This is a genomic window from Variovorax sp. AC194, assembly GCF_979257995.1.
Map to the genome: position 1 here is coordinate 5,378,918 of NZ_OZ409823.1, position 57,671 is coordinate 5,436,588.

The following is a 57,671-nucleotide window of genomic DNA, read 5'->3' on the forward strand; positions in this document are numbered from 1 at the left end:
GAGCCTGTCCACGGGCCTCAGCACCACGAACAGCGGCGTGGGCAGCCTGTCGGCCTCGACATCGTCCGGACTGAGCACGGCCACGAGCAGCATCGGCAGCCTCTCGACCGGCTTGAGCTCGACCGGCAGCAGCCTGACCAGCCTGTCGACCTCCACCTCCTCGGCGCTGAGCACCGCCACGAGCGGCATCGACAGCCTTTCGACTTCCACGTCGAGTGGCTTGAGCACCGCGGCCAGCAGCATCGGCAACCTGTCCGCGGGACTGAGCACCGTGGGCAGCAGCGTCGGCAGCCTCTCGACGGGCCTGAGCACCACCAGCAGCAATGTCAGCAGCCTCTCGACCTTGATGTCGGCCGGCCTCGGCACGGCGACGAGCGGCATCTCCAGCCTGTCCACCGGACTGAACACGACCAACAGCAACCTGGCCAGCCTGTCCACCGGCGTGAGTACGGCCGGCAGTGGGCTCGCGAGCCTGTCAAGTTCGACCTCCATGGGCCTGAGCACCGCCACCAGCCGCATCGGCAGCCTGAGCACGACGGTGGACACGATCAACGACAAGGGCACGAAGTACTTCCACGCCAGCTCGGCGGCGCCCGATGCCAAGGCGACCGGCCAGGACGCGGTGGCGATCGGCCCGCAGTCGGTGGCCAGCGGCGCCAATGCCTTCGCAGCCGGCAACGGCGCCAAGGCGACGGCAGACGGTGCTGTCGCCATCGGCTTGGGCGCCTGGGCGGCCGGGCCCAATGCAGTCGCGATCGGTACCGGCTCGATGGCCACGGGCTCGCAGGCCATCGGCGAGAACTCCCGCGCGGGCGGTGGCGGCGTGGCGCTTGGCGACAGGGCCGATGCGGGCGGCACGCCACTCAGCCAGGCGCAGAACGTTTCAAAGGGCACCGCGATCGGCTTCGGCGCCGTTGTGCAGCAAAGCGGCGGCGTCGCGCTGGGCGCGGGCTCTGTCGCCGGCACCGCGGCAGGCGTGGCCGGCTACATCCCCGGCAACGCGAGCGCGCAGCAGCAAGCAGCCATCAAGGCCACGACCAGCACGCAGGCCGCGGTGTCCGTGGGCGACGCGGCCCATGGCCAGTTCCGCCAGATCACCGGCGTGGCCGCGGGCTCCGCAGACAGCGATGCCACCAACATGGCGCAACTGCGCGCCGCGTCGAACGCAACCAAGGCCGGCGGCGTGCAGTACGCCACCAACGCCGACGGCTCGACCAACTACAGCGAAGTCGCGCTCGGCAACGGCCAGGCACCGGGCGGCACGCGCATCGGCAACGTCGCACCGGGCGTGCTGCCGACCGACGCGGTCAACGTGAGGCAGTTGGACCAGGTACAGCGCCAGGTGGGCGACGTGGCGCGCATCGCCTACTCGGGCTCGGCCATGGCGTTAGCGATGTCGGGCACCTACCTGCCGCCGCTGTACGCCGGCGAGAAGACTGTGGGCATCGGCTTCGGCAGCTACAGAGGCTATAGCGCGGTGGCCCTGACCTTCAAGACGCTGTCGGACGACGGCCGGATGTCGTGGGGCGCGGGGCTTTCCACCACCGGCAAGGAGTGGGGCGTCAACGCGGGCATCGGCTGGAAATGGAAATGAGCCGCGGGACACCCGAGCACGTGATGCCGAAAACAACGAACAGAAGGTGCGCCATCTGCCGTGCCCCGCATCAACGGCGCGAGGGTGCATCGCCTGCGCCTGTCCAGCCCGCTCGCACCGTAGCCGCTTGCCGATGCTGTTCATGGGCATGCCGACGCTGTTGCCCGCGCCGGTGGCCGCCTGCCATTGCCGCGACACCCCGAATGGCCTCTGTCGCAGGCCTGCAGCTTTCCTGAAGAACCGAACCGTCGGCGCTCGCGCGCCGCGTGTGACCGAGGCCGTGGGAGGGAGCCTCGGTGCGCTTTTCCGTGCATCCCTTCGTGGTTAGTTACTTTTCAACCGTTGATCTCAATGAATAAAAAATCACATCGCTCGATCTGGAATGAATCTCTCGGCGCCTGGGTGGCCGCTTCCGAAACCACCAAGCCGCGCGGCAAGCGCAGCGGGTCTGCCCAGTTGGCCGCTGTCGGGTTTGCCGGCCTCATGTTGATGGGTGCTTCGCTGGCCCACGCGCAATTGGAGGCAACGCCCAGCGCTCCAGAGGCGACCGCCGACCAACCGTCAGCCGTGCCGCCGGGTGCGCAGCCCACTCCCGCCGCTGCACCGCCGGAGTTTCTAGCGCCGACGCCGGCCACTCCGCCGCAAGCTTCCGCCGGACCAGCGCCCGCCGCTGCGGAGCCCGCTCCTGCGGCACAGCCGGCGGCCGAGGCAGCACCTCTTCCGGCCGCACAGCCGACGCCGGAAGCAACGCCTGTTCCGGTGGTCCAGCCGACGACCGCGGCACCAACGACCGCAGATGCGAAGCCCACTCCTGCCGCTCCGCAGCCGGCGCCCGCAACGCCAACGCAGCCCACACCGCCGCAGGCTTCGGCCGTTCCATCGCCCGGCGCTTCGGAGCCCGCTCCTGCAGCACAGCCGGCGTCGGACGCAACGCCCGCTCCATCTGCACCGCCGACGACCGCTGCACCGATGACCAGCGATGCCAAGCCCACACCTGCCACTCCACCGTCAGTGCCCGTCGCGGCGACGGCATCCAATCCGCCGCAGACTTCCGGGACCGGTTCAGCTGGCAGCATTGCCGAGCCCGCAACGGCCGCACAGCCGACGCCTGATGCAAAGCCTGTTGCGGCAGCACAGCCGACGCCGGACGCAACGCCCATTCCATCTGCACCGCCGACGACCGCTGCACCGACGACCAGCGATACGAAGCCCACTCCTGCCACTCCACCGTCAGAGCCCGTCGCGGCGACGACATCCAATCCGCCGAAGGCTTCGGCTGGTCCAGCGTCCGGCGCCGCGGAGACCGCTCCTGCAGCACAGCCGGCGCCGGACGCAACGCCTGCTTCAGCCGCACAGCCGACCCCTGATGCAAAGCCCGTTGCGGCAGCACAGCCCACAACCGCTGCGCCAACGGCCAGCGATGCGAAGGCTGTTCCCTCTGCACAGCCGGCAACCGCCGCACCGACGACGGGCGATGCGAAGACCGATCCGTCGGCCAAGAACACGGAGCCCGCCGCAACGCAGCCGGTGACCACGATGCCGCAGCCTGCGACCGAACCAACCGCAGGCGATGCGAAGCCCGCTCCTGCGGCGGAACCGGCAACCGGTGTCAAAACCGAACCGGCTGCAAACGGCGCAAACACCACCCCAGCGCAACCCACGACGGCAGCGCCGCAGCCTTCGGCCAACCCGACGGGCGGCGATTCGAAGGCTGCTCCCGTGGCACAGCCGACCACCGCTGCACCGACGGCCGGCGATGCGAAGCCCGCTCCCGCGGCAGAACCGACGACCGACGCGAAAGCCGACCCGGCGAATGGCGCCAACACCACCGCAGCGCAGCCTGCGACCACGACGCCGCAGCCTTCGGCCGCAACAACGGCCGGCGATGCAAAGCCTGATCCGGCCGAGAAGCCGGCGACCACCGACGTCGGTAGCCTGTCTACAGCGCTGAGCGAGACAAACAGCAGCGTGAGCAGCTTGTCGACCTCGACCGCCACGGGCCTGAGCACTGCCGTCAGCGGTATCTCCAGCCTCTCTACCGGCCTGAGCACGGTGACCGACAACGTCGGCAGTCTGTCCACCAGCCTCGACGTCACGAACGGGAACGTCGCCACCTTGAGCACGACGGTCACCGGCATGTACAACGGCGGCACCAAGTACTTCCACGCCAACTCGACCGCCGACGATGCATCGGCCAGCGGCTCCGATTCCGTGGCCATCGGGCCGCAGTCGGTGGCCAGCGGAACCAACGCCTTCGCCGCCGGCAACGGTGCCAAGGCGACGGCCGACGGTGCGGTGGCCGTGGGCTCCAACGCCCAGGCGATTGGCGCGAACGCGATCGCCATCGGCACCGGTGCATTGGCCACGGGCTCACAGGCCATCGGCACGAACGCCCGCGCCGGCGTGGGCGGGGTGGCGCTGGGCGACGGCGCGGATGCGGGCGGCACGGCGCTGAGCAAAGCGCAGAACAGCTCGCACGGCACGGCAATCGGCTTCGGCGCGGTGGTCACGCGGAGTGGCGGGGTGGCGCTGGGCGCTGGATCGGTGGCAACGACGGCAGCCGGCGCGGCCGGCTATGTTCCGCGCACCGCGAATGCGCAGCAGCAAGCCGCCATCAAGGCGACGACCAGCACGCAGGCCGCCGTGTCCGTGGGCGACGCGGCCAACGGCCAGTTCCGCCAGATCACCGGCGTGGCCGCGGGCTCGGTCGACAGCGACGCGGCGAACATCGCGCAGCTCAAGGCCGCCTCGAACGCGATGAGGGCCGGCAGCGTGCAGTACGCGACCAACCCCGACGGCTCCGTCAACTACAACGAGGTTGCCCTGGGCAACGGTCAGGCACCCGGCGGCACGCGCCTCTCCAACGTGGCGCCGGGCATCCTGCCGAACGACGCGGTCAACAAGAGCCAGCTGTCGGCCGTGCAGGGCCAGTTGCAAGGCCAGATCGCCAGCACGCAGCGCATCGCGTATTCGGGCGTGGCGATGGCCACCGCGATGAGCGCGATGCCGCAGGCCATGACGCCGGGCAAGAGCCTGCTGTCGATGGGCGTGGGCAACTACTCGGGCTACAACGCGATGGCCATCGGCTATTCGTCGCGCTCGAGCGATGGCAAGTGGGTCTACAAGGTCAACGGCGGCTACAGCAGCAGCAAGTTCAACGTCGGCGTGGGCCTGGGCTACGAGTTCAACTGACGACGGTTTTCTCCAGCGCCGGGCCTGAGCAACACAGCTGTTGATTCAGGCGCCGGCCACCCGGCGGAGAAAAAAAGACGAGAAATTGAAAGGGCGCCTTGTGCGCCCTTTCCTACGTGAACAATCGCCAATCAGGCACCTGTAAGGCCATTTAAACGGGTACGGTCGGGTTACGTTCACAGTTCTCGCAATCCTCGCAGTCGCGCGGCAGCTCGAATTCGTTTCACAGGAGCCCGTTGCAATGTCCGTCCCGCAGTCCCTTACCCATTCGCAAGTCGATTTCGTCAACGACGACTTCGAAGCCCTGGCCTCCCACATGCGCCATTGCGCGCAGGCTCACGGCCGATGGTTCTCGGTGCGAAGCCACATGCAACGTGTGCGCGCACTCGCTGCGGGCCGCATCGTCACGATGGCCTGCATGGCCGTGGTGCTGGGCATCGGTCTCTTCGCGATCGCTTGAGCGCCGCAGCCGTCGCCGACCGCCTCCAGGGGCTCAGTCACTACGCCCGGGCGCTTCTGCTGGGTCCGCATGACCCGGTAGCCCTTCCGATCCGCGCCGAACTCTTCGGCGCCCAACGTTTCGAGCAGCACGGCCACAGCCTCGCGCGCGCGCAGGTGGTGGAAGAAGACAGCCGCCGCGCCGGCGAGGGCGCGCCGTTTTTTCCGCGCGTGGACGAGAACCTCGAATCGCTGCGCGCCGCCTTCGACTACATCGCGCGCATCTCGCAGAGCGGGCGCTACGTGTCGCCGGCCGCCGAATGGCTGCTCGACAACTTCCACCTCGTGGAGGCGCAGCTCCAGCAGATCCACGACGGCGTGCCGCGCAGCTACTACGCGCGGCTGCCCAAGCTCGCGACGCCGCCGCTCGCGGGGCTGCCGCGGGTGTACGGCATCGCGTGGGCCTATGTGGCGCACACCGACAGCGTGCTCAACAAGACGCTGTTCACCGCCTTCCTCAACGCCTACCAGGACATCGACGAGCTCACGCTCGGCGAGCTCTGGGCGCTGCCCACCACGCTGCGCGTGGTGCTGCTGGAAAACCTGCGCCGCGTGGCCGAGAGCATTGCCGAGAACAAGGTCGCGCGCGAGATCGCGCATGCCGCCTGGGACGCGGCGCCGCATCTCTCGGCGCAGGACCTCGACGTGCTCTACCGCGCGCTGCAGAGCCACGGCCTGCAGGACAACTATCTCACGCAGCTCTGGCAGCGCCTGCCGGTGGAGCACGGCGAGAACATGCCTGCGCTCGTGCGCTGGACCGAACAGCACTGCCCCAACGGCCCGGCGCTGATCAACGACGCGCAGAACGCGCAGGCCGCCGCCAACCTCACGGTCGGCAACATCATCACGACGCTGCGCATGATCGGCCAGGTCGAGTGGAGCGACCTGATCGAGCCGGTGAGCCGGTCGCTGCGCGTGCTGCGCGAGCTGCCGAGCTTCGCGAGCGAGAGCGAACGCACGCGCCAGCAGATCACGCATGCGATGGAGCGCGTGGCGCGCGACACCGAGCAGCCCGAGCGCGAGGTGGCCGAGGCCGTCGTGCGCATGGCCGCGAGCGCGCCGGCCGACGACGCTGCCGCGGAGACCGACCGTGCCGACGGCACCGCCGGCTACTACCTCTTCGGCCAGGGCCGGCCGGCGCTGATCGCCGCATTGCAGTCCGATGAGAAGGCGGGCCGCGATGGCCGAACCGTTCCCACCCAACCCGCGCGCAGCCATCGCAGCTGGCGTCTGCCGGCGTACCTCCTGTCCGTCGCCGTAGGCACCGCGCTGCTGCTGTTCGCCGTGGCGCACGGCCTCGCGCACCGCGGCGACTGGACCACCGTGGTCGCCCTCGTGCTGCTCGCATGGCCGCTCTCCGAGGCGCTGATCGCGCTGGCGCAGCGGATCATGGCCGAGTCGGTGCGCGTGCAGGCGCTGCCGCGCCTGGATTTCGCGGCCGGCATTCCCGAGCGGCACCGCGCGCTCGTCGTCATTCCCACGCTGCTGACCTCGGCGGCGAGCAACGCGCAGCTCGCGCACCGGCTCGAGCTGCACTGGCTCGCCAACCGCGAGCCGCACGCGCAGTTCGCCCTCCTCACCGACTGGGCCGACGCCGCGCAGGCCTCGCTGCCCGACGATGCCCCGCTGCTGGACGACGCCATCCAGCGCATCGCCGCGCTCAACGCGAAATACCCCGCGGCCGACGGCGCGGCGCCGCGCTTTCTCGTGCTGCACCGCCCGCGCACCTGGAGCGACACCGAAGAGCGCTGGATGGGCTGGGAGCGCAAGCGCGGCAAGCTGGAGATGCTGGTGCGCCTGCTGGCGACCGGCGATGCGAGCGGCTTCCTGGCGCTCCCGCCCGGCCAGCAACTGGCCGCGGGCCGCACGCCCTATGTGCTCACGCTCGACAGCGACACGGGCCTGCCGCCCGGCGCGCTGCGCGACCTGGTGTCGATCGCCGCGCATCCGCTCAACGCGCCCGAGGTCGATGCGCAAAGCCGCCGCGTCGTCGCGGGCTTCGGCATCCTGCAGCCGCGCATCGTCACGCCGTTTCCGATGCAGAACGAGCGCTCGCCCTTCCACTGGATGTTCGCCGGCCAGTGCGGGCTCGACCCCTACGGCAGCGGTGCATCGGACATCTACCAGGACGTGTTCGGCAGCGGCTCCTTCACCGGCAAGGGGCTCCTGAACGTGCGCGCGCTGCACGCCACATTGAACGAACGCATCCCCGACAGCGCGGTGCTCAGCCACGACCTGCTCGAAGGCACGGTCGCGCGCTGCGCGATGGTGAGCGACGTGGTGCTGGTCGAAGACCATCCGCACCACGCCGGCGTGGCCGCCTCGCGCGTGCACCGCTGGGTGCGCGGCGACTGGCAGCTCTTGCCGCTGATGTGGCGCGCCCGGCGCTTCGGCATCGACGCGCTCGGCCTCTGGAAGATGGGCGACAACCTGCGCCGCTCGCAGGTGGTGCCGGCTTCTTTCGCGCTGCTGGTGCTGGTGATCTTCACGCAGGCCATGCCGCTCGGCTGGGCGCTGGCGGCCGTCGGCGCGGCGCTCACGCTCGGGCCGCTGCTCGGCGCGCTGGCCGGGCTGGTGCCGACGCGGCGCGCCATCGAGCTGCGCCACTTCTTCGACGTGGGCGCGGTCGAATTGCTGCGCGCCATGGCCGGCGCGGCCTGGCAGTTCGTGCAGCTCGCGGCGCAGACGCGCCTGTTGCTCGACGCGGCCTTTCTCGCGACGTGGCGGCTGGTCGTGAGCCGCAAGCACCTGCTGCAATGGACCACCGCCGCGCAGGCGCAGGCGCAGTCCAGCCAGCAGTTGCTGCCGTTCCTGCGTGGCGGCGCTTTCAGCAGCGTGGCCTGCCTCGCGCTCGCGGTGGCGGCGCACTGGAGCGCCTACCCGATCGTCGGCCCGCTGCTGTTCGTCCTCTGGGCGCTCGCGCCTGTCGCGGCGTGGTGGAGCAGCCGCGTCGATGCCGAGGTGCCCGATCCGCTGAGCGCCGACCAGCGCACCTACCTCGAGAAGCTCGCGCACGACACCTGGCTTTTCTTCGAGCACGTGGTCGGCCCCGACGACAACCACCTGCCGCCCGACAACCTGCAGCTGGAGCCGCAGCCCACCATCGCCCATCGCACCTCGCCGACCAACATCGGCATGTACCTGCTGGCAGTGTGCTGCGCGCGCGAGTTCCGCTGGATCGACACGGCCGCGCTGCTCGCGCGCATCGGTGCCACGCTGGACACCGTCGACCGCATGCAGAAGCACCAGGGCCACCTCTTCAACTGGTACGACACGCAATCGCTCAAGCCGCTGCCGCCGGACTACGTCTCCAGCGTGGACAGCGGCAACTTCGCGGGCCACCTCGTGGCGGTGGCACAGGCCTGCCGCGCCTTCTCGGCGGAGGGCTGCGAGAGCCACGAAGCGCCCGCGCTCGAAGCGCTCGCGCAGCGCTGCGACGCGCTGCACGCGGGCATGGATTTCAGCGGCCTCTACGACGCCAAGCGCCACCTGTTCCACATCGGCCTGCGCGTCGAGGAGAACGTGCTCGATGCGAGCTACTACGACCTGCTGGCGTCCGAGTCGCGCCTCTTGAGTTTCCTGGCGATCGCCAAGGGCGACGTGCCGCGCCGCCACTGGATGGCGCTGGGCCGGCCGTTCCTGCTGGTGGGTTTCGAGCCCAGCCTCAAATCGTGGTCGGGCTCGATGTTCGAGTACCTGATGCCCGCGCTCGTGATGTCCGAGCCCGAAGACGGCCTGCTGCAGGTGGCCAACAGCGCGGCCATCGCCGAGCAGCAGGCCTTCGGCCGCGCGCAGAACCTGCCGTGGGGCGTTTCGGAATCGGCCTACTTCGCGCAGGACCACTCGCTCGCCTACCAGTACTCGCCCTTCGGCGTGCCGCGCCTGGCGCTGCGGCGCACGCCGCCCACCGACCGCGTGGTGGCGCCCTACGCGAGCGTGATGGCCGCGGTGCTCGCGCCGGCGGCGGCGGTGAGCAACCTGGAGCGGCTCGAAGCGCTCGGCGCGCGCGGCGAGTTCGGCTTTCACGACGCGGTGGACTTCACCACCTCGCGCCAGGCCGAGGGGCAGGAGTTCACCGTGGTGCGCAACTTCATGGCGCACCACCAGGGCATGTCGCTGGTGGCGCTGTGCAACGTGCTGTGCGCCGACGGTCCGCGCCGCTGGTTCGGCAGCGCCGCGCTGGTGCAGGCGCACGAGTCGCTGCTGCACGAGCGCACGCCGCGCCAGATCATCGGCAGCGCCGATCCGCGCACGCCGCCCGAGCCCAGCCAGACCGAGCTGGCGCCGCTGTTCCAGCCGCGCCTGGTCGATCCGATGGCCGCGGGCTTCCAGCCCACGCACCTGCTCTCGAACGGCCGCTACACGGTCGCGCTGCGCGCCAACGGCGCGGGCGTGAGCCGCTGGCGTTCGTTCAACGTGACGCGCTGGCGCGACGACCCACTGCGCGACAGCCACGGCACCTTCTTCTACATCCGCGACGAAGGCCAGAGCGCGCTCACCTCGCTCACCGCCCTGCCCGCGCCCGGCGCCGACTGGCTCTACCGCACGCGCTTCCTGGCCGACCAGGTGCAGTTCGACGCGGCCGGCCCCGGCCTGCAGGTGCGCACCACGGTGCTCATCAGCCCCGAGGACGACACCGAGCTGCGCAGCATTTCGCTGCACAACTCGGGCGACCAGACGCGCACGCTCGAACTCATCTCGTACTTCGAGCCGGTGCTCTCGAACCCCAAGGCCGACGAGGCGCATCCGGCCTTCGCCAACCTGTTCGTCGAATCGCGCTGGGAACCCGCATGGCGCGCGCTGCTGATGTCGCGCAGGCCCCGCCTGCACGGCGACCCGGTGGTGGCCGCGGCGCACTTCGTCGCCTCGGTCGATGCGCATGTGCTCTCCATCGACTGCATGACCGACCGGCGCGCCTTCATCGGCCGCAACCGATCGCTCGCGAGCCCCGCGCTCGATGCGCAGCCGCTGCACATCAACGGCACGCCGGTGAACGGGCTGGACCCGATCGCGTGCCTGCGCGTGCGCCTCTCCATCGCGCCCGGCGCCACCGCGCGCCTGAGCTTCGCGACCGCCGCCGACGAAAGCATCGAGGCGCTGATGCCCAGCATCGACCGCTACCTGCAGCCGATGCACGTGGAGCGCGCCACGCGCATGGCCGCCACGCTGGCGCAGGTGCGGCTGCGCGACCTGAGCATCGCGCCCGCGCAGAACCTCGCGCTGCAGGACCTGACGACCATCCTCACCTACACCACGCCGCGCGTGATGAAGGACCGCGGGCTCATCGATCTCCGGCAAATCTGGCGCTTCGGCATCTCGGGCGACAAGCCCATCGTGCTGGTCTACATCCATTCGATGAACGGCATGGGGCTCATCAACACGCTGCTGCGCGCGCAGCCGTGGTGGGGCTTCGGCGGCGTGGCCTGCGACCTGGTGGTGCTCAACAGCGAGCCCAACTCGTACCTGATGCCGCTGCAGCGCGAGATCGAGACCCTGCGCACCCGCGTGCAGCAGCAGACCCAGAACAGCTTTCCGCGCAACGACACGGCCGGCTTCTACCTGCTGCGCGACCACGAGGTGGCGCCCTCGGAAAAGGCCGCGCTCTCCAGCCTCGCGCGCGTGGTGTTCACGGCCGACGGCCGCGCGCTCGAAGTGCAGGTGGCCGCGCTGCACGAGGCGCGCAGCCCGACGATCGCCGACGACAGCAGCGCGCCGGTGCCGCAGCGCACGCCGCTCCTGATGCGCTCGGCCGCGGCGCAGTCTGCACAGCCCGCCACGACGCCGATGACGGCACCCGCCGGCCGCTTCGACGCGCAGAGCGGCGAGTTCCGCTTCGACGTGGACATGGACAACCGCACGCCGCGCCCCTGGGTCAACGTGATCGCCAATGCCAACTTCGGCTTCCAGGTGTCCGAGTGGGGCACGGGCTACACCTGGGCCGGCAACAGCCGCATGCACCAGGTCACGCCGTGGTCGAACGACCCGGTGCAGGACCCGGCCTTCGAGCACTACCTGCTGCAGGACCTGGCCACGCGCGAGCTCTTGCCGCTCACGCCGGCCGGCCAGGGCGCGAGCGGCTCCGAAGCCGTGCGCCACCGCGTGCGGCACGGGCAGGGCTATTCGGTCTTCGAATGCCGGCTGCGCAACCTGACGCTCAAGACCACCTTCTTCGCGGACCGTGACGATGCCGTCAAGCTCGTGCATGTGCGTGTGCACAACGAGGGCGCGGGCCAACGGCGCCTGCGCGCGCTCGGCATGGTCGAGTGGCAGATGGGCGCCGCGCGCGGCGAGCGGCGCACCGTGCACTGCTGGAAGCCCGAAGACCAGCCGGCGGTGTTCGGCCAGCAGCGCGAATCGGGCGGCGGCTTCGGCGGGAGCACGGCTTTCCTGCTGCTCGCGGGACTGCCGGGTGCGACACAGTGGACCTGCGACCGCAACGAATTCTTCGCGGGCCACGGCATCGTCGAAGTGCCCGAGACGCTCGCACGGCGCGCGGGCAGCGGGCTCGATGCCTGCGCGGCCATCGGCGGCGAGTTTGTCGTCGGCGCCGGCGAGACCGCGGAATTCACCTTCGTGCTGGGCCATGCCGACAACGCCGACGCGGCACTCGAACTCGCCCGCCGCTGGCGGCAGCGCGACGTGCCTGAAGCGCTCGCGCAGGTGCGCGGCTTCTGGGACGAACTGCTCGGGCGCCTTGCGGTGCGCACGCCCGATCCGCTCTTCGACGCGATGGTCAACCGCTGGCTCGTCTACCAGACGCTGGCCTGCCGGCTCTGGTCGAAGGCCGGCTTTTATCAAGCGGGCGGCGCCTTCGGTTTTCGCGACCAGCTGCAGGACGCGATGGCCTTCGCGCTCACCGATCCGGCGCGGCTGCGCGAGCAGATCCTCGTGAACGCCGCGCGCCAGTTTCCCGAGGGCGACGTGCAGCACTGGTGGCACATGCCCGGCGGCGCCGGCGTGCGCACGCATTTCTCGGACGACCTGCTGTGGCTGCCGTTCGCGACGGCGCACTATGTGGAGGTGACCGGCGATGCCTCGCTGCTCGACCAGGTGGTCGGCTTCATCGAAGGCCCCGCGATTCCCGAAGGCGCCGAAGACGCCTACTACGCGCCGCAGAACAACGGCCGCACGGCCACCGTGTTCGAGCACGGCGCGCGCGCCATCGACAAGAGCCTGAAGACCGGCGTGCACGGCCTGCCGCTGATGGGCACGGGCGACTGGAACGACGGCATGAACCGCGTGGGCAACGAAGGCCGCGGCGAATCGGTGTGGCTCGCGTGGTTCCTGTGCAGCGTGGTCGCGCACTACGCACCGATCGCCGAAGCACACGGCGAACACGAGCGCGCGGCGCGCTGGACCGAAGCGCGCCGCGGCTGGATCGCCGCGCTGCACGATGCGGGCTGGGACGGTGCGTGGTTCCGCCGCGCCTTCTTCGACAACGGCGCGCCGCTGGGCTCCTCGGCCAACGACGAGTGCCGCATCGACCTGATCGCGCAGGCGTGGTCGGTGCTCTCGGGCGCCTCGGACGAGGCGCACACCGGCCCCGCGATGGCCGCCGTGAAGAAGCACCTGCACGACGAGCCGGCGGGCCTCCTGCGCCTGTTGACGCCGCCCTTCGCGCACTCGACCAACAACCCGGGCTACATCCAGGCGTATCCGCCGGGCGTGCGCGAGAACGGCGGACAGTACTCGCACGGCGCAGTGTGGGCGCTGATGGCGCAGGCGCTGCAGGGCGACCATGAAGCGGCATGGCAGAGCTTCGAGGGGCTGAGCCCGGCGCACCGCGCGGCGCACGCGGAGCGCGGGCCGGCCTACGAGCTGGAGCCCTACGTGATGGCGGGCGACATCTACGGCGCCGCGCCGTACGTCGGCCGCGGTGGCTGGAGCTGGTACACCGGCTCGGCCGCCTGGCTGCACCGCGCGTCCGTCGAAACGCTGCTGGGGCTGAGCGTGAAGGGCAGGCAGCTTTCGCTGACGCCGCACGTGCCCGCGCACTGGCCGGGCTTCGAGATCGCACTGCGGCTCGGCGAGCGCCGCCTCACGCTGCAATGGGGCGCGCCGGAGGCCGCCGCGACGCCGACGCACCATGCGGCGGTGGGCGAGTGGGTCGACTGGCAGGCGCTGCCGGCGGACGCGGTGCTGCGGGTGGGTTAAGGTCCGCGGGCCTGTTCAGCCCCCACCACCCGCACTTTCATGACCAAGATCCAGTTCCGCCGCAAACTCATCGTCATCATCCTGCTGTGCGTGGCGGTCACGGGGGCGGTGGTGCGGCACTACGCGGAGCGCGGCACCACCACGCGCGACATCGCCACGCTGCTGATGGTGCTGTGGGTGCCGATCATCGGCAACGTGATCGCGTGGCTCATCGGCAAGCTGCCGCGCCGCGCGCCGCCGCCCGAACCGGTGACCTTCGATGCGCTGGGCGCGTTCACGCCGCACCTGCAGGTCGCGCTCACGCTGCGCCCGCCGGCCCTGCCGGTGCACGACGTGCCGCTGGGGGCCGGGGAATACCGCTGCGCGCTGGTGATCGACAACGAAGGTTTTTCGGCGCGGTGGTTCGTGCCGCGGGGCGAAGTACTGGAGCGCGGGAAGGCGCATGCGCTGGACGTCGAGTTCCTGACACCCGAGCTTGCCAGGCCCCGCTTTGCGCAGGGTGCGGACTTTCGTGTGCTGGTCGGCGATTCGTTCATCGCGGACGGCCGGGTGCTGCAGCCCCGATAACGGGCGGTTGTTGTTGTGGTGGTGGCGATAGCCGCCACGGCGCGCGGGCCAGCCGCCACAGCGTTGCAAAAAGGGCCGATTGTTCGCCCAGCGGAAACTGACTACTGCCGCAAGACCCCTTTGTCGCGAGGGCTTGCGCTTTCACACTCCCTGGACTCCCGCAACAAGCATCGGCACGCGCATGGCCGATGCGCCCCAGGACCCCTCTCATGATGAATGCACCCAGCAGCAACCCCTGCGTCGATGACCTGTCGCCTTCGCCGACCCCGACGCCGACACCATCGCACGGGCTGGTCGAGACCACCCGCTCGGCCTGGCTCGCCGTCGGCTCCATTGCCGTCGGCACCTTCGCGATGGTCTCGACCGAGTTCATGCCGATCGGCCTTCTCACCGACATCGCGCGCGGACTGAACGTGTCCGACGGCACGGCCGGCCTCATGGTCACGATGCCTGGCGTGCTCGCCGCCTTCGCCGGGCCGGCGCTGATCGTCGCCTCGGGCAAGCTCGACCGGCGCACGGTGCTGATCGCGCTCACCACCTTGCTGATCGCCTCGAACCTGCTCGCAGCCTTTGCGCCGAACTTCGCCACGATGCTGGTCGCGCGCCTGCTGCTGGGCCTGTGCGTGGGTGGCTTCTGGACCTTTGCGCCGGCCGCGGCCACGCAGCTGGTGCCCGATGCCTCGAAGGCACGCGCCATGTCGCTGGTGCTGGCCGGCGTGTCGGCCGCCACGGTGCTCGGCGTGCCCGCGGGCTCGTTCCTCGGCACGCTCTTCGGCTGGCGCGCCTCGTTCGCGGTGACCGGTGCGCTCGCCGCGTTCGTGCTGCTGGTGCAGCTGTGGCTCCTGCCCGCGATTCCGCCGGTGCGCGCCATCGGTGCGCGCGACCTGCTCACGCCACTCACGCGCCGCATGGCGCAGGTCGGGCTGCTCGCGGTGCTGTTCTTCATTGCCGGCCACTTCGCGGCCTACACGTACCTCAAGCCGCTGCTGCAGCAGGTGTTCGGCCTGGAACCCAACTCGGTCTCGACGCTGTTGCTGCTCTACGGCGCGGTCGGCTTCATCGGCACCTTCGTCGGCGGCAGCCTGGTGGCGCGCAGCGTGCGCGGCACCACCCTGCTGGCGGCGCTGATGCTCGCGACGGCATTGCTGCTGTCCACGCTGATCGGCAGCGGCTTCGTGCCCGGTGCGGTGGTGGTCTTCATCTGGGGCGTGGCCTTCGGCCTGATCCCGGTGGCGCTCACCGGCTGGATGATGGAAGCCGTGCCCGATGCGCCCGAAGCCGGCCAGGCGCTGCTCGTGAGCGGCTTCCAGGTGGCGATCGCCTCGGGTGCGCTCATCGGCGGCCTCACGGTCGACAACTTCGGCATCTCCAGCGCGATGGTGCTCAGCGGCGTGCTGGTGCTGATCGCCGCATTGATCGTCGGGACGCTGGGCCGGGCGCGCGGTGGGGCGCCGCTGGCGGCCATTCCGGAATAACGCGGGTTCTCTGTCTCTCTGTCTTTATTTGGCCGGGCTGCCGCGCAACGCGTTGGTCGCCCGGCACAGGTCCGTCTCGCGGTGCGTTGCCAGCTCGAAGCAACGCGCATCCGCTTCGCGCAACGCGGCCTCGAACGCGCGCCGCTCCTGTGCGGCTTCCACCTGATACCCCACCAGCCACACCAGCGTCACGGCCAGCATGACCAGGAGGGCGAGCAGCGCGGCGATCAATGCCATCCGCCAGCTGCGCGGGTTGCGGGAAAGGCCCGCTTCCATGGAGGGCGCGGTGCTGTTCACCGCGGAAGCTCGGGAAATATCCACACGCTCAGTCCGAGCACGACGCCGGCGCCCAGCGACACCATCGCCGCCGTCACGAACAGCGAGGCCGCCACGATGTTCGGCATGCGCATGGCCATGAACAGGAAGGCCGTGGTCGCCAGCACATAGAGGAGCAATGGCAGCCATCCCATGTAGGCCGGACGGAGGTTGGGTGCGGGCGGCTCGTCCGGGTTCATATCGGGCAGGAACGGGTTAAGCATGGGCTGCCTCTTTTTCTTCGCGCGCGTTGACGGCGCTAACGGCGCTAACGGTATGGCGGCGGGTTTCTGAGGTCATGGGGTTGGAGGAGATCGGCGAGGCTGTCGTGCACACCCTGCGTGCCAAATCGCCACCGGGTTGCAAGACCGGGAAGATAGGGGAACGGCCGGCCATCCCCTAGGAAATGGTTCACATACGTAATCAATTTGAAGCCGCGGCGTCAATTTGGATGCGTATCTGCTCACTACTTCACGGCTATTTCTCTCAACGCCCTCCGATCGCTTAGTGCGACCGTGTTGCGATTGCGTCAGGCGAGACAAATCTCACACAAACGCGCCCAAAAGTTAAAGAACTACGCCAGTTCCCGAAAACGTTCGATTTCGCGCGGAAAAGTTAACGGGTGAAAGCAACTGTGCCCTCCTAGACTCGCGGCTCGGATTTTTGATAACAAAGTTAACAGGGACGGCATCACGCCACGCCACGCGACGCGCCAAGCGCTTCGCCGGCGGCGCACACCCACGGCTGCGACGGCGACATCGCAGCCAATCGGGCGCCCCCCACGACATGTCATCTCGAACCGACGCGCGATGGAGAGCGGGGAAACATGCATCCCGCTGACCGCCGCTTCTTGGAATTACTCAACGAAACTGGTTATGAATAAAAATTACCGCTCCATCTGGAACGAATCGCTTGGCGCCTGGGTGGCCGTCGCGGAAATTTTCAGCGCCAGAGGCAAGCCCGGCGCAAGCTTGTGCAGCAGCAGCGCGAGCGCCACGCGAAAACGATTCCGCCTTGCGACCCTCTCGAGCGCAGCGTTCGCTGCCTGCCTCGGATTGATGAGCCTGCCCGCGTCGGCCGGCTACGGCATCTTCATCAACGACGGCAACGACAACGGGTGCCTGTGGACCTTCGACACACAGGGCCTCTCCCCCATCGGCCTCTACTCCGGCACCACGGCGCCGAGCGGTGTGAATTCCGGCGGCAACAACACATCGACGGGCGTCTACGGCGGCGCGAACGGCGGCGTTCCCACCAACGCCCAGGTGGGAAGCGCGGACACCCGTTGCGTGACGACCGACAAGTCGACGCAGACCAACCGCGCCCTCTTCTACGGCCCCAGCAGCGGCGTAGGCGCGAACTCCCTGAGCATCGGCGGCGACCTGTTCGTCAACTCCGGCAACCTGGGTCTGGGCGGCGGTACCACCACGAACGCGATGCGCATCGGCGGCACCGCGACGCTGGGCGCCACGTCCGGAAACCGCGCGTTGGCGATCGGTGCCGGAACCAATCCGACGAACGCCACCGGCGACGACGCCATCGCCATCGGCACCAGCGCCAACGCCCTGTCGAGCGGCTCTGTCGCCGTCGGACTGAACACCTTTGCAAGCGGCTCCAACACCACGGCGGTCGGCTCCGGCGCCAGGGCCAACGGCGGCGGCGCGACTGCCATCGGCAACAACGCCAACGCTGCCTTCACCAACGACATGGCGTTCGGAACCAACGCACTGGCCGTCGGCGACAACATCGGAAAAGCGCCTTCCACCGCATTCGGCAACAGCGCGAGAGCCACGGGCTCCGGCTCCACGGCGTTCGGCTCTTTGGCCAACGCGGTGGGGGCCAGGTCCGCCGCCATCGGCAACGGTGCCTTCACCGGTGCGGAGAGCGCGACGGCGATCGGCGCTGCAGGCACGGCGACCAAGAACTACGCCACGGCCATCGGCAGCTATTCGCTGGCCGACGGTGTCAGCAGCACGGCCCTGGGCGAATCGGCCAACGCGCTGGGCGACTCTTCCGTGGCGCTCGGCGCCAGTGCCAAGGCCTCCTATGGCAACAGCGTGGCGATAGGCGCGGGCAGCACCACCGGCACCGCGGCCCCCACGGGCACGGCGTTTCTCACCGGCAAGGCCGCACCCGCATCGGAAGTCTCGGTCGGCTCGTCTTCGGCGCTGCGCCGCATCACCAACGTGGCCGACGGCGCCGCGCAGCAGGACGCGGTGACGGTGGCCCAGCTGAGCACGGGCATGAGCACCACGGCCAGCAGCATCGGCAGCCTCTCGACCTCCACGTCGACCGGCTTGAGCACGGCGACCAGCGGCATCTCCAGCTTGTCGACCTCCACCTCCACAGGCCTGAGCACCGCGACCAGTCGGATCAACAGTCTGTCGACGTCCACTTCGAGTGGATTGAGCACGGCAACCAGCAGCATCTCCAGCTTGTCCACGTCGACATCGACGGGTCTGAGCACGACGAACAGCAACGTCAGCAGCCTGTCGACTTCGACCTCCACAGGCCTGAGCACGGCGACCAGCCGGATCAACAGTCTGTCGACTTCCACGTCGAGCGGATTGAGCACGGCAACCAGCAGCATCTCCAGCTTGTCCACGTCGACATCGACGGGCCTGAGCACTACGAACAGCAACGTCAGCAGCCTGTCGACTTCGACCTCGAGTGGCTTGAGCTCCGCCACGAGCAGCATCGGCAGCCTGTCGACCTCGACCTCCACAGGCCTGAGCACGGCGACCAGCAGCATCTCCAGCCTGTCCACTTCGACATCGTCGGGCTTGAGCACAGCCACGAGCGGCATCACCAGCCTGTCCACCGGCTTGAGCTCAACCAACAGCAGCGTGACCAGTCTGTCGACTTCAACCTCCACGGGCCTGAGCACAGCGACCAGCCGAATCAACAGTCTCTCGACTTCCACGTCGAGCGGATTGAGCACGGCAACAAGCAGCATCTCCAGCCTGTCCACTTCCACATCGTCGGGCTTGAGCACGGCCACGAGCGGCATCACCAGCCTGTCCACCGGCTTGAGCTCCACCAACAGCGGCGTGAGCAGCCTGTCGACGGGCCTGAGCACGACCAACAGCGCCGTGAGCAGCCTGTCGACTTCCACGTCCTCGGGCCTGAGCACCGCGACCAGCGGCATCTCGAGCCTGTCCACGGGCCTGAGTTCCGCCACGAGCGGCATCGGCAGCCTCTCCACCGGCCTGAGCTCCGCCAGCAGCAGCATCGGCAGCCTGTCCACGGGCCTGTCGAATTCGGTCCAATACGACGATGCGAGCCACACCAAGGTCACGCTCGGCGGCGCCGGCTCGACGACCCCGGTCATCCTCACGAACGTCGCCGCGGGCGTGAACCCCACCGACGCGGTGAACTTCGGGCAACTGACCTCGCTGTCGACCTCCGTGTCCAGCGGCATGAGCAGCCTGTCCACCGGGCTGAGCACCACCAACAGCACGGTCGGCAGCCTGTCGACAGGAGTGAGCACTTCGGCCAGCGGGATCGGCAGCCTGTCGACTTCGACCTCCACGGGCCTGAGCACGGCAACGAGCAGCATTGGAAGCCTGTCTACCGGGCTGAGCACCACGAACAGCAACGTGAGCAGTCTGTCGACTTCGACGTCTACCGGACTGAGCACCGCGACCAGCGGCATCGGCAGTTTGTCGACCGGACTGAGTACAACGGACAGCAGCCTCGCCAGCCTGTCGACCTCCACGTCAACGGGCTTGAGCACGGCAACGAGCAGCGTTGGAAGCCTGTCTACCGGACTGAGCACCACGAACAGTAGCGTGAGCAGCTTGTCGTCTTCGACGTCCACGGGTTTGAGCACTGCGACCAGCGGCGTCTCGAGCCTGTCCACGGGATTGAGCACGACCAACAGCGGCCTGGTGAGCCTCTCGACCTCGACCTCCACCGGTCTGAGCACCGCTACAAGCGGCATCTCGAGCCTGTCTACCGGCTTGAGTACGACCAACAGCAACGTCAGCAGCTTGTCGACTTCGACGTCTACGGGTCTGAGCACCGCGACCAGCGGCATCTCCAGCCTGTCCACCGGCCTGAGCACTGCCACCAGCGGCGTCTCCAGCCTTTCCACTGGCTTGAGCACCACCAACAGCAACGTGAACAGCTTGTCGACCTCGACGTCTACGGGCCTGAGCACCGCCACGAGCAGCATCGGCAGCCTGTCCACGGGCTTGAGCACGACAGACAGCAGCCTGGCCAGCTTGTCCACCTCGACCTCCACAGGCCTGAGCACGGCCACCAGCGGTATCTCGAGCCTCTCCACCGGCTTGAGCACGACCAACAGCAACGTGAGCAGCCTGTCGACTTCCACGTCGAGCGGATTGAGCACTGCGACCAGCGGCATCTCCAGTCTCTCCACAGGCCTGAGCACCACCACGAGCAGCATCGGCAGTCTGTCCACCGGCTTGAGCACCACGGACAGCAACCTCGCCAGCCTCTCGACTTCGACCTCCACGGGCCTGAGCACCGCAACGAGCGGCATCTCTAGCCTGTCCACCGGCTTGAGCACGACCAACAGCAGCGTGAGCAGCCTGTCGAGCTCGACCTCAACCGGCCTCAGCACCGCGACCAGCAACATCAGCAGCTTGTCCACCGGCCTGAGCACCACCAACAGCAACGTCAGCAGCCTGTCGAATTCGACGTCTACCGGGCTCAGCACCGCGACGAGCAGCATCAACAGCCTGTCCACCGGACTGAGCACCACGGACAGCAACCTCGCCAGCCTCTCGACCTCGACCTCTACGGGTCTGAGCACGGCGACCAGCGGTATCTCCAGCCTCTCCACAGGCCTGAGCACCGCTACGAGCGGCATCTCGAGCCTTTCCACTGGACTGAGCACCACCACGAGCAGCATCGGCAGTCTGTCCACTGGCCTGAGCACAACGGACAGCAATCTGGCCAGTCTCTCGACCTCGACCTCCACGGGCCTGAGCACTGCAACTAGCAGCATCGACAGCCTGTCGACCTCCACGTCGACAGGCCTGAGCACGGCGACCAGTGGCATCTCGAGCCTGTCCACCGGCCTGAGCTCCGCCACCAGCGGCATCGGCAGCTTGTCCACGGGCTTGAGCACGACGGACAGCAGCCTGGTCAGCCTGTCGACATCGACCTCCACGGGTCTGAGCACGGCCACCAGCGGTATCTCCAGCCTCTCCACAGGCTTGAGCACGACCAACAGCAGCGTGAGCAGCCTGTCGACCTCGACATCTGCCGGCCTCAGCACCGCGACCAGCAGCATCGACAGCCTCTCGACCTCCACGTCGACGGGCCTGAGCACGGCGACCAGTGGCATCTCGAGCCTGTCCACGGGCCTGAGCACCGCGACCAGCGGCATCTCCAGCCTCTCTACAGGCCTCAGCACCACCAACACCAACCTCGCCAGCCTCTCGACCTCCACATCGTCCGGCCTGAGCACGGTGACCAGCGGCATCGGCAGCCTCTCCACGGGCCTGAGCACGACCAACCAGAACGTCACCAACCTGAGCACTACGGTCACCGACATCTACAACAACGGCACCAAGTACTTCCACGCCAATTCGACCGCAGCGGACTCGCAGGCGCTCGGACAGGAGTCCGTGGCGATCGGGCCGCAGTCGGTGGCGGGCGGTGCCAACTCCTTCGCCGCCGGCAACGGCGCGAAGGCGACGGCCGACGGTGCGGTGGCGATCGGCTTCGGCGCGCAGGCCACGGGCACCAACGCCATCGCCATCGGCTCCGGCGCGCTGGCGACCGGCTCGCAGGCCATCGGCGCCAACGCCCGCGCAGGCGGCGGCGGCGTGGCGCTGGGCGACAACGCGGATGCGGGCGGCACGCCGCTGAGCCAGGCGCAGAACGTCGCCAAGGGCACGGCCATCGGCTTCGGCGCGGTGGTGCAGCAAAGCGGTGGCGTCGCGCTGGGCTCCGGCTCGGTGGCGTCGACCGCGGCGGGCGTGGCCGGCTACGTGCCTGCCAACGCAGCGGCGCAGCAGGCGGCCGCCGTCAACGCCACCACCAGCACGCAGGCCGCGGTGTCGGTGGGCGACGCGGCCAGCGGGCAGTTCCGCCAGGTCACCGGCGTGGCCGCGGGCACGGCCGACAGCGACGCGACCAACGTCGCGCAGCTGCGGGCCAGCGCCAGTGCGGTGGCCGCGGGCAGCGTGCAGTACGCGACCAACCCGGACGGCTCGGTCAACTACGGCCAGGTCAACATGGGCAACGGCCAGGCGCCCAACGGCACGCGAATCTCCAACGTGGCGCCGGGCGTCGCGCCGACGGATGCGGTCAACCTGGGGCAACTGACGGCCGCGCAGAACCAGCTGCAGGGCCAGATCAGCAGCACGCAGCGCATCGCCTACTCGGGCGTGGCCATGGCCACCGCGATGAGTTCGCTGCCGCAGGCAATGACGCCGGGCAAGACGCTGCTGGCGGTCGGGGTGGGCAACTACTCGGGCTACAGCGCGATGGCCGTGGGCTTCTCCTCGCGCTCGGACAACGGCAAGTGGGTCTACAAGGTCAACGGCGGCTACAGCGGCACCAAGTTCAACATCGGCGTAGGCGTGGGCTATGAGTTCGATTGACGAGCGGTTCGCACCGCGGGCCGCTCCAGGCGTCGGCGTCGGCGTCGGCGTCGGCGTCGGCGTCGGCGGCACCCGCGGCCGCCAGCCCGCAGGGCGAGTTCGCGCCATCGGATGACGGAGAGTTCGCGCAGCCCGTTGTCACTGGCGCTTCTGGATGAAAAAGACGCGCGCGGCACCGCCGTGCAAGACAGCCTGCGAACGACGCACCACCAGGTGGCGTCGTTCGCCAGCACCGCCGAACTCCTGGCCGCCATGGGCCGCGGGCAGCGCTTCGACTTGCTGCTGCTGGCCTCGCACGACGAGCTGACGCACACCAGCCTGCGCGCCGCATGCGAGGTGCTGGGCCTGGCGATCCTGGTCATTCCGCAGGGCGGCGCCTGGAAGGGCCTGCCCTTGTGGCGCGAAGCGCTGGCACGCCGGATGCCCGCCGTTCCCGAGGGCGGCGCCCCTGCGTTGCCTGCGTCGCGGACGCCGATGTCCGGGGACATGGTGCGGGGCGCCTATCGCTTCATCAACGAATCGGGCGTGGTGTTCCTTCGGGAGCGCGAGATCCGTCTCTCGCGACAGTCTTTCGCCCTCGCGTCGGCGCTGTTCCAGAACGTCGACCGCGTGCTGACGCGGGAGTGGCTGTGGCGCGCGATCTGGAAGGCGCCGGCCGGGCGCTCGGTGGGCCGGGTGATCGACGTGTGCGCCGCGGGCGTGCGCAAGAAGCTGGCGCTGGAGGCCGGAAACGGGTACGTGCTGCGCTCGGTGTATGGCACGGGTTACCAGCTCGCGAGCGTACCGGCGCAGCATGGCCACCCGGCGGGCGAAGCGCACCTGCAGCAAGCACGAGCGCGCACACGCTAACGGCGCGACCTCCCGGCCGCCACGATCGCATCGAGCACCACGCGCAACGCCTTGCTGACCGGCTTGTCCCGCCGCATGACGACGGCCAGCGTGCGGTGCATGCGCGGCGCGAGGCGGCTGGTCTTCAGGTCGGGGTGGGCGCCACGGCCGGTCATCGCCATGCGCGGCACGATGCCGTAGCCCAGCCCCGCGGCCACCATTTCCTTCATCGCCTCGACGCTGCCCAGCTCCATCACGGGCTGCGGCTGCAGGCCCTCGGCGGCGAACCAGCGGTCCACCAGCTTGCGCGTGTTGGCCGCGGGCTCGAACAGCACCAGCGGCAAGGCGGCGAGGTCCGCCGGCGTCACGCGCGCCTTCAAGGGTGCGAGGTCGCTGCGGCCGATGGCGACGAACTCGTCGTCGAGCACCCGCGTCACGCTCAGCGAACGGCCCGCGGCGGGCAGCGTGACCAGCGCGAGGTCGATGCTGTTCTCCTCGACCTTGCGCACATGGTCCTCGGTGTTGCCGGTGCTCACCACGATGCCGAGCGCCGGAAATTCCTCACGCAGCGCGCGCAGCACGGCCGGCAGGAAATGCAGGCACGCCGTCGCGCCCGTGCCCAGGCGCACGCGGCCCGTCACGCCGCTCGCGTGGTCGGCCAGCGCGTCGATGGCGTTGTCCACCGCGGTCTCGATGTGGTGCGCATGGCGCAGCAACTCCATGCCGGCCGGCGTGGCCCGCGCACGCTTGCCGACGCGTTCGACGAGCCGCACCGCGAGCCGGCGCTCCAGTTGGCGCACCTGCAGGCTGATGGCCGGCTGCGTGAGGCCGAGCCGGTCGGCCGCGGCCGAGAAGCTGCCGGTTTCGATCACCAGGCCGAAGGACTTGAGCTGGTCGAGGTTCAGCGTCTTTTCCAAAGTATTCCTTATGCCTTGCATAGTCCATCGAAGCTTCACTTATCGATGCCGGATCGTCAAGATCCGGGGCATGCCCTCACAGACCCTCGTTTCCACCACCCTCGACATCCTCGATGCCGAGCCGCACCACATGGCCGCGGTGCAGGCCATCTACAGCCACTACGTGCAGCACGACCTGTGCTCCTTCGAGGAAGAAGTGCCCACCGTCGAGCAGATGCAGGCGCGCCGCACCGAGGTGCTGCGGCGTGGCCTTCCCTACCTCGTCGCGCTGAAAGACGGCGAAGTGGTCGGCTACGCCTACGCGAGCCCCTACCGCGCCCGCTCCGCCTACCGCCACACGGTGGAAGACTCGATCTACGTCGCAGAAGGCCTGCACGGCCACGGCATCGGCCGCGCACTGCTGCGGACGGTGATCGCGCGCTGCACCGAAGGCGGCTTCACGCAGATGGTGGCAGTGGTGGGCAACAGCGCCAACGCCGGTTCGCAGCGCCTGCACGAGAGCCTCGGCTTCGAGACCGTCGGCGTGCTGCGCAACGTCGGCTTCAAGTTCGGGCAGTGGGTCGATACCGTGCTGATGCAGCGCGCGCTGCGCTGAGCCGATGCCCCCGGGCGCTCAGCCGGCCTCGTCCTGCGACCACTCGGGGCTGTAGCCACCGAGCGTCGGGTGGTACATCTCGTCGCCCGAGTGCTGGGTGAATTCGACGTTGAGCCGGTCTTCGCGCAGCCCCAGTATCTCGATGCAGTCGCCGCACAGGGCCTTCGCGACTTCGAGCCGCAATTCGGCGGAGCGGCCGCGGCGGATGTCGCACATCAGCACCGACACCTCCGTGGCCTCGCCGTCCACCATGCGCCAGACGCCGCCCTCGCCCACCTCGCGGATCGCGACGCTGATGCGGCGGATGTCCACGCTCATCAGGTCGGCATAGGTTTCGCAGAGCTTGCGCGCGAGGCGCTTCTTGTCGGCCACTTCATGGCGGCCGTTCACGTCGAGCTGGAGATAGGGCATGTGCGGCACCTTACGGAAAAACGATTCCCATCGGTCCCGCGCAGGCATTCAGGTTTTGATTTGCCACCGGATGGCCATCCCCGTCTAATACGGGCCATGGCCAAGAGACGAAGCCTCAAATCAGACACTTGCCCGATGGCGCGCTCGCTGGACATCGTGGGCGACCAGTGGTCGCTGCTCATCGTGCGCGACGCGTTCGACGGCATGAAGCGCTTCGGCGAATTCCAGCAGAGCCTGGGCGTGGCGAAGAACATCCTCGCGGACCGGCTGAAAAACCTCGTGCAGGAAGGCGTGCTCGCGCTCGCGCCCGCCTCCGACGGCACGATGTACCAGGAATACGTTTTGACGCCCAAGGGCAACGGCCTCTTCCCCGTGGTGGTGGGCCTGCGGCACTGGGGCGAGCAGCACCTCTACGGCAAGGGCGAGGCTCACTCGGTGCTGCTGGAGCGCGACAGCGGCAAGCCGGTGCGCAAGCTCGAGCTGCGCACGCACGACGGCAAGCCGCTCGATGCGGCCGCGACCTTCGTGAAGAAGCTGCCCGTGAAGACGGCGCGCGCCAAGGCCCGATAGGACGGCGCGAGGCCGCTCGGGCCTTCAATGACCTAGGCGCCCGCGGCCGCCTTCGCCTTGGCGGCGAGCGCCGCGAACTCTTCCTTGCCGAAGGCCGTGCCGAACATGCCCCAGCCGCCCTCCGCAGCCTCGGTGAGGATCACCCAGGTGCGCGCCGCCTGGCCCGCGTCGCCCGTGAGCTTCACGACGATTTCGGTGGCCTCCCTGGTGATCTGCTTTTGCCCCTCGCGGTTGAGCGAACCGGGCGGCGTGACGATCTGGATGCGCACGGTGCGGGCCTGCGCCGTGGTGGCGGTCTGCACGGCCGACCCCGGCATGCGGTGGATGTAGGCGGCTGTGTTGTCCAGGTGGAAGGGGCCGGGCTTGGCCACGCCTTCGGCGCGCAGCACGGCGAGGGTGAGCGCTTCGCCGAGCTGGCGGTCGGTCTCGGCGCCGGCCGGGAACAGGTCTGCGGCGGCGTAAACGTCGATCATGGGCATGGGGATTCCTCGGTGGCTGTTGGAGTGGGGTTTGGAGGGGGGCGGAGAGGACTTCGATTTCTGAATGACGACCGTCATCCACATCGAGGATGATGATGAACATAATCCTGATCGTCAAGCACACGACCGAGGACTTTTCACGGATATGGGCCACTCCAGAGAGAACAAGGCGCAAAGCCACGACCGCATCGTGCAGACCGCCGCGGCACGCTTTCGCGAAGCGGGCGTGGAAGGCGTCGGCGTGGCCGACCTGATGAAGGAAGCCGGCCTCACGCACGGCGGCTTCTACCGGCACTTCGCATCGCGCGACGAACTGGTCGCCGAGGCGGTCGAATGCGCCCTGCGCGACGGCGGCCGCGCGGTCGAGGCGGTGGCATCGGCCAAGCTCGCCCGCCCGGCCCTGGTGGCTGCGCTGGTCGATGCCTACCTGAGCACTGCGCACCGCGACGGCCTGGCCACGAGCTGCGCCGTCACCACCCTCGCCGGCGACGTGGCACGCAGCAACGACAGGGCCCGCACCGCGTACACGCAGCAGGTCGACATCTACCTGAAACTCCTTGCCGGCCTGGCGGTGGCGGACAAGCCCAAGGCGAGGCGGACGAAGGCGATCGCGGCGCTGTCTTCCCTGGTCGGCGCCGTGTCGCTGTCGCGCGCGGTGAACGACGAGAAGCTGTCGCGGGAAATCCTCAAGGCGGCGGCCGACGAGCTGAAGGCGCAGCTGGGTTGAACCGCCCTACTCGCCCAGCAGCTCGCCGATCGGCTGCAGGTCTTCCACCCGGTCGCAGATCGACTTGATCACCATCGTGATCGGAATGCCCAGCAGCAGCCCCCAGATGCCCCAGAGCCAGCCCCAGAAGATCACGCCCACGAACACCGCCACCGGGTTCATGCGGCTGGTGCGGCTGGTGAGCCAGGGCATCAGCAGGTTGCCGATGACCGTGTGGATGGCCAGCGACACGCCGCCTACCAGGATGCCCATCTGCAGGCTGTTGAACTGCAAGAAGGCCACCAGCCCCGCGGCGACCAGCACGATCACCGAGCCGATGTAGGGAATGAGGTTGGTCACGGCCGCGATGATTCCCCAGACGGCCGCGTTCTCCACGCCGATGACCCAGAACGCCAGGCCGGTGGTCACGCCCACCACCACGCTCACCAAAATCTGCACCAGCAGGTAGCGCTCGATGTTGCGCGTGATGTCGTCCAGCACGTGCACCGTGACCTTCTTCTTCTGCAGGCTCGAGCCGGTGATCTTGATGAGCTTGCGCCGGAAGGTGTCGCCCGAGCACAGCGCAAAGTAGGTGAGAAAGGCCACCAGCGTGAACTGCCCGAGCGCGCTCAGGAGGCCGACCGTGCCGCTCAGCAGGTAGTCGCGCACGTTGAAGCCGGGCCGCTCGATGATGACGCGGGCCACACCGCGCCGCGAGGCGACGCGCGCGGAGTTTTCCTCGGCGGCTTTCTCCAGCTGCGCGGCGGCCTGCTGCACGCTCTCGAGCGGCGTGGCGCTCGCGCCCTTGTCGCGGCGCATGGCCTGCCCGAGCTTCTGCGCGGCGACCGGCAGCGAATCGACCAGCTGCGACGCATTGCCCGAGAGCGAATAGCCCGTCCACCCGATACCACCGAACAAGCCCACGAGGATGAGCGCCGCGCCGATCCAGCGCGGCAGATGCCAGCGGTGCAGCATCTCGACCACGGGCGACAGCGCATAGGTCAGCAGGAGGCTGAGCATCAGCGGAATGAACACCGCCTGGCCCCACTGCAGCGCGAACACGCTGGCCAGCACGGCGAGCACCACCAGCGAGGCGCTGCGCACGTCGACCGGCATGTGCAGCAGCAGGCGCCGGCGCTGGGCGGCGGTGGGTTCCGCGGCGGGCTCTTCCGGTGCGGATGCGGATGCGGATTCGGGTGCAGGCTTGACGGGAGAAGGCGTCTGCGGCGCTTCGACGGCCGGAGGCTCGGGCGCCGGTTGCGGCGCCTCGGCGGCCTGTGGCTTGTCGGGTGCGGGGGGCTTGTGTTCGTCGTTCATCGCGTTTCCTTGAGCACCTCGCGCACGGCGGCGAGCTGGCGCCGAGACACCGCGACGGGTTCGGGAATCGCATCGAGCCGCAGCGCCCAGCCTTCGGCGTCTTCGCCGTCGTCGTATTTCTCGAGCGCGCGGATGGCCGAGCGGGCCACCAGCGCGTTGCGGTGCACGCGCAGGAAGCGGTTCGGATAGCGCTCCTCGAACTCGTTGAGCGAGCCATCCAGGATGTGGCTGCGCGTGGCGGTGCGCACGGTGAGGTATTTGTATTCGGACTTGAGGTACAGCACCTCGGACAGCGGCACCCGCTCGGCGCGGCCGCGGTCCTGGATCAGCACGGTCTCGGGGGCAGCAGGGGCCGGCGCCGCGGCCTGCAGCGCGCGGCGCTCCTTGAGGAAACGCTCGGCCTTCTGCAGCGCCTGCTGCAGCCGCTCGGCGCGCACCGGCTTGGTCAGGTAGTCGACCGCGTCCAGCTCGAAGGCCGTGACCGCGTGCGTCGCATGCGCCGTGACGAACACCACGGCCGGCGCATCGGGGTTGCTGCGCAGCGCGCGCGCCACCTCGATGCCGTCGACGCCGGGCATGTGCACATCGAGCAGCACGAGGTCCAGCGCCATCGTGGCCAGGTGCTGCTGCGCCTCCGCACCCTGCGAGGCCTCGGCCACCACCTCGGCGGCGGGCGAGCTGCAATCGCGCAGCAGCGTGCGCATGCGGGAACGCGCCAGCGCTTCGTCGTCGACGATCAGGGTCTTGAGGCTCATGATTCGGCGGGGATCGCGATGCGCACCCGGTAGTTTTTCTGGTCCATGCCGGCGCTGAACTGCATCTGCATGTCGTGCAACAGGCGCAGCCGGTCGCGCACGTTGGCCAGCGCGATGCCGTGGCCGCGCGGCAGCGGCTCGTCGGCCCAGCGCAGCGGCGGCAGGCTGTTGACCACCTCGATCACCACCATGCTGCCGCGCCGCTCGGTGCGGATGCGCAGCTTGGCGCCCTCGGGGCTGGGCTCCACGCCGTGCTTGATGGCGTTCTCCACCAGCGGCTGCAAGAGCAGCGGCGGCAGGCGCGCGTTGCTCGCTGCGGCATCCAGGTCCCAGCGAATGCGCAACCGGTCGCCGAAGCGCACCTGCTCGATCGCCAGGTAGCGCTCGGCCAGCGCGATCTCGTCGGCCAGCGTGCCCGATTCGCCGGGGTCGGCCAGCGCCTGGCGGAACAGCTCGGCCAGGTCCTCGAGCATGGTCTCGGCCTTGGCGGGTTCTTCCCGCACGAGAGCGATGGCGCTGTTGAGCGTGTTGAAGAGAAAGTGCGGGCGGATGCGCGACTGCAGTTCCTCGAGCCGGGCCGTCGTGGCGGCGGGCGTCTGGCCGCGCGCGCGCAGGGCCATCGCGGTCATCACCAGCCCTGCGAAGAGCGCCCCGGCCAGCGCACTGGCCAGCCACGGCGCGCTGGCCAGCACGCCCGTCAGGCGCAGCAGGCCGCAGCCGTAGAGCGATGCGAGCGCGCCGAGCACGGCGCCGGCCGCGTACTGCCACTGGCGCGGCAGCCGCCGCAGCTGCTTCTTGAGCCCGCAGGCCGTCACCAGCCACAGCAGCGTGGCGGGCAAGGCGCCGCCGGTGACGGTGGCCGTCTGCACCAGCCATTCGCCGGGCGTGGAAACCACGAAGAGCGCGGCGATGGCCACCACCACCTCGACGAACACCACGGTGCGCAGCACCACGCCGATCTGGCACGCATCGAACAGCGACGGCTCGCCGCGCAGGGGCGCGCGAGCCCTTTCCGACGGTGTCGGGGACGTGGAGCCAGGGCTGGCCGATAAAATCGCCGGGTTGCGCATCGCGTACATCACAGATACATCGGGTGACCAACCCATTATTGCCTCCTGGACGGCTCCCATGACCCAAAACCAACTCGACAAGAAATCCGAAGCCTGGTCGGCCCTGTTCTCCGAACCGATGAGCGACCTGGTGAAGCGCTACACCTCCAGCGTCTTCTTCGACAAGCGCCTCTGGCAGGCCGACATCGAGGGCTCCCTCGCCCATGCCGGCATGCTCGCCGCGCAGGGCATCATCCAGAAGCAGGACCACGCCGAAATCGAACGTGGGATGGCGCAGATCCGCAGCGAGATCGAATCGGGCGCCTTCGAGTGGAAGCTCGACCTGGAAGACGTGCACCTGAACATCGAGGCGCGCCTGACGCAACTGGTGGGCGATGCCGGCAAGCGCCTGCACACCGGCCGCAGCCGCAACGACCAGGTGGCCACCGACGTGCGCCTGTGGCTGCGCGGCGAGATCGACCTCATCGGCGACCTGCTCACCGAATTGCAGAAGGCGCTGGTGGACATCGCCGAGAAAAACGTCGAGGTGATCCTCCCCGGCTTCACCCACCTGCAGGTGGCCCAGCCGGTGAGCTTCGGCCACCACATGCTGGCCTACGTGGAAATGTTCAGCCGCGATGCCGAGCGCATGGGCGAGGTGCGCCGCCGCGTCAACCGCCTGCCGCTGGGCGCCGCCGCGCTGGCCGGCACCAGCTATCCGCTGGACCGCGAACTGGTCGCCAAGACGTTGAACATGGACGGCGTGTGCCAGAACAGCCTGGACGCCGTGAGCGACCGCGACTTCGCGATCGAATTCACCGCCGCGGCAAGCCTGTGCATGGTGCACATCAGCCGCATGAGCGAAGAGCTCATCCTCTGGATGAGCCAGAACTTCGGCTTCATCCAGATCGCCGACCGCTTCACGACCGGCTCGTCGATCATGCCGCAGAAGAAGAACCCCGACGTGCCCGAACTGGCCCGCGGCAAGACCGGCCGCGTGGTCGGCCACCTGATGGCGCTCATCACGCTCATGAAGGGCCAGCCGCTGGCCTACAACAAGGACAACCAGGAAGACAAGGAGCCGCTGTTCGACACCGTCGACACGCTCAAGGACACCCTGCGCATCTTTGCCGAAATGATCGGCGGCATCACCGTGAAGCCCGAGGCGATGGAAGCCGCCGCCCTGCGCGGCTACGCCACCGCCACCGACCTGGCCGACTACCTCACGAAGAAGGGCCTGCCCTTCCGCGACGCGCACGAAACCGTGGCCCACGCCGTGAAGGCCGCCACCTCGCACAAGGTCGACCTGGCCGAGCTGCCGCTCGCGGTGCTGCAGCAGTTCAACCCGAACATCGAGAAGGACGTGTACGACGTGCTGAGCCTGCGCGGCTCGCTGAACGCACGCAACATCCTCGGCGGCACCGCGCCCGCGCAGGTGAAGGCGCAGATCGCGCGCCACCGCAAGCGCCTGGGCTGAGCGCAGCAGCAACCGGCCGCCGCACGTGTTCTACGCCATCCCGCTCGAGAACAAACCGAGCTGGCGCAACCCGCCGTGGCTGACGGTGCTGCTGATCCTCGTCAACATGATCGTGTGGTGGGGACCGCAGCGCAGCGAAGAGAGTGCACGCGAGCGCGCCGCCCACTACTACGCCAAGAGCGTGTTGCCCGAGCTGGAGCTGCCGCCCTTCGTAGAGTGGCTGAAAAAGACCGATGCCAAGCGCGGCAAGCTGGGCGAGCGCATGTTGAAGGCCGAGGTCTACGACCAGCTGATCGAAGCGATGGAACGCGACAAGGCCTTCCAGAAGAAGCTCAAGGCCGAAGAAGTCATCACCCCCGCTCACCCGCAGTACGCCGAGTGGAAGCGCGACCGTCAGCAGTACGAGTCGATGCTGCCCGCCCCCTTCACCGAGCGCTGGGCGCAGGACTACGGCAAGGACGCCGGCTTCAGCAAGCCCTGGACGTTGGTCACCTCCGCCTTCCTGCACGGCAGCACCGGCCACCTGCTGGGCAACATGCTGTTCCTCTTCCTGTTCGGCGCCTCGGTCGAGCTGGCGCTGGGCCGCAGCACCTACCTCACCTTCTATCTGCTGGGCGCCATCGGCGGCTCGGCGCTGGCGGCCTGGGCCTATGCGGGCAAGGGCTCCTACGGGCTGGGCGCCTCGGGCGCGATCTCCGCGCTGATGGGCATGTACGCGGTGATGTACCGGCTGCGGCGCATCCGCTTTTTCTACCAGCTGTTCTTCTACTTCAACTACGTGAGCGCGCCGGCCCTGCTGCTGCTGCCGGCCTGGATCGTCAACGAGCTGATGCAGCACTGGCTCGCCGACGAGGGCGTCGCCTACATGGCCCACCTGGGCGGCCTGCTCACGGGCGCCGCGCTGATGGGCGGCGCGATGCTGCTGGGCCGCGTGAAGACGCCCGAGACCGTGAAGTCGGAAATGGCGAACGACGAAGACCGCTTCGATGCCCACGTGGCCGCCGCCCGCCGCCTGGCCGCCGCGATGAAGTTCGAGCACGCCGCCGCCGAATGGCGCGCCGCCGCCGCACTGCGACCCAACGACACCGACACGCTGCGCGCCTGGTTCAACACCGCGCGCCTGCAGCCCGCGAGCGAAGACTTCCACCAGGCCGCGCGCCGCATCTTCCGCCTGCCCGCGACCGACCCCGAGACGATCGCCCTGCAGCATGCGAGCTACCGCATCTACCTGGACCAGGCCAGGCCGGGCCTGCGCCTGAAGCCCGACGACATGGCCCGGCTCGCGCGCCGGTTCGCGCGCATCCGAGAGTTCGGCGATGCCGACATGCTGTGCCGCATCCTGCTCAAGACAGCACCCGACCATCCCCAGCTGGCCGACACGCTTTCGGTGTGCGCCAACGGCCTCTTGCACGCGGGCGAGCGCGAGAAGGCGATCGGCCTCCTGCCGGACCTGCTGCGGCTCGCGCCCAACGACATGGTCACGCGCGCCCTGCAGCGCGCCTGACACCACGCCGACCCTCGGTGCTCCCGGGGCTGTCATGCCCCTGTAGAGCGCCGCTGGCAGCATGTGGCACTGCAATTGCTGCGTCTGGCGTGTAAAGCCGGCCCTTGCGCCCGCGCCTCATTGAACTTGAGGCTGCACGCCCGCTCCATCCGGGGCTTTTCCTACTTCCGTTGCCTGATTCATGCCTGACCACATCTCCTCCCGCTTCGCCCTGCTCGTTACAGCCCTGGCCATCGCCGCGCTCGCAGGCTGTTCACGCACCAGCGTGGAGACGCCCGCCGCGGCCAAGGCGGCCGCCGCACCAGAAAAGGAAGTCGGCGCGGTCACCCTGAAGCACGAAACCCTCGCGATGAGCACCGAGCTCCCCGGCCGCACCGCCGCGCCGGTGATCGCCGAGATCCGCCCGCAGGTCGGCGGCATCCTGAAGGAACGGCTCTTTACCGAAGGCTCGCAGGTCAAGGCCGGACAGGTGCTCTACCAGCTCGACCCGGCCTCGCTGCAGGCAGCCCATGCCAGCGCGCAGGCCAGCGTGCGCAAGGCCGAATCGGCCCTCGCCACGGCCCGCACCGTGGCCAAGCGCAACGCGGAGCTGGTGAAGATCGACGCCATCAGCCGCCAGGTGTTCGACGAGTCGCAGGCCGCCGAGCAGCAGGCCGAGGCCGACCTGGGCGTAGCCCGCGCGGCCGAGCAGACCACGCGCATCCAGCTGGGCTACACCCGCATCACCTCGCCGATCACGGGCTGGGCCGAACTCTCGACCGTGACGCCGGGCGCGCTGGTGACCGCCAACCAGGCGGCGGCCATGACCACCGTGCAGCAGCTCGACCCGATGCACGTGCACGTCACGCAGTCGAGCAGCGAACTGCTGCGCCTCAAACGCGAGCTGGCCAGCGGCCGCCTGCAGCGCGCGAACGGCGCCGAGGCGAGCATCCAGCTGCTGCTGGAGGACGGCACCAAGTACCCGCACGCCGGGCGCCTCACGTTCAGCGGCGTCACCGTCGATGCCGGCACCGGCAGCGTCACGCTGCGCGCGGTGGTGCCCAACCCCGACCGGATGCTGATGCCCGGCATGTACGTGCGCGCGGTGCTGCAGGAAGGCGTGAACCAGGCCGCACTGCTGGTGCCGCAGCAGGCCGTCACGCGCGCGCCGGACGGCAGCGCCTCGGCGCTGGTGATCGATACCGAGAACAAGGTCGCCAGGCGCCCGATCAGCGTGGGCCGCGCCGTCGGCTCGCAGTGGCAGGTGATCGACGGGCTGGCCGCGGGCGACCGCGTGATGATGGAAGGCTCGCAGCGCGTGAAGGTGGGCGACAAGGTGCGCGTGGTGGACCTGGGCGCGAAGCCGGTAACGAGCCCCGTTGCCATCGCCAAGCCCGACGCCGCCTCCGCAACGCTCGCGCGCTGAGGCCCCGCCATGGCCCAGTTCTTCATCGACCGCCCCATCTTCGCGTGGGTGCTCTCCATCGTCATCATGCTCGCCGGGCTGATGGCCATCCGCACGCTGCCGCTGGAGCAGTACCCCGACATCGCGCCGCCGCGCGTGTCGATCAACGCCACCTACACCGGCGCCTCGGCCAAGACGGTGGAAGACTCCGTCACCCAGGTCATCGAGCAGCAGATGAAGGGGCTGGACAACCTGCTCTACATGCAGTCGACCAGCAATTCCTCGGGCGTGGCGCGCCTGTCGCTCACCTTCAACGCGGGCACCAACATCGACGTGGCCCAGATGCAGGTGCAGAACAAGCTGCAGCAGGCCATGTCGCGCCTGCCCCAGCAGGTGCAAAGCCGCGGCGTCACCGTCACCAAGGGCGGCAACGACTTTTTGCTGATCGTCTCGATGTACTCGGGCGACGGCAGCGCCTCGGCCGTGGACGTGGGCGACTACATCAGCAGCAACCTGGTGGACGTGATCAGCCGCATCGACGGCGTGGGCGAGGTGCAGACGCTGGGCACCGGCTACGCGATGCGTTTGTGGCTGGACCCCGACAAGCTGCGCAAGTACGCGCTCATGCCTTCGGACGTGGGCAACGCCATCACCGCGCAGAACGCGCAGGTCTCGGCCGGCCAGCTGGGCGCGCTGCCGGCCGGCGCGCAGCAGCAGCTCAACGCCACCATCACCGCGCGCAGCAAGCTGCAGACGGTCGAGCAGTTCGAGAACGTGGTGCTGCGCGCGACGCCCGACGGCGCCGTGGTGCGCCTGCGCGACGTGGCGCGCGTGGAGCTGGGCGCCGAAAACCTCACTGTGCGCTCGCAGCTGGGCGGGCGCCCCGGCGCGGGCCTGGGCGTGGTGCTGGCCGACGGCGCCAACGCGGTGCAGGTGGCCCAGGCGGTGAAGGCCAAGGTCGACGAGCTGCAGCCGCTCTTTCCCAACCAGCTGCAGACCTTCGTGAGCTACGACACCACGCCCTTCGTGAGCGCGTCGATCGACGAGGTGGTCAAGGCGCTGGCCGAGGCCATGCTGCTGGTCGTGCTGGTGATGTACATCTTCCTGCAGAACTTCCGCGCGACGCTGATCCCCGCGATCGCGGTGCCGGTGGTGCTCCTGGGCACCTTCGGCGTGCTCTCCGTTGCCGGCTACTCGATCAACACGCTCACCATGTTCGGCATGGTGCTGGCCATCGGCTTGCTGGTGGACGACGCCATCGTGGTGGTGGAGAACGTCGAGCGCGTGATGCATGAAGAGGGCCTCTCGCCCAAGGAGGCCACGCGCAAATCGATGGCAGAGATCACGCCCGCGCTGGTGGGCATCGCGCTGGTGCTCTCGGCGGTGTTCATCCCGATGGCCTTCTTCGGCGGCTCGACCGGCGTCATCTACCGGCAGTTCTCGATCACCATCGTCTCGGCGATGGCGCTGTCGGTGTTCGTGGCGCTCACGCTCACGCCCGCGCTGTGCGCGACGCTGCTCAAGCCCGTAGCCAAGGGCAAGCACGCGGTGGCTCGACGCGGCGTGCTGGGCGCGGTCGACCGCTTCTTCGCGGGCTTCAACCGCAACTTCGACAAGGGCGCCGACCGCTACCAGGGCGTGGTGGGCGGCATCGTGCGGCGCGGCAAGCGCAGCCTCGTGGTGTACCTGCTGATCGCGGCGGCGATGGCGGTGCTCTTCATGCGGCTGCCCACCTCCTTCCTGCCCGACGAGGACCAGGCCTTCTTGCAGGTGCAGGTGACGCTGCCGCCGGGCGCCTCCGACGCGCGGCTGCAGCCGGTGGTCACGCAGATGCAGGACTACTTCACCAGGCAGCCCGAGGTGGTGAGCGTGAACGTCATCACCGGGCAGAACGGCGACCAGAGCTCGGCGCGCGCGTTCGTCAAACTCAAGGACTGGGCCGAGCGCGAAGGCGACGGGCAATCCGCCGCCGCGCTCGCGCGCCGCGCCAACAAGGACCTCTCCACCATCCGCGACGCGCGCGTGTTCGTGCTGCTGCCGCCGGCAGTGCGCGGGCTGGGCGCCAACGCGGGCTTCAACTTCCACCTGAAGGACATCAATGGCCTGGGCCACGACGCGCTGGTGAAGGCGCGCGACCAGGCCATCGACCTGCTCTCCAAGCGCTCCGACGTGGTCGTGAACGTGCGCAGCAATAACCTGGACGACACGCCACAGTTCGCAGTCGACATCGACGATGCGCGCGCCGGCGCGGCCAGCCTGGCCACGGCCGACATTGACAGCACGCTCTCCAGCGCGATGGGCGGCACCTACATCAACGACTTCCTGGACAACGGGCGCGTCAAGCGCGTGTACATGCAGGGCGACACCGCCTTTCGCATGCTGCCCGCCGACATCGACCGCTGGAGCGTGCGCAACGGCCTGGGCCAGATGGTCTCGTTCCCCGCGTTCTCGAGCACGCGCTGGACGTATGGATCGCCGCAGCTGCAGCGCTACAACGGCAGCCCGAGCTATGAGTTCGTGGGCGATGCCGCGCCCGGCGTGAGCTCGGGCGATGCGATGGCCGCGGTGGACGAGGTGATGAAGCAGATGCCGCCCGGCATCGGCTACGAATGGACCGGCGCGTCGTTCCAGGAGCGGCTCTCGGGCGCGCAGGCGCCTGTGCTCTATGCGATCTCGATCCTGTTCGTGTTCCTGTGCCTGGCCGCGCTGTACGAGAGCTGGTCGGTGCCGTTCTCGGTGATCCTGGTGGTGCCGCTGGGCATCGTGGGGGCGCTGCTGTTCACCAGCTTCCGGGGCCTGAGCAACGACGTGTATTTCCAGGTGGGCCTCCTCACGACGGTGGGGCTCTCGTCGAAGAACGCGATCCTGATCGTGGAGTTCGCCAAGCAATTGCAGGAGCAGGGCAAGGGCGTGATCGAGGCGACGCTGGAGGCCGTGCGCCTGCGGCTGCGCCCGATCCTCATGACCTCGCTGGCTTTCGGCTTCGGCGTGCTGCCGCTGGCCATCGGCACCGGTGCGGGCGCGGGCGGCCGCCAATCGATCGGCACCGCGGTGCTCGGCGGCATGGTGGTGGGCACCGCGCTCGGTATCTTCTTCGTGCCGCTGTTCTTCGCGTTGATCCGCGGATGGCTGGAGGGCAGGAGCAAGCCGGCGAAGGCCGAAGCGACGGACGCCTTGCCTGCGCCCACCGCAGAACAGGGAGGCCACTGATGCGACGCACATCCCTTTCCCGCTTTCCACTGCGCACGCTGGCCTGCGCGGCCATGGCTTCGGCCGTGCTCTCGGGGTGCATCAACCTCGCGCCCGCGTATGAAGCGCCCGCCTTGCCGGTACCGCAGTCGCTGCCCTCCGCAGGTGTCACAGCAGCCACGCCGCTCGACGTCAGCTGGCGCGATTTCTTCATCGACAAGCAGCTGCAGGGCGTGATCGAACTCGCGCTCGCCAACAACCGCGACCTGCGCGTGGCGGCGCTCAACATCGAGCGCGCACGCGCCCAGTACGGCATCGCGCGCGCGGGCCTGTTCCCGACCGTGGACGCCGGCGCGGGCGGCAGCCGCTCGCGCACGCCGGGCAGCCTCTCGACCAGCGGCGAGGCGCGCATTTCCTCGCAGTACAGCGCCGACCTGGGCATGACGGCCTACGAGCTCGACCTGTTCGGCCGTGTGCGCAACCTCGGCGAATCGGCGCTGCAGAGCTATTTCCAGACCGAGGAAACCCGGCGCAGCACGCAGATCAGCCTGGTGGCTTCCGTCGCCACGGCCTGGCTGCAGCTGGCCGCGGACGGGCAGCGCCTGGCGCTCGCGCGCAGCACGCTGGAGAGCCAGCGCAAGTCCTTCGACCTGATCCAGCGCAGCCATGCGCTGGGTTCGCAGTCGGGCCTGGCGCTCGCGCAATCGCAGAGCACCGTCGATGCCGCGCGCGCCGATGCGGCCGCGTTCGACAGCCTGGTGGAGCAGGACCGCAATGCGCTCGCGCTGCTGGTGGGCGCCACGCCGCCGGCCGAGCTGCTGCCGACCACCGCGACCACCGAAGCCGCGCAGTTGCTCGTGCCCCCGGCCGGCCTGTCGTCGAACGTGCTGCAGCAGCGTCCCGACGTGCGCGCCGCCGAGCACGCGCTGCGCGCGAGCAACGCCGACATCGGCGCGGCGCGCGCGGCCTTCTTCCCGCGCATCGCGCTCACCGCCTCGGCGGGCACGGCGAGCAGCACGCTGTCGGGCCTGTTCGCTAGCGGCAGCAAGGCGTGGAGCTTCGCGCCCTCGATCAGCGTGCCGATCTTCGACGGCGGCGCGAACCGCTCGAACCTGAAGGTGGCCGAGGCGCAGCAGAAGATCCAGCTCGCCACCTACGAGAAGACCGTGCAGACGGCCTTCCGCGAAGTGGCCGATGCGCTGGCCGAGCGCCGCACGCTGGCCGAGCGGCTCGATGCGCAGCGCTCGCTGCTGGGCGCGACCTCGCGCAGCTTCGAGCTGTCGCAGTCGCTGTTCAGGAGCGGCGCGACGAGCTTCCTCGATGTGCTGGATGCGCAGCGCGCCCACTACGCGGCGCAGCAGACGCTGATCGGCCTGCAGCTCACCGAGCAGACCAACCGGCTCACGATCTACAGGACGCTGGGCGGCGGCTGGAGCGAGGGCGCGGACAGGAACGGGTAGTTCGGCCCCGGCCGCGGCTCCTCGAAATTCAAGGGGCTGCGGCGGTTTGCAGTGGACATCGCCGGATTCATTCGTATACGATATCCCGCCAAACCAAGGATTCCCCGCATGCTGCCCTGGCTCGTCGAACCGCCCCCGGACCACCTCTCGGCCGTGCGCGACACCCCGCTCGCGAAGCTGGTGCGCGACGACATGCTGGCCATGATCCTCCGGGGCGAACTGCGGCCCGGCCAGCGCATCAACGAGCCCGACGTGGCCCTGCGGCTCGGCGTTTCGCGGGTGCCGGTGCGGGAAGCCCTGCGCGAACTCGAGAGCACCGGCCTCGTGGTCGCACGCAAGCACGCCGGCGTCTTCGTGCGCGAGCCCACCGCCGACGAAGTGCACGACCTCTACGAGATGCGGGGCCTCCTCGACGGCTTTGCCGGGCGCCGCGCGGCGCGGCTCGACGAGCCCGCGCGCATCGCGCTGGCCGACCGGCTCGACGCCTCCATCACCGCGATGAACGCGGCCTTCGACGCGCACGACGTGCAGCGCTACTACCGCGAGAACCTCAATTTCCACTGGGCCATCGTCGAGGCGGCGGGCAACCACGCGCTGGCCGCGACCTACCGCACGGTGGTGCAGAAGCTGCACCTCTCGCGCCTGAAGAATTTGTCGCAGGACATGGGCATGCGCGCCTCGATCGCCGAGCACACGCGCATCGCCCGGGCCCTGCGCAAGGGCGACATCGCGCGCTGCGAAGACCTGATGGCGCGCCACGTGAGCGACGCCTACGAACGCCTGCAGAGCTGCCGCCGCTGAACGCGCGGCCCGGCCGCCCTGGCTCGAACAACCACCAGGAGACAAGTCCATGAAACGCCGCGCCTTCACCCTCGCCATTCCCACGTCCGCCTTCCTCGGGCTGCACCGCTCCGCGCGGGCGGAGGACTTTCCGGCCAAGCCCATCCGCTACATCGTGCCGGTCGCGGCCGGCGGCGGCAGCGACATGGTGGGCCGCACCGTCACCGAGCGCTGGGGCAAGCTGCTGAACCAGACCTTCATCGTCGACAACCAGGGCGGCGGGGGCGGCGTGATCGCCTCGCAGAACACCGCGCGCGCACCGGCGGACGGCTACACGCTGATGCAGGGCTACGTCGCCACGCACGGCACCAGCCCCGCGACGCGCCAGGTGCCCTACGACCCGGTGAAGGACTTCACCCCGATCGGCATGATCGGCGGCACGCCCAACGTGCTGGTCGTCAACGCCGACCTGCCAGCGAAGGACTTCAAGCAGTTCCTCGACTACGCCAAGGCCCAGGCCGGCAAGCTGAGCTACGGCTCGGCGGGTGCCGGCTCGCTCACGCACCTGACGATGGAGCTCTTCAAGCAGCAGACGGGCCTGCAGATGACGCATGTGCCGTACCGCGGCGTCGCCCCGGCCTTCACCGACCTCATGGGCGGGCAGACGCAGGCCATGTTCCCGGGCCTGGCCGCCGCGATGCCGCACATCAAGTCGGGCCGCGCGCGGCCGCTGGCGGTGACCGGCAAGGCGCGCCATCCGCAGATCAAGGACGTGCCCACGCTCGAGGAGCTGGGCCTCGCGGGCTTCGACGCGATGCAGTGGTACGGCGTGGTCGGGCCCGCCCACATGCCGGCCGCCGTCGTCAAGCAACTCAACGACACGCTCAACACGGTGCTCAAGGCGCCGGACCTGAGCGAGAAGCTCGCGGTCGAGGCCGTCGAGCCGATGCCCATGAGCGCGCAGCAGTTCGGCGACTACATCCGCGCCGACCTCGCGCGATGGACCCAGCTCGCGCGCGATCGCAAGATCGAACTCACGACCTGAATCGCGTCATCCGTTTTTTCCTTCGCTATCCACCAGAGACTTTCAAACCCATGGCCCGCAACACCCAGGTCGCCGCAGACCACAACGCCCCGCCCATCACCCGCATCCTTGCCGAGTACGTCGCAGGCCACGCCTCGCGCGGCTGGAGCGAGGCGGTGGACCACGAGGCGCACCGCACCTTTCTCAACTGGCTGGGCTGCGCCGTCGGCGCCGCCAAGCACGAAGCCGTGGAGGCCGCGCTGGCCGCCGTGCAGGTGCTGCAGCCCGCGCCGCAGGCCACCGTGCTCGGGCGCGCCGAGAAGGTCGACATCGCGAACGCGGCGCTGCTCAACGGCATCACTTCGCACACCTTCGATTTCGACGACACGCACCTGAAGACCATCATCCACCCCGCCGGCCCCGTGGCCTCGGCCGTGCTGGCGCTGGCCGAGCACACCGGCGCGAGCGGCCGCGCGGTGCTCGATGCGCTGGTGCTGGGCATCGACGTGGCCTGTCGCCTGGGCAACACGGTCTACCCCGAGCACTACGACCGCGGCTGGCACATCACCGGCACCACGGGCATGTTCGGCGCGGCCGCGGGCTGCGCGCGGCTGCTCGGGCTGGACGCGGACCGCACGGCGATGGCGCTGGGCATCGCCGCGTCGCAGCCGGTGGGCCTGCGCGAGCAGTTCGGCACCATGACCAAGCCCTTCCACCCGGGTGGCGCGGCGCGCGCGGGCCTCATGGCGGCGCTGATGGCGCAGCACGGCTACACCGCGAGCCCCAGGGCCATCGAGGCGCCGCGCGGCTGGGCACAGGTGGTGTCGACGAAGTACGCATGGAACGAAGTGACCGACGCGCTCGGCGAGCGTTTCGAAATCTCGTTCAACAGCTACAAGCCGTTCGCCTGCGGCATCGTGATCCACCCGAGCATCGACGCCTGCGTGCAGCTGCGCGAGCGCGGCATCGCGGCCGAACAGATCGAGCGCATCGAGCTCAAGGTGCATTCGCTGGTGCTCGAACTCACGGGCAAGAAGGAGCCGGCCGATGGCCTGAGCGCCAAGTTCAGCGTGTACCACGGGTGTGCGGCGGGCCTCCTGTTCGGGCGCGCGGCCGAGGAGGAATTTGCCGACGACATCGTGAACCGCCCCGATGTGGTCGCGCTGCGCCGCAAGGTCGTGGCCACGGTGGACGACAGCATCGACGAGGCCAGCGCCGACGTGACCGCGGTGCTGACCGACGGCCGGCGCGAGCACGTGTTCATCGAGCACGCGATCGGTTCGCTGCAGCGTCCGATGACCGATGCGGACCTGGAGCGGAAATTCCACGGGCTGTCGGATGGCATCCTCGGCGCGCAGCGCACGAGCGAGTTGCTCGCGGCCTGCTGGTCGCTGGGCACGGCGGCCGATGTGCGCGGCCTCGCGGCGCTGGCCCGGCCCTGACAAGGAGAGACTCATGACGCAGTCCAACCGCTTCCACACCATCGATCGCCGCGCCTTCTGTGCCGCAGGCGGGCTCCTGCTGGCGGGCTGCGCCGGCACCACGGGCGGCTCGCAATCGGCCGCGGCGGCGGAACTCGGGGGCACCGGCAAGCTGCGCGCTGCCATCAACTTCGGCAACCCGATCCTGGCCAATCGCGGCGCGGGCGGGGCGCCGAGTGGCGTGTCGGTGGACCTCGCGCGCGAGGCGGCGCGCCGGCTCGGCTTGGCCGTGGAACTCGTGCAGTTCAACTCCGCCGGCAACGTGGTCGAGGCCGTCAAGGCGCGCCAGGTCGACATGGCCTTCGTCGCGATCGACCCGGTGCGCGCGGCGGACATGGAATACACGGCGCCCTATGTGGTCATCGAAGGCGCGTACCTCGTGCGCAACGCTTCGCCGCTGCAGCGCAATGCGGACGTCGACCGTGCCGGCACCCGCGTGGTGGTGGGCAAGGGCAGCGCCTATGACCTCTTCCTCACGCGCGAACTGAAGGCCGCCACGCTGGTGCGCGCGCCGACCTCGCCCGAGGTCACGAACCAGTTCCTCGCGCAGAACCTGGACGTCGCGGCCGGCGTGAAGCAGCAGCTCGAAGCGGATGCCAAGCGCGTGGGCGGCGTGCGCCTTTTGCCGGGGCGCTTCATGGTGATCGAGCAGGCGATGGGCGTGCCCAAGGGCCGGCTGGCCGCGCAGGCGTGGCTCAGCGGATTCATCGAGGAAATGAAGGCCTCGGGCTTCGTCGCCGATGCGCTGAAGCGGCACGGCATCGAGGGCGCCGCGGTGGCGCCCCGCAGGACCGCAAGTTAAGCGGCCGCCTCCGGCGCCGGCCGCAGCAACCAGCGCACTTCCTGCGTCTGCTCGCTGTCGGGGTAGCGCGACTCCAGCGTGGTGAGGATGGGCTTGGCCATGTCGGCGCGCCCCAGGCCCTGCACCAGCGCGCGGGCCGCGAGTTCGTAGGCCTGCGGGATCGCCTCGTTGCCACGGAAGCGGCGGTCGAAGCCCGAGAGCAGCGCGAGCGTCGCGTGCGCATCGCCGTTGCGCCATTCGGCCCGCGCCATCGCGATCACCATGGCCGCATCGTCGAGCGCGAAAGCCTTGTCCTTCTCGCGGCACAACTTGAACACCTTGAGCGCTTCGGACGAGAGGTCGCGCCGCATCAAAAGCGGAATGAAGCGCCTGGCCTGGTCGAGCATCGTGCTCTGCTTGTCCGGCATCATCGCGAGCACGCGGTGGTAGCGGCGCTGCGCGGCCAGGTCGTCGATCGCGGCGGTGCGCTGCGCCTCGTAGGCCGTGCCCAGCGCGGCGGGCAGATCGCCTTCGGTGATGAACTGCGCCACCTCGGCGTCGATGCGCTGCGCGGCGATCTGCGCGGGCGAGCGGCGGTCCACCGGCATGCCCTCGCCCGTGCCGGCGCCGGGCACCACGTCGATGCCGAAGGCGTCGTGGTGCTGGTACATCACGTAGCCCAGCAGGCTCGCCATCACCCAGCCGAAGTAGATGAACGCGAAGTTGATGATCGGCAGGATGATGCGACCGTCGAACATCGGCAGCACCATCGAGATGGCGATCTGCGCGCCCGTGCTCAGCAGGAAAAGGAAGAAGCACAGAAGCGCATACGGCCAGCCGATGGTACGGATCGCATCCATCACATGGCCCGGGTTCATCGCCTGGAAGAAGCTGGACGACTGCACCAGCACGATCACCGCGGCCGGGAAGGTGAAGGACATGACGAACAGCGCCACCGTGCCCAGCACCGGCTCGTACCAGGTGAGCCAGGCGATCAGCACGCCCTGCACCAGCGAGATCGCGAAGAGCTTCCAGGGCAGGTAGGTCCAGTCGTCGCTCGATTCGCGCGCGAAGTCGGCCGACTGCCAGATGCCGCGCGCGCCGAGCGCGGTGATCTTGAAGCCGTAGCGGCTCGCCGCCAGCATGATGCCGATCTCGATGATGACGAACGCCAGCGCGTCGGGCAGGAAGAAGATCGCCTCGAAGAGCAGGCTGCAGAACGACAGCACGAGCCCGTAGGCCAGCGGCCGCAGCTGGAGGGGAAAGGCGAAGAAGCTGTTCAGGCGATGCCAGAACGGCGGTGGGGGCGGCAGCGAATCCTGGTCGATCATGACTGCCCTTATTTGCGGAAGAACTCGCTCTGGCTCATCGCGCCGCGGCCGCCCACGCGCACCACGGTGGCCTCCTCGGCGTGCACCAGGCGCACCTGGCCGAGTTCGCGCTCCAGGCGCTGGGTGAAGCTGGTCTTGAACTGCAGGATCGACTCGCCCATCTTGAGCACGTTGGTGCCCTGCACGGTGGCGCTCTTGCGGTCGGGCGCGAGCTCCACGCTGTCGATGTGGTAGTCGTACTCGATGGCCATGATGCTGCCGACATGGTCGCTCACGGTGCGCAGCTTCTCGAAGGTGCGGTGCTGGGACTCGCAGGCCTCGTCGCGGTTGTGGGTGGTTTCCACCGTCTTGCCCATCATCGTGGTCTTGCTCTCGATGACGGCCTTGCGGCTCAGCTGCTTGCACAGCTTGTCGGCGTCGTTGGCGGAAATGGCGCGCGCTTCCTTCTGGTAGTAGTCGCGCACCATCGGCTCGTCCAGCTTGCGGCCGCCGATAAAGAAGTACCACGCGCCCACGCAGAGCACGATGACGATCGCTAGTTGCTTCATTCCCGCCTCCCCGCGCGAACGCGGCCCCGCTCCGATTTTGCGGGGCAGTATACGTTAACGAATGTTTCTATAAATCGGATCGGCAGCCCTGTTGTTTGAATCCGGCAGCCCGGCGGGGCCGTATCTTGTCCATGCCCGCCGATGCCCGACAATCCGCCGATGACAGCACCCAGCCCCGACGCCGAACTGATGGCGCTGATCGATCGGATCGGCCATCGCGACGAAGCCGCCCTGCGCCAGCTCTACGACCGCACCGCCCCCAAGCTCATGGGGCTGGCGATGCGCGTGGTCCGGCAACGCGAATGGGCCGAGGATGTACTGCAGGAGGCGTTTCTCACGGTCTGGCGCGTGGCCGGCGACTACCGCGCCTCGCTGAGCCCGCCGCTGGCCTGGCTGGGGCTGATCGTGCGCAGCCGCGCGCTCGACCTCCTGCGCCGCCGCACCGCCGACCGCGCCCAGCTCACGCAGGAGTTCGACGAGCTGATGGCCGACACCCTCGAATCCGATGCGCCCAACCCCGCCGACACGGCCGATGCGAGCGAACAGGCCTGGGCGCTGCACCAGTGCCTGAGCCAGCTCGAAGGCAAGCAGCGCGAGGTGGTGAGCCTGGCCTACCTGCGCGAGATGAGCCATGGCGAACTGGCCGAGCAGCTCAAGCTGCCGCTCGGGACGGTCAAGACCTGGATCCGGCGCGGTCTCGAGAAATTGCGCGTCTGCATGGGACGCTTTGCGTGACGGTGAAGAAAGTAGCTCCCTCATGAACCTCACCGCCCACCCCGAACTGCTCGAACTGCTGGCCGCGAGCCACGCGCTCGGCACCCTGCGCGGCGGCGCCCGCCGCCGTTTTGAAACCATCGCCCGCGAACAGGCGCCGGTGCGCGCCGCGGCGCTGGTCTGGCAGGGCCGGCTCGCGAGCATGACCGAGCTGCAGAGCCCGATCGTTCCCGACGCCGCCGTCTGGACCCGCATCCGCAACATCATCGACGCCGAGAAGGCGCAGCACGCCCTCGAACGACAGCGCGACGACGCCCACGCCCGCGATGCCGCGAGGCCACAGGGCGGGTGGCTCAGCAGCCTCGCGCTCTGGCGCGGCGCCACGGCCGCCGGCGCGCTGGCGACCGTGCTGGCGGTGGTGGTCGGCCTGAACCTGCGCGACCAGCTGGTCAATGCGCCGGCCGTGCAGTACGTGGCCGTGCTGTCCGACGACCAGGCCGCCGCCTCGCTGCTGGTGACCTTCGATCCCCGCAAGAAGCAGCTCGTGCTGCAGCGCGTGGGCAGCTACAGCGAAGGCACCGACAAGTCGCTGCAGCTGTGGGCCCTGCCGCCCGGCGGCGCGCCGCGTTCGCTCGGCGTGCTCGACAACGCGCCGGCGTTGCGGCTGGCTGCGTCAGAATCCGATGTGCACCAGGTGCCGACCCTGGCCGTTACCCTGGAAGCCAAGGGCGGCGTGCCACCGGGCAGCGGCCCGAAGGGTCCGATCGTCTTCAAGGGCGCCCTGATCGAAAAAACCATCTGACCTGATTTCTGCCTTTCCGATGCCTTCGATGAAATCCGCGCTGGCCGCGGTCGCGCTGCTCATGGCGGCGCTCGCCTCCCACGCCCAGACCGCCTCGGCCGCCTTTCCCTACGAGGCGGACGGCGCCACCGCCGCGGACGCCTCCTCCGAATACCTGGCCGCCAAGGCGCGCTGGCACAACGAGCTCGCGGCCTTCGCGCGCGCCGACCAGGAGCGCCTGCCGCCTCCGGGCGGCGTGGTGTTCGTGGGCAGCTCCACCGTGCGCATGTGGACGCGCCTGTCGCAAGACTTCGCCCGCGTGCCCGGCGGCGTCGTCAACCGCGGCTTCGGCGGCTCCACGCTGGCCGACTGCAGCCTCTTCGCCCGCGAACTGGTGGTGCGCTACAAGCCCCGGCAGGTGATGGTGTACGCCGGCGACAACGACCTGGCCGAAGGCCGCACGCCGCTGCAGGTGCTCGACAGCTTCGCGCGCTTTGCCAACGCGGTGCGCGCCGAGTTGCCGGACGCGCGCATCAGCTTCATCTCGGTCAAGCCCAGCCCGTCGCGCGAGCAGCTGATGCCGCAGATCCGCGAGACCAACCACGTGGTCTCGGCCTACCTCAACCTGCTGCCCAACAGCGAATTCATCGACATCTACACGCCGATGCTCGGCGCCGACGGCCGGCCGCGCATGGAGCTGTTTCGCGGGGACAGGCTGCACATGACGGACGAGGGGTACCGGCTGTGGCAGTCGGTGATCGCGTCGCACCTGCCGGGCGCGTCGGTGCCAGCCGCAGCCGCCCTGCCCTGATCGCCGCCGGACCGCGGGCGGACACACGCCCTCGCTAGACTCGCGCCGGGCTTGCGCGGGCATCCATCCTGCGCGATCGATAAAAACATCGCCGCCTGGCGCGGCAAGAAAGAGCCTCGATGGTCATGAAATTCTTCGCGGCGATCCTGCTGTCGCTGCTCGTGTCGGCCTGCGCAACGCAGCCCCAAACCACCAGCCCGCCCCCTTCCGTTGCGGCCGGAAAGACGGTGGATGCCGGCGCGCCGCTGGTGCAACAGGCCGGCGCGCTCATCGCCGCGAAAAAGCCCGCCCAGGCCCTGCCGGTGGCCGACCAAGCCATTGCTTACTACGAGCGCACATACCGCAAGAGCGCGACGCTCGTGTACTCCGCACGCTGGCCGACCGAGAGCATGCTCTACGTGGTGGAGGGGCTCAATGCGAAGGCGGACTCGCGGGTGTACGGCATCGAATGGGGCTTTGCCTATTTCCTCAAGGGCTTCGCGCTGGTCGACCTGCATCGCTTTCCCGAGGCCCGGGCCGCGTTCGACGAGGCGATCAAGCTCTCCCCGCGCAACTCGAAATACCTCTCCGAGCGCGCGGAAGTCGATATCGCAGAGCGCAACTGGCGGCCGGCGCTGGAGATGTTCCAGAAGGCCCTGGAGGCGGCAGAACTCTCCCCGCCCGAGGTCAAGACAGCGGAGACCACGCGCGCGCTGCGCGGCATGGCGTTCGCCCAGATCGAACTGGGCAACCTCGATGCGGCCAAGGCGCTGCACGAGCGCGTGCTCCAGCTGGAGCCGGGAAACGAGAAATCGCTGAACGAGCTGCGCTACATCCAGCAGCAGAAGGCGCGCAAGAAGTAGAAGTGCAGCAGGGCCTCGGCGGCGCCCCGCTCAGGCCGGCGCCGGGCTCGAAGGCACATCGTCCGCCGGCGGCGGCACATCGGCCCCGCGCGTGAACCGCGCCACGACATACATCCCCGCGAACACCGCCAGAAGCAACAGCCCGTCGCCCCACCACGGCCGCGCGGTCTGGCTGTCGCCGTAGAAGGCCAGCACCAGCAGCACCGCCACCAGGTGCGCGCAGAACACCGGCAGCGACGCCGAGCCCATCGCCTCGAGCCAGTGCAGCCGCGGAATCCGGCGCATCAGCCAGGGCCCGAAGCGCACCGCCAGGATGCCCAGCGCCACGAGGTTCACCAGCCGCAGCGGGCCGAGCTGCCACTTGTCGAACAGCAGGTTCAGCTCCACGTCGCCGCCGAACGGCGCCTGACCGTTGATGCCGGTGTGGCGCCAGTAGATGCCGTAGAGCGCGATGCCCGCCGCCAGCGCGAGCAGCCACCACGGAAAACGCAGCGGCCGCGCCTGCGGCCCGCTGCGGGTGGCACCGATGCACAGGCCCGCGAACCAGAGGAACTGCCAGGCATATGTGTTGAAGGCGCCCATCTCGTGGAACGGCACCGGCACGTGCAGGTAGTGCACCGCCAGCCCGTAGATCCATTCGCTGATGCCGAACTGCGCCGCCGCCCACACGGCGACGCTGGCCACCATCACCAGCGTCCAGCCGTGGCGCATGGCGAAGGCCAGCACCCAGGGGCTCATGAGCATGAAGAAGATGTACATCGGCAGGATGTCCAGCAGCGCCGGCTCGTAGATGAGCAGCAGCCCGAACAGGAAGCCGTCGCGCGGCTCCGCCAGGTAGTACGACACCAGGTTCTTCACCGCCGGCTGGTCGATGTGCAGCCCGAGCGCGGCGATCACGGTGAAGAGGAACAGAAGGATCGCCGCCTGGCACAGGTAGACCTTGACCACGCGGCGCCAGAACGCGATGCGCATCGAGTCCACCCCGCGGGCGTAGCCGATGCGGCTGTAGACCAGCCCCGCCACGAAGGCCGACAGCAGCACGAAGCCCTCGGCCGCCGAGACGAAGCCGAAAGGCTGGCCCAGCGGGTCGGTCAGGCGGGTGGGCAGGTGGGTGACGGTCATCAGCACGAGCATCAGCCCGCGCAAGGCGTCTATTTCCCAGTAGCGTTTCATCGGTCGGCGGCGAGGTCTTGGTGGCGGTCCGCGCGGCGCACGCACGACGGGGGTGGATTGTAAGAAGGCTGATGTAAACCGCGCCTGACCGGGGGCGCAGCTGCGAACGACATATGACCGTTGGCACTGCCGTTCTGAAGCACAAATCGGCTACGCTGCGCGCTGCCCCAAGGAGGAGATTCCGTGACCCGTTTCGTTCCCTCAGTGCTCCTGGCCGCGAGCGCGCTGCTCGCCGCGCCGAGCTTTGCCCTGCAGATCACCAGCTTGACGCCCCAGGGCGAAGTGTCGCGCGTACGCCAGATCGTCGCCAAGTTCGACCAGGCGGCCGTCAACTTCGGCGACCCCAAGGCACCCGCCCCGCTCTCGGTGAGCTGCACCGACGCGCAGGCCGGCAAGGGCACCGGCCGCTGGACCGACGCCAAGGCCTGGGTCTACGACTTCGAGAACGACCTGCCGCCCGGCGTGCGCTGCACTGTCACCCGCATTCCCACCTTCAAGCCCAGCGCGGGCGGCGAGCTGACCGGGCCGGAGCGCTACCAATTCAATAGCGGCGGCCCGTTCGTGCGCAACTTCATGCCGGGCACCTACGCCCGCATCGACGAGCAGCAGATGTTCGTGCTCGAGCTGAACGGCGCGGCCACGCTGGAGAGCGTGCGCCAGAACGTGTGGTGCGCGGCCGACGGCGTGGGCGAGCGCATTCCGGTCAAGCTGCTCGAAGGCGAGCAGCGCGCGGGTCTCCTGAAGGCCTTCAGCCGCGACAAGGCGGCCGAGAAGGAGCCGCTGCGCTTCATCACGATGCAGTGCAACCGCACGCTCACGCCGGGCGCCAAGGTGCAGGTGGTCTACGGCAAGGGCGTGGCCACGCCCTCGGGCGTGGCCAACAACGTGGAGCGCCGGCTGGACTACCAGGTGCGCGAGCCCTTCGCGGTTTCCTTCACCTGCGAGCGCGAGAACGCGCAGGCCGCGTGCCTGCCGCTGCGCCCGATGCAGCTGACGTTCAATGCGCCGGTCACGCGCAAGCTGGCCTTGCAGATCGAACTCAAGGGCGACGGCAAGACGACCAAGGCCCAGATCGCCAACGAAGGCGGCACGCCGAGCGACGACGACGTGGTCAACGGCGTGTACTTCGGCCCGCCGCTGGCCGAGAGCGCGCAGTACAGCATCGAGCTGCCCGCCAAGTTCGAGGACGCCTCGGGCCGCCCGCTGGCCACGCCATCGAGCTTTCCGCTGAAGGTCGCGACCGGCGCGATGCCGCCGCTGGCCAAGTTCGCCGCCTCGCCCTTCGGCGTGATCGAGCGCCTGGCCGAGCCCGACACCCCGGCCATGATGCCGGTCACCGTGCGCCGCGTGGAGCCGCAGCTGATGGTGCAGGCGCTCACGCCCGGCAAGGTGAGCGACATGAACCCCAAGACCGACGCGGAAATCATCGCGTGGTACCGCAAGGTGCGCCGCTACGACAACAGCTACGTGGTCAACCGCGACGTCGCGCGCAAGGACGTGAAGGGCGCGCTGCCCCCCGTCATCGACAAGGACGACCGCACGACCGTGCAGACGCGCATGCTGTCGCTGCTGGCCGGCCAGCCGGGCGTGAAGGCGCTGGACATGCCCAAGTCCGAGGCGGGCGACCCACGCCCGTTCGAAGTCATCGGCATCCCGCTCACGCCCGGCTTCCACGTGCTGGAGATCGCCTCGCAGAAACTGGGCGAAGCGCTGCTCGACGAGCGCTACCCCGCCGGCCGCACGATGTACGTGCGCACCACGGCGCTGGCCACCAACCTGGCGGTGCACTTCAAGCTGGGCCGCGAGAACTCGATGGCCTGGGTCACCACGCTGGACAAGGGCAAGGTCGTCGCGGGCGCCGAGGTGCGCGTCTCCAGCTGCGACGGCAAGGCCGTGGCCACCGGCACCACCGACGCCAACGGCATCGTCACGCTGCAGGGCGTGTCGCCGCAGGCGCCCAGCTGCAACGGCCCGAACGAATACGACAGCGGCGCCTGGTTCGTGAGCGCCCGCGCCAAGGACGACAAGGGCGTGGAAGACCTCGCCTTCACCTTCAGCGACTGGCAGCGCGGCATCGAGCCCTGGCGCTTCAACGTGCCCACCAACCTGCAGCCCGAGCCCGACCGCATCGCCCACACCATCTTCGACCGCACGCTGCTGCGCGCCGGCGAGACGGTGTCGATGAAGAGCCTGATCCGCACGCAGACCAGCAAGGGCTTTGGCCTTCCGGAGAGCCGGCCCGACACGCTGGTCATCACCCACACCGGCAGCGGCCAGCGCTTCACGCAGCCGCTGGCCTGGCGCAAGACCGCCACCGGCGGCTTGAGCGCCGAGAACACCTTCCCCATTCCGCCGGCCGCCAAGCTCGGCGTGTACGAGGTGATGCTGCGCAGCGGCGGCGGCAAGGACGCCAACGGCGACAGCGAAGAAGGCGACGGTGACGAAGGCGGCGGCGGCAGCCGCAGCTTCAGCACCGGCACGTTCCGCGTCGAGGAGTTCCGCCTCCCCGTGCTCGAAGGCCGCATCGCGCCCACCGAGAAGAAGCCGCTGGTGGCCGCCACGAGCGTGCCCACCGACGTGCAGATCAACTACGTGGCCGGCGGCGGCGCGGCCAACCTGCCGGTGCGCGTGTCGGCCATGGTGCGCGGCAAAGCCCTGAGTTTTTCCGACTACGACGCCTTCAGCTTCAACCCGCCGCGCGCCGAACAGGGCGAAGGCGCGCAGGCCGCGTCCGCGGCCGACACCGCGGGCGCCGACGAAGACATCAACAGCGCGAGCGACACCCGCGTGATCGCCGACAAGCTCGCGCTCACGCTCAACAAGGACGGCGCGGGCAAGGTCACCATCGACAAGGTGCCCAAGGTCAAGGCCGCGCGCGAGCTGCTGCTCGAGGCGACGTATGCCGACCCGAACGGCGAGGTGCAGACCATCCGCAGCACGCAGACGCTGTGGCCCGCGTCGGTCATCGCCGGCATCAAGACCGAGGGCTGGGTCTCCACCAGCCAGAAGCTCAAGTTCCAGGCGCTCGCGCTCGACCTCACGGGCAAGCCCCAGGCCGGCGTGACGCTCAACGTGCGCGCCGTGGCGCGCATCACCACCACCAGCCGCAAGCGCATGGTGGGCGGCTTCTACACCTACGACAACAAGACCGAGACGAAAGACATCGGCACCGTCTGCAGCGGCAAGAGCGATGCGCGCGGGCTGCTGCTGTGCGAGTCGGAGCTGAAGGAAGCCGGCGAAGTCGAACTCATCGCCAGCGCCACCGACGGCGAGGGCCGCGACGCCAAGGCCGTGAGCTCCGTCTACGTGACCAAGCAGGGCGAACTCTGGTTCGGCGGCGAGGACAACGACCGCATCGACGTGCTGCCCGAGAAGAAGAGCTACCAGCCCGGCGAGGTCGCCAAGTTCCAGGTGCGCAGCCCCTTCCGCTTCGCGACCGCGCTGGTCTCGGTGGAACGCGAGGGCATCATCGAAACGCACGTCGTGCAGCTGGACGGCAAGGACCCGACGGTCACCCTGCAGGTCAAGCCCGAATGGGGCCCGAACGCGTACATCAGCGTGCTGGCTCTGCGCGGGCGCCTGCGCGAAGTGCCGTGGTACAGCTTCTTCACCTGGGGCTTCAAGGCGCCGCGCGAGTGGTGGACCGCCTTCTGGTACGAGGGCAAGGAATACGTTGCGCCCACCGCGATGGTCGACCTGAGCAAGCCCGCCTACCGCCTGGGCATGGCCGAGATCCGCGTGGGCACGCGCGCCCACCAGCTGGACGTGACCGTCACGAGCGACAAGCCCAGCTACCCGATCCGCAGCAAGGCGCAGGTCACCATCACCGCCAAGCTGCCCGACGGCAAGCCCGCCGCCGGCGCCGAAGTGGCGCTGGCCGCGGTCGACCAGGCCCTGCTGGAGTTGATGCCCAATGACAGCTGGAACCTCCTGAACGCGATGCTCCAGCGCCGCAGCTGGGGCGTGAGCACCTCCACCGCGCAGATGGAAATCGTCGGCCGGCGCCACTACGGGCGCAAGGCCGTGCCCGCGGGCGGCGGCGGCGGCAAGGGCCAGACGCGCGAACTGCTGGACACCTTGCTCGTGTGGAACCCGAAGGTGGTGCTCGATGCCAACGGCCAGGCCGTGGTGACGGTGCCGCTGAACGACGCGCTCACCACCTTCAAGATCGTGGCCGTGGCCGATTCGGGCACGAGCCTCTTCGGCACCGGCCAGGCCAGCATCCAGGCCACGCAGGACCTGCAGATCATCAGCGGCCTGCCGCCGCTGGTGCGCGAGGACGACCAGTTCCGCGCCCAGATCACGCTGCGCAACACCACGCAGAAACCGATGAAGGTCGAGGCCACGCCGCGCGCCACGCTGCTCACGCTGGAGACGCAGACCGTGGACATCCCGGCCGGCGAAGCGCGTGAAGTCGCATGGACCGTGACCGCGCCCGCGCAGCTCGCGCAGACGCGCGCCGAAGCCATCCTCTGGGAAATCGAGGCGAAGGACACCCTCGGCGGCGCGCGCGATGCGCTCAAGGTGCGCCAGCGCATCGTGCCCTCGGTGCCGCTCACGGTGCAGCAGGCCACGCTGGTGCAGGTCGACGGCCCCTTCACGCTCGACGTGGCGCCGCCCGCCGACGCCCTCCCCGGCCGCGGGGGCCTGAAGCTCTCGCTGCAGCCCAAGCTCGCCGAGGGCCTGCCGGGCGTGCGCGACTGGTTCGCGAACTACCCCTTCATCTGCCTCGAACAGAAGACCAGCAAATCGGTGGGCCTTCGCGACGCGAAGATGTGGCAGGGCGTGCTCGCGACGCTGCCGACGTACCTGGACAGCGACGGCCTGGCCAACTACTTCCCGCCGCGCGACGGCGAGGCCAACCGCGGCAGCGACATCCTCACTTCGTACCTGCTCGCAGCGACCAACGAGGCCGCGCAGCTGAACCCCGCCTTCGCGCTGGCCGACGACGTGCGCGCGCCGATGGAGTCGGGCCTGATCGCCTTCGTCGAAGGCCGCATCACGCGCGAGTTCTGGAGCCCGCGCAAGGACCTGGATGTGCGCAAGCTCGCCGCGCTGGAGGCGCTCTCGCGCTACGGCAAGGCCAAGGGGAGCATGGTCGGCAGCATCACCATCGCGCCGAACCAGTGGCCCACCAGCGCGGTGATCGACTGGCTCAATATCCTGAAGCGCGTGAACGACGTGCCGCAGCGCCAGCAGCGCCTGGACGAGGCCAACAACGTGCTGAAGGCGCGCCTGTCGTACCAGGGCACCAAGCTCATCTTCAGCACCGAGCAGGACGACTACTGGTGGTGGCTCATGACCAACGGCGACGTCAACACCGCGCGCCTGTTGCTCAGCGTGATGGACGACCCGGCCTGGAAGGACGACATCGGCAAGCTCGCCAACGGCTTCATCGGCCGCCAGCAGAACGGCGCCTGGCACACGACCACCGCCAACCTGTGGGGCGGGCTCGCGCTGGAGAAATTCAGCAAGGTGTTCGAGAGCACGCCGGTGGCCGGCGTCACCGCCGCCACGCTCGGCGCGGTGAAGGCGCAGGTCGACTGGAGCCGCGTCGAGCGCGTGAAGACCAGCGATGCGGCCGGCGCACCGAACCAGACCACCATGTTCGGCGCGCCCGCATCGCCGGGCAACCTGAAGAACAACACGATGTTCCTGCCGTGGGCCACGGCCGCGAACTCGCCTTCCGGTGCACCGGTGCGAGACACCCTGCTGGTGACGCAGCAAGGCACCGGCAAGCCGTGGCTCACGCTGCAGTCGCTGGCCGCCGTACAGCTGAAGGCGCCGTTCGCCGCCGGCTACGCGATCAAGAAGACCATCACCCCGGTCGAGCAGGCCACCGCGGGCAAGTACACCCGCGGCGACGTGCTGCGCGTGAGCATCGAGGTGAACGCCAGCGCCGACATGACCTGGGTGGTGATCAGCGATCCGATCCCCGGCGGCGCGACCATCCTGGGCGGCGGCCTGGGCCGCGACTCGCAGATCGCCACGCAGGGCGAGAAGAAGTCGGGCGCGGGCTGGCCGGCCTTCGAGGAACGCAGCTTCGAGGCCTTCCGCAGCTACTACGAGTACCTGCCCAAGGGCGTGGTGAAGATGGAGTACACGGTGCGCCTGAACAACGTCGGCGACTTCGCGCTGCCCCCGAGCCGCGTCGAGGCGATGTACGCGCCCGAGATGTTCGGCGAGGCGCCGAATGCGCGGGTGAAGGTGGAGGCGGCGAAGTAACGACGCAGTGAGACGTGGTGTAAGGCGGGCCGTCATCCCGCCTTCATCTGTCCTCTTCACCATCGCGGCGAACAACAACTGGAGGACCCATGGGCCTGTCCATTTCCCTCGGCATCCTGGCCGATCTGATCGAAAACGACCCCGAGAGCGCCGAGCGCTTCGAAGAAGATTTTGCGGTCGTGAACCGCAAGCTCGCCGAGGCGGGCCTGCCGCCGCACGTGGAGCCCCGCGCGCTGCCGCCGCTCGATTCGCGCGCGCAGATCGACGGCCTGCCCTACTCGTTCATCCACTACCTGCGCCGCGCCTACGCGCACCGCGTGACGACGCCCGGATGGACCGCAACGCCCCTGCCGGAAGACACCGACCCCACGGAAGACGAAACGCTCGAAGACGTGGCCAGCACCTTCGAGAGCCACCTCTTGTGCCACTCCGACGCCGAAGGCTTCTACGTGCCGGTCGACTTCGAGGAGGTGATCTTTGCCGAGGAAGACGAGACCGACCTCCCCGGCGGCATGCTCGGCTCGTCGTACCGCCTGCTCGAAGAACTGGTGCTCGTCGCCCCGGCCCTGGGCATCGCGCTCACGGACGGCCAGCTGTCGGACGAGGAAGCCGCGCGGCTGGGCGACAGCATGGGCGACGACGAAGGCCTCTACCGGGAGATCGAATCGTGGCTGGTGCTCTATGAATCGGCGCGGTTGAGCATTGCGCACAAGACGGCGATTGTTTTCACCTGATCGATCGGGCCCACCGATGCCCCGCCACCTCGCCACCGTCACCCTCCTCGTCCACGACTACGACGAAGCCATCCGCTTCTTCACCGAGGCGCTGCGCTTCGACCTCCTCGAAGACACGCCGCGCGGTGCGGGCAAGCGGTGGGTGGTGGTCGCGCCTTCGCGCAACGCGGGTGCCACGCTGCTGCTCGCCAAGGCTGCAGACGACGCGCAGAAGGCGGCGGTAGGCAACCAGGCGGGCGGCCGCGTCTTCCTGTTCCTGCAAACGCAGGACTTCGCCGCCGACCACGCGCACATGAAGGCCCACGGCGTCCGCTTTCTCGAAGAACCGAGGCACGAGCCGCATGGCACGGTGGCGGTCTTCCAGGATTTCTGCGGCAACAGGTGGGACCTTCTCCAGCCCGCGTGAGCCCAACGAAAGCCCGCCATGAACCGCCTCCTCGAAATCCGCACCTACCGCCTGAAGCCCGGCACGCTCGAGGCGTTCGACAAGGCCATGCGCGAGCGCGCCGTGCCGATGCTGCGCAGCAAGGGCATGGACGTGGTCACCTGTGGGAAATCGGACCACGAGGAAGCCACCTACCACCTCGTTCGCGCCTACGACAGCCGCGAGGCGCTGGAAGCCGAGCAGGCGGCGTTCTACGGATCTTCGGCGTGGCGCGACGGCCCGCGCAGCGCGCTGGTGGACCGCATCGAGACCTATGTCAACACGCTGCTGTGGGTGTCGCCCGAGGGCATCGACAGCATGCGCGCGCTCAACGATCCGCACCCCGAAGATAAGTAGCCGCAGCCGGATGCGCGGGCCTAAACTCCCGCCTCTGTCATCACCCCTTCCGCTCATCACAGGAGAACCGCATGAACATCCAGGAGATCGCCGACAAGCTCGTGGCCGTGTGCAAGGCAGGAAATTTCGAGGACGCGCTCGTACTCTACGCCCCCGACGCGGTGAGCGTGGAGGCTGGCGGTCCGCCCGGCCAGTCGCGCGAGGCGGTCGGCCTCGCGGCCATCCGGGCCAAGGGCGAGTGGTGGGTGGAGAACCACGAGGTGCATTCGATGCAGGTCGCGGGCCCGTGGCCGCATGGCGACCGCTTCATCGTCGGCTTCAAGATCGACGTGACCATGAAGGCCACCAAGCACCGCTTCACGATGGAAGAAATGGCGCTCTACACCGTCAAGGACGGCAAGATCGTGCGGGAAGAATTCTTCTATTCGATGGGCTAGCGCGGATGCGCGACGCGGCGTTGCCATGACCCTCGAATGGCGCCACACGCTCGAGGCGCTCGACTGGAACGAGCTCTCGCGCCTCTACGAGATCGCCCCGCTCGGCCACAAGAAGCCGGCCGACCTGCAGGTCGTGTTTTCCAACAGCCTGTTCAAGTGCCTCGTCTATGACGATGGCCGCCTGGTCGGCGCCGGTCGCGCGGTGGCCGAC

The 57,671-nt window shown here is 69.0% G+C and carries 40 protein-coding genes and 4 pseudogenes (2 of these 44 running past the window's edge); 33 read left to right on the forward strand and 11 right to left on the reverse strand.

Translation table 11 applies throughout. The annotated features are described in order from the left end of the window. The 8 genes and pseudogenes from ACZYRS_RS25555 to ACZYRS_RS25590 form a co-directional block, all read left to right on the forward strand. A pseudogene (locus ACZYRS_RS25555) lies at positions 1-685 on the forward strand (beta strand repeat-containing protein); its annotated part reaches 3,938 nt to the left of the window's first position; the annotation flags it as partial. A 39-nt stretch (positions 686-724) separates the two neighbouring features. Beyond that, positions 725-1,594 (forward strand): annotated as a pseudogene (locus ACZYRS_RS25560) (YadA-like family protein); the annotation flags it as partial. A gap of 351 nt (positions 1,595-1,945) precedes the next feature. Further along, positions 1,946-2,029 (forward strand): annotated as a pseudogene (locus ACZYRS_RS25565) (ESPR-type extended signal peptide-containing protein); the annotation flags it as partial. Between the two features lie 1,680 nt (positions 2,030-3,709). Further along, positions 3,710-4,786, forward strand: a complete 1,077-nt coding sequence (locus ACZYRS_RS25570; RefSeq protein WP_463422535.1) for a YadA family autotransporter adhesin — start codon at positions 3,710-3,712, stop codon at positions 4,784-4,786. Between the two features lie 241 nt (positions 4,787-5,027). Continuing rightward, positions 5,028-5,246, forward strand: coding sequence for a hypothetical protein (locus ACZYRS_RS25575; RefSeq protein ID WP_198785707.1), 219 nt, complete (start codon positions 5,028-5,030; stop codon positions 5,244-5,246). Then, positions 5,243-13,438 carry a GH36-type glycosyl hydrolase domain-containing protein gene (locus ACZYRS_RS25580; protein WP_463421466.1) on the forward strand — a complete coding sequence of 2,732 codons (8,196 nt, stop codon included), beginning with the start codon at positions 5,243-5,245 and terminating at the stop codon, positions 13,436-13,438. The genes ACZYRS_RS25575 and ACZYRS_RS25580 overlap by 4 nt, the downstream gene beginning before the upstream one ends. Positions 13,439-13,477: 39 nt before the next feature. Next, positions 13,478-14,005: a hypothetical protein gene (locus ACZYRS_RS25585; protein WP_463421467.1), complete on the forward strand. Its 528-nt coding sequence runs from the start codon at positions 13,478-13,480 to the stop codon at positions 14,003-14,005. 209 nt (positions 14,006-14,214) lie between these two features. Beyond that, positions 14,215-15,480, forward strand: a complete 1,266-nt coding sequence (locus tag ACZYRS_RS25590; RefSeq protein WP_463421468.1) for an MFS transporter — start codon at positions 14,215-14,217, stop codon at positions 15,478-15,480. Between the two features lie 24 nt (positions 15,481-15,504). Here ACZYRS_RS25590 and ACZYRS_RS25595 read toward each other — a convergent pair whose 3' ends face one another. Beyond that, entirely contained in the window at positions 15,505-15,777 is a 273-nt protein-coding gene (locus ACZYRS_RS25595; protein WP_463421469.1) for a hypothetical protein, read from the reverse strand. Next, entirely contained in the window at positions 15,774-16,019 is a 246-nt protein-coding gene (locus ACZYRS_RS25600) for a hypothetical protein (RefSeq protein WP_198785711.1), read from the reverse strand. Before ACZYRS_RS25600 ends, ACZYRS_RS25595 begins: the two co-directional genes overlap by 4 nt. A gap of 651 nt (positions 16,020-16,670) precedes the next feature. On the opposite strand from ACZYRS_RS25600, the pseudogene ACZYRS_RS25605 reads away from it, so the two are divergent. The 3 genes and pseudogenes from ACZYRS_RS25605 to ACZYRS_RS25615 all read left to right on the forward strand — a co-directional run. Beyond that, positions 16,671-19,193 (forward strand): annotated as a pseudogene (locus tag ACZYRS_RS25605) (ESPR-type extended signal peptide-containing protein); the annotation flags it as partial. Between the two features lie 1,788 nt (positions 19,194-20,981). Then, positions 20,982-22,376, forward strand: coding sequence for a YadA family autotransporter adhesin (locus tag ACZYRS_RS25610; RefSeq protein ID WP_463422536.1), 1,395 nt, complete (start codon positions 20,982-20,984; stop codon positions 22,374-22,376). Positions 22,377-22,487: 111 nt separating this feature from the next. Beyond that, on the forward strand, positions 22,488-23,225 hold the full coding sequence (locus tag ACZYRS_RS25615; protein WP_463421470.1) for a winged helix-turn-helix domain-containing protein: 738 nt from the start codon (positions 22,488-22,490) through the stop codon (positions 23,223-23,225). Here the strand turns inward: ACZYRS_RS25615 and ACZYRS_RS25620 are convergent. After that, positions 23,222-24,142 carry a LysR family transcriptional regulator gene (locus ACZYRS_RS25620; protein WP_463421471.1) on the reverse strand — a complete coding sequence of 307 codons (921 nt, stop codon included), beginning with the start codon at positions 24,140-24,142 and terminating at the stop codon, positions 23,222-23,224. The two genes, ACZYRS_RS25615 and ACZYRS_RS25620, sit on opposite strands and share 4 nt — an antisense overlap. Positions 24,143-24,191: 49 nt before the next feature. On the opposite strand from ACZYRS_RS25620, the gene ACZYRS_RS25625 reads away from it, so the two are divergent. Beyond that, the gene (locus ACZYRS_RS25625; protein ID WP_463421472.1) at positions 24,192-24,716 is read left to right on the forward strand and encodes an N-acetyltransferase family protein; all 525 of its coding nucleotides are present in this window, start codon (positions 24,192-24,194) and stop codon (positions 24,714-24,716) included. An 18-nt stretch (positions 24,717-24,734) separates the two neighbouring features. Here ACZYRS_RS25625 and ACZYRS_RS25630 read toward each other — a convergent pair whose 3' ends face one another. Further along, positions 24,735-25,127, reverse strand: coding sequence for a tautomerase family protein (locus ACZYRS_RS25630; RefSeq protein ID WP_463421473.1), 393 nt, complete (start codon positions 25,125-25,127; stop codon positions 24,735-24,737). Between the two features lie 96 nt (positions 25,128-25,223). Here ACZYRS_RS25630 and ACZYRS_RS25635 point away from each other — a divergent pair, with 96 nt between their 5' ends. Further along, positions 25,224-25,697, forward strand: coding sequence for a winged helix-turn-helix transcriptional regulator (locus tag ACZYRS_RS25635; RefSeq protein ID WP_463421474.1), 474 nt, complete (start codon positions 25,224-25,226; stop codon positions 25,695-25,697). A gap of 32 nt (positions 25,698-25,729) precedes the next feature. Here the strand turns inward: ACZYRS_RS25635 and ACZYRS_RS25640 are convergent, their stop codons facing one another. Continuing rightward, positions 25,730-26,176: a tautomerase family protein gene (locus tag ACZYRS_RS25640; protein WP_463421475.1), complete on the reverse strand. Its 447-nt coding sequence runs from the start codon at positions 26,174-26,176 to the stop codon at positions 25,730-25,732. A 145-nt stretch (positions 26,177-26,321) separates the two neighbouring features. On the opposite strand from ACZYRS_RS25640, the gene ACZYRS_RS25645 reads away from it, so the two are divergent. Then, positions 26,322-26,903: a TetR/AcrR family transcriptional regulator gene (locus ACZYRS_RS25645; RefSeq protein WP_198785718.1), complete on the forward strand. Its 582-nt coding sequence runs from the start codon at positions 26,322-26,324 to the stop codon at positions 26,901-26,903. 6 nt (positions 26,904-26,909) lie between these two features. Here ACZYRS_RS25645 and ACZYRS_RS25650 read toward each other — a convergent pair whose 3' ends face one another. The 3 genes from ACZYRS_RS25650 to ACZYRS_RS25660 are packed head-to-tail and all read right to left on the reverse strand — an operon-like array spanning position 26,910 to position 30,060. Then, on the reverse strand, positions 26,910-28,199 hold the full coding sequence (locus ACZYRS_RS25650; RefSeq protein ID WP_463421476.1) for an AI-2E family transporter: 1,290 nt from the start codon (positions 28,197-28,199) through the stop codon (positions 26,910-26,912). Further along, entirely contained in the window at positions 28,196-28,954 is a 759-nt protein-coding gene (locus ACZYRS_RS25655) for a LytR/AlgR family response regulator transcription factor (RefSeq protein ID WP_463421477.1), read from the reverse strand. Before ACZYRS_RS25655 ends, ACZYRS_RS25650 begins: the two co-directional genes overlap by 4 nt. Next, positions 28,951-30,060, reverse strand: coding sequence for a sensor histidine kinase (locus ACZYRS_RS25660; RefSeq protein ID WP_463421478.1), 1,110 nt, complete (start codon positions 30,058-30,060; stop codon positions 28,951-28,953). The genes ACZYRS_RS25655 and ACZYRS_RS25660 overlap by 4 nt, the downstream gene beginning before the upstream one ends. A 22-nt stretch (positions 30,061-30,082) precedes the next feature. On the opposite strand from ACZYRS_RS25660, the gene argH reads away from it, so the two are divergent. The 9 genes from argH (at position 30,083) to ACZYRS_RS25705 (ending at position 43,104) form a co-directional block, all read left to right on the forward strand. Next, on the forward strand, positions 30,083-31,480 hold the full coding sequence (argH, locus tag ACZYRS_RS25665; protein ID WP_198785722.1) for an argininosuccinate lyase: 1,398 nt from the start codon (positions 30,083-30,085) through the stop codon (positions 31,478-31,480). A 25-nt stretch (positions 31,481-31,505) separates the two neighbouring features. Continuing rightward, positions 31,506-32,984 (forward strand): rhomboid family intramembrane serine protease, encoded by a 1,479-nt coding sequence (locus tag ACZYRS_RS25670; protein WP_463421479.1) that lies wholly within the window; start codon positions 31,506-31,508, stop codon positions 32,982-32,984. Positions 32,985-33,165: 181 nt separating this feature from the next. Then, positions 33,166-34,389: an efflux RND transporter periplasmic adaptor subunit gene (locus ACZYRS_RS25675; protein ID WP_463421480.1), complete on the forward strand. Its 1,224-nt coding sequence runs from the start codon at positions 33,166-33,168 to the stop codon at positions 34,387-34,389. A gap of 9 nt (positions 34,390-34,398) precedes the next feature. Beyond that, positions 34,399-37,578, forward strand: a complete 3,180-nt coding sequence (locus tag ACZYRS_RS25680; RefSeq protein WP_463421481.1) for an efflux RND transporter permease subunit — start codon at positions 34,399-34,401, stop codon at positions 37,576-37,578. Further along, entirely contained in the window at positions 37,578-39,017 is a 1,440-nt protein-coding gene (locus ACZYRS_RS25685; RefSeq protein WP_463421482.1) for an efflux transporter outer membrane subunit, read from the forward strand. The genes ACZYRS_RS25680 and ACZYRS_RS25685 overlap by 1 nt, the downstream gene beginning before the upstream one ends. A 108-nt stretch (positions 39,018-39,125) precedes the next feature. After that, a complete protein-coding gene (locus ACZYRS_RS25690; RefSeq protein ID WP_463421483.1) occupies positions 39,126-39,818 on the forward strand; it encodes a GntR family transcriptional regulator in 693 nt (230 codons plus the stop codon). 49 nt (positions 39,819-39,867) lie between these two features. Then, entirely contained in the window at positions 39,868-40,842 is a 975-nt protein-coding gene (locus ACZYRS_RS25695) for a Bug family tripartite tricarboxylate transporter substrate binding protein (protein WP_463421484.1), read from the forward strand. Positions 40,843-40,892: 50 nt separating this feature from the next. Next, positions 40,893-42,263 carry an MmgE/PrpD family protein gene (locus ACZYRS_RS25700; RefSeq protein ID WP_463421485.1) on the forward strand — a complete coding sequence of 457 codons (1,371 nt, stop codon included), beginning with the start codon at positions 40,893-40,895 and terminating at the stop codon, positions 42,261-42,263. 13 nt (positions 42,264-42,276) lie between these two features. Beyond that, positions 42,277-43,104 carry an ABC transporter substrate-binding protein gene (locus ACZYRS_RS25705; protein WP_463421486.1) on the forward strand — a complete coding sequence of 276 codons (828 nt, stop codon included), beginning with the start codon at positions 42,277-42,279 and terminating at the stop codon, positions 43,102-43,104. Here the strand turns inward: ACZYRS_RS25705 and ACZYRS_RS25710 are convergent. Both ACZYRS_RS25710 and ACZYRS_RS25715 read right to left on the reverse strand, forming a co-directional pair. After that, positions 43,101-44,414, reverse strand: coding sequence for a tetratricopeptide repeat protein (locus ACZYRS_RS25710; RefSeq protein ID WP_463421487.1), 1,314 nt, complete (start codon positions 44,412-44,414; stop codon positions 43,101-43,103). The genes ACZYRS_RS25705 and ACZYRS_RS25710 overlap by 4 nt on opposite strands. A gap of 8 nt (positions 44,415-44,422) precedes the next feature. Then, positions 44,423-44,962, reverse strand: a complete 540-nt coding sequence (locus ACZYRS_RS25715; RefSeq protein ID WP_463421488.1) for a hypothetical protein — start codon at positions 44,960-44,962, stop codon at positions 44,423-44,425. 159 nt (positions 44,963-45,121) lie between these two features. On the opposite strand from ACZYRS_RS25715, the gene ACZYRS_RS25720 reads away from it, so the two are divergent. From ACZYRS_RS25720 to ACZYRS_RS25735, 4 genes are all read left to right on the forward strand, one after another. Then, positions 45,122-45,697, forward strand: a complete 576-nt coding sequence (locus ACZYRS_RS25720) for an RNA polymerase sigma factor (protein ID WP_233101703.1) — start codon at positions 45,122-45,124, stop codon at positions 45,695-45,697. A gap of 22 nt (positions 45,698-45,719) precedes the next feature. Next, positions 45,720-46,478: an anti-sigma factor gene (locus ACZYRS_RS25725; RefSeq protein ID WP_463421489.1), complete on the forward strand. Its 759-nt coding sequence runs from the start codon at positions 45,720-45,722 to the stop codon at positions 46,476-46,478. A gap of 28 nt (positions 46,479-46,506) precedes the next feature. Further along, positions 46,507-47,268: an SGNH/GDSL hydrolase family protein gene (locus ACZYRS_RS25730; protein ID WP_463421490.1), complete on the forward strand. Its 762-nt coding sequence runs from the start codon at positions 46,507-46,509 to the stop codon at positions 47,266-47,268. A 125-nt stretch (positions 47,269-47,393) separates the two neighbouring features. Continuing rightward, positions 47,394-48,110, forward strand: coding sequence for a tetratricopeptide repeat protein (locus ACZYRS_RS25735; RefSeq protein WP_463421491.1), 717 nt, complete (start codon positions 47,394-47,396; stop codon positions 48,108-48,110). 30 nt (positions 48,111-48,140) lie between these two features. On the opposite strand, the gene opgC is transcribed toward ACZYRS_RS25735, so the two are convergent. Beyond that, the gene (opgC, locus tag ACZYRS_RS25740) at positions 48,141-49,283 is read right to left on the reverse strand and encodes an OpgC domain-containing protein (protein ID WP_198785736.1); all 1,143 of its coding nucleotides are present in this window, start codon (positions 49,281-49,283) and stop codon (positions 48,141-48,143) included. Positions 49,284-49,466: 183 nt separating this feature from the next. Between opgC and ACZYRS_RS25745 the strand changes: the two genes are divergently transcribed. The 6 genes from ACZYRS_RS25745 to ACZYRS_RS25770 form a co-directional block, all read left to right on the forward strand. Next, a complete protein-coding gene (locus ACZYRS_RS25745; protein WP_463421492.1) occupies positions 49,467-55,508 on the forward strand; it encodes an alpha-2-macroglobulin family protein in 6,042 nt (2,013 codons plus the stop codon). Positions 55,509-55,597: 89 nt separating this feature from the next. Beyond that, positions 55,598-56,242, forward strand: a complete 645-nt coding sequence (locus ACZYRS_RS25750) for a hypothetical protein (protein WP_463421493.1) — start codon at positions 55,598-55,600, stop codon at positions 56,240-56,242. Positions 56,243-56,258: 16 nt separating this feature from the next. After that, complete coding sequence (locus ACZYRS_RS25755; RefSeq protein WP_463421494.1) at positions 56,259-56,648, forward strand: VOC family protein; 390 nt, start codon at positions 56,259-56,261, stop codon at positions 56,646-56,648. 18 nt (positions 56,649-56,666) lie between these two features. Beyond that, the gene (locus ACZYRS_RS25760; protein ID WP_463421495.1) at positions 56,667-57,023 is read left to right on the forward strand and encodes an NIPSNAP family protein; all 357 of its coding nucleotides are present in this window, start codon (positions 56,667-56,669) and stop codon (positions 57,021-57,023) included. Positions 57,024-57,094: 71 nt separating this feature from the next. Further along, positions 57,095-57,460, forward strand: coding sequence for a SnoaL-like domain-containing protein (locus tag ACZYRS_RS25765; RefSeq protein WP_463421496.1), 366 nt, complete (start codon positions 57,095-57,097; stop codon positions 57,458-57,460). 25 nt (positions 57,461-57,485) lie between these two features. Further along, positions 57,486-57,671, forward strand: partial view of a GNAT family N-acetyltransferase gene (locus tag ACZYRS_RS25770; protein ID WP_463421497.1) — the beginning only. 246 nt of this gene lie beyond the right edge of the window; 186 of the gene's 432 nt are visible here — the first part of the coding sequence; its start codon is at positions 57,486-57,488; its stop codon lies beyond the right edge, outside the window.

Bases quoted from the DNA above. Each gene is read 5' to 3' on its own strand.
- ACZYRS_RS25590 (WP_463421468.1), top strand. From the start codon at position 14,215: ATGATGAATGCACCCAGCAGCAACCCCTGCGTCGATGACCTGTCGCCT.
- ACZYRS_RS25730 (WP_463421490.1), top strand. From the start codon at position 46,507: ATGAAATCCGCGCTGGCCGCGGTCGCGCTGCTCATGGCGGCGCTCGCC.
- ACZYRS_RS25675 (WP_463421480.1), top strand. From the start codon at position 33,166: ATGCCTGACCACATCTCCTCCCGCTTCGCCCTGCTCGTTACAGCCCTG.
- ACZYRS_RS25750 (WP_463421493.1), top strand. From the start codon at position 55,598: ATGGGCCTGTCCATTTCCCTCGGCATCCTGGCCGATCTGATCGAAAAC.
- ACZYRS_RS25575 (WP_198785707.1), top strand. From the start codon at position 5,028: ATGTCCGTCCCGCAGTCCCTTACCCATTCGCAAGTCGATTTCGTCAAC.
- ACZYRS_RS25615 (WP_463421470.1), top strand. From the start codon at position 22,488: ATGACGGAGAGTTCGCGCAGCCCGTTGTCACTGGCGCTTCTGGATGAA.
- ACZYRS_RS25645 (WP_198785718.1), top strand. From the start codon at position 26,322: ATGGGCCACTCCAGAGAGAACAAGGCGCAAAGCCACGACCGCATCGTG.
- ACZYRS_RS25720 (WP_233101703.1), top strand. From the start codon at position 45,122: ATGACAGCACCCAGCCCCGACGCCGAACTGATGGCGCTGATCGATCGG.
- ACZYRS_RS25735 (WP_463421491.1), top strand. From the start codon at position 47,394: ATGAAATTCTTCGCGGCGATCCTGCTGTCGCTGCTCGTGTCGGCCTGC.
- ACZYRS_RS25680 (WP_463421481.1), top strand. From the start codon at position 34,399: ATGGCCCAGTTCTTCATCGACCGCCCCATCTTCGCGTGGGTGCTCTCC.
- opgC (WP_198785736.1), bottom strand. From the start codon at position 49,283: ATGAAACGCTACTGGGAAATAGACGCCTTGCGCGGGCTGATGCTCGTG.
- ACZYRS_RS25630 (WP_463421473.1), bottom strand. From the start codon at position 25,127: ATGCCCTATCTCCAGCTCGACGTGAACGGCCGCCATGAAGTGGCCGAC.
- ACZYRS_RS25620 (WP_463421471.1), bottom strand. From the start codon at position 24,142: ATGCAAGGCATAAGGAATACTTTGGAAAAGACGCTGAACCTCGACCAG.
- ACZYRS_RS25765 (WP_463421496.1), top strand. From the start codon at position 57,095: ATGAACATCCAGGAGATCGCCGACAAGCTCGTGGCCGTGTGCAAGGCA.
- ACZYRS_RS25760 (WP_463421495.1), top strand. From the start codon at position 56,667: ATGAACCGCCTCCTCGAAATCCGCACCTACCGCCTGAAGCCCGGCACG.
- ACZYRS_RS25700 (WP_463421485.1), top strand. From the start codon at position 40,893: ATGGCCCGCAACACCCAGGTCGCCGCAGACCACAACGCCCCGCCCATC.
- ACZYRS_RS25755 (WP_463421494.1), top strand. From the start codon at position 56,259: ATGCCCCGCCACCTCGCCACCGTCACCCTCCTCGTCCACGACTACGAC.
- ACZYRS_RS25685 (WP_463421482.1), top strand. From the start codon at position 37,578: ATGCGACGCACATCCCTTTCCCGCTTTCCACTGCGCACGCTGGCCTGC.
- ACZYRS_RS25600 (WP_198785711.1), bottom strand. From the start codon at position 16,019: ATGCTTAACCCGTTCCTGCCCGATATGAACCCGGACGAGCCGCCCGCA.
- ACZYRS_RS25660 (WP_463421478.1), bottom strand. From the start codon at position 30,060: ATGGGTTGGTCACCCGATGTATCTGTGATGTACGCGATGCGCAACCCG.
- ACZYRS_RS25640 (WP_463421475.1), bottom strand. From the start codon at position 26,176: ATGCCCATGATCGACGTTTACGCCGCCGCAGACCTGTTCCCGGCCGGC.
- ACZYRS_RS25655 (WP_463421477.1), bottom strand. From the start codon at position 28,954: ATGAGCCTCAAGACCCTGATCGTCGACGACGAAGCGCTGGCGCGTTCC.
- ACZYRS_RS25585 (WP_463421467.1), top strand. From the start codon at position 13,478: ATGACCAAGATCCAGTTCCGCCGCAAACTCATCGTCATCATCCTGCTG.
- ACZYRS_RS25695 (WP_463421484.1), top strand. From the start codon at position 39,868: ATGAAACGCCGCGCCTTCACCCTCGCCATTCCCACGTCCGCCTTCCTC.
- ACZYRS_RS25715 (WP_463421488.1), bottom strand. From the start codon at position 44,962: ATGAAGCAACTAGCGATCGTCATCGTGCTCTGCGTGGGCGCGTGGTAC.
- ACZYRS_RS25705 (WP_463421486.1), top strand. From the start codon at position 42,277: ATGACGCAGTCCAACCGCTTCCACACCATCGATCGCCGCGCCTTCTGT.
- ACZYRS_RS25635 (WP_463421474.1), top strand. From the start codon at position 25,224: ATGGCCAAGAGACGAAGCCTCAAATCAGACACTTGCCCGATGGCGCGC.
- argH (WP_198785722.1), top strand. From the start codon at position 30,083: ATGACCCAAAACCAACTCGACAAGAAATCCGAAGCCTGGTCGGCCCTG.
- ACZYRS_RS25725 (WP_463421489.1), top strand. From the start codon at position 45,720: ATGAACCTCACCGCCCACCCCGAACTGCTCGAACTGCTGGCCGCGAGC.
- ACZYRS_RS25710 (WP_463421487.1), bottom strand. From the start codon at position 44,414: ATGATCGACCAGGATTCGCTGCCGCCCCCACCGCCGTTCTGGCATCGC.
- ACZYRS_RS25650 (WP_463421476.1), bottom strand. From the start codon at position 28,199: ATGAACGACGAACACAAGCCCCCCGCACCCGACAAGCCACAGGCCGCC.
- ACZYRS_RS25690 (WP_463421483.1), top strand. From the start codon at position 39,126: ATGCTGCCCTGGCTCGTCGAACCGCCCCCGGACCACCTCTCGGCCGTG.
- ACZYRS_RS25625 (WP_463421472.1), top strand. From the start codon at position 24,192: ATGCCCTCACAGACCCTCGTTTCCACCACCCTCGACATCCTCGATGCC.